The following is a 56,515-nucleotide window of genomic DNA, read 5'->3' on the forward strand; positions in this document are numbered from 1 at the left end:
GGGCGGCGGCGCGGGGGTCGCGCGCGATGAGATGCTGCAGGTTCTCCCCTCGGACGTCCGCCACGACCGCGAGATCGGACGGGCCGTGGACGCCGGCCCGCTCGGTCAGGCGGATCGCCGGGACACGGACGCCGAGCGCGTCCAGCCGCGCGTGCGCGGCCTCGAACAGGTCCAGCCCGAGACCGGGCGAGAACGGGTCGGTGAGGTCGTCGTCGCCCGGGGCCGCCGGCCAGTAGTTCTCGCCGTCGTCCCACACATACGCGACCGCCGTCGACGCGTCGTCCATCACCAGCCGGTACACGCCCTTCTTGCTGCCGCCCGCGAGCCGCTCGACCGCCTCCAGCCGCCGCCCGCCGCCCAGCGCGGCGCGTGCCGCACCTGCCAACCGCTCGCGCGTCACTGCCCTGGGTGCCACGTCCCCGCCCGTCCCTCCGCCATGTCAACTCGCGCACTGTACGGAAGTGTTGAGAGCCTGGCGACCCGGAGAGGAGGACGCGCGCCCCTCTCGCCTAAAATGGACCGACAAGTCCAGTGCGGGGTGGAGGAGGGCACGCGAACATGAGTGGTGGGACCGCACCGCGGCTGACCCCCAAGGGCATGGCCACCCGGCGCCGCATCGTGGAGGGCGCGGCCGAGGAGATCCGCGAGCGGGGCGTCGCCGGGACGACACTCGACGACATCCGGGCCCGCACCGCGACCAGCAAGAGCCAGATCTTCCACTACTTCCCGGGCGGCCGGGAGGAACTGCTGCTGGCGGTGGCCGCCCGCGAGGCCGAACGCGTCCTGGAGGACCAGGAACCGCACCTCAGCGACCTGACCACCTGGTCGGCCTGGCAGGACTGGCGGGACGCGGTCGTACGGCGGTACGAACAGCAGGGCGTCAACTGCCCGCTCGGCACGCTGATCCTCGAACTCGGCCACACCACTCCGGCCGCGCAGGCCCTCACGGCCCAGTTGGTCAGGCAGTGGCAGGCGGCGCTGCGCATCGGCATCCAGCACATGCAGGACAGCGGCGAGGCCGACCGCCGACTGGACGCCGACCGGCTGGCCGCCGCACTCGTGGCCGCGGTGCAGGGCGGCGTGACCATCCTGATGGCGACCGGCGCCATCGGACACCTGGAAGCGGCGCTCGACACGACGCTGGGGCTACTGCGCACCCCCGCCCTTCCGGCGGTCCGCCCAGGGACGTGACACGACCGCGCCGAGCACGCTGCATCAACTGAGTCGGTACGCCGATCCACGAGTCGGTACGCCGTATCCAGGAGTCGGCCGCCCTCATCCATGATTCCGGCGCAAGTCGGACACGGCTAGCATGCGGCCACATCATGGACTTCACGGATGTGTCACTCACCGCGCTGCGCGTCTTCCGGGCCGTCGCCGAACGGGGGACCTTCACCGCGGCAGCCGCGTCGCTGGGCTACACCCAGTCGGCGGTGTCACGGCAGATCGCCGCGCTCGAACGGGCGGCGGGCGCCGAGCTGCTGGAGCGGCGGCGCGACGGCGTACGGCTCACCGCGGCCGGCCGTGTCGTGATGCGGCGGGCGACGGTCGTGCTGGACGAGATCGACGCGACGGCCAGGGAGTTGTCGGGCCTGCCCGGGCAGGCGGGGACGGTCCGCCTGGGCTGGTTCCCGAGCGCCGGCGCCGTCCTGCTGCCGCGCGCGCTGACGGCACTGGGCCGTACCGATCCCGGTCTTCGGGTCGTCGGCCGGGAGGGCAGCACCCCGGCGCTGGTGCGCGCCCTCAGGGCCGGCAGCCTCGACCTGGCCCTGCTCGCGTCCGCGCCGCCGTTCCGGCCGCCGGACGCCGAGTCGCCCCCGCTCGTCGTGCGGACCCTCACCGAACGCCCGCTGTGTCTGGCGGTGCCCGCCGGCCATCCGCTGGCCCGCGGCGACTTCGTCGACGTGGCCGACCTGCGGGGGCAGCGCTGGATCGCGGGGGCGTCCTCGGGCGAGGACCAGCTCATGGGTGTGTGGCCGGGCCTGGACGAGCGGCCGGAGATCGCCCACACCGCGCGCGACTGGCTCGCCAAGCTGCACCTCGTCGCCGCCGGCTGCGGGCTGACCACCGTGCCGGCCGCCCTCGCCGCCGCCGCGCCACCGGGCGTCCGCGTCCTCCCGGTCCGGGGCGGGCCCCAGGAACAGCGGCGCGTGCTCCTGGCCCGGCTGCCCCATCCGCCGGCGGACCCGGTCACCCGCGTGGCGGCGGCCCTCCGCGCGGCGGCCCTCGACGTGGACGCGCCGTCGTCGTCGCCGTGAGGGAGGCTGGGCGGCGGCCTCGGCGCGCCCAGCCCCTGTCGCGCCTCGGACCGGTGCCGGGGTTCGATCGGGGCGCCGGCCGCGGCCGCCGTGTGCCGGGCCGAGGAGTCAGCGCGTGCCGCTGCGCCGGGCGGCCTCGTCGGCGTCCGTGAGGAGTCGTTCCAGCCGTGTGAGCTGACGGGCGTCGAGGGCGCCGAAGATGCGCTGGAGTATCCGGACGCCCGCCTGCTCGCCGGCCGCGAGGGCCGTGTGGCCCTGCTCGGTCAGCGTGACGGTCTTGCGCCGGCGGTCCACGGGATCGGGGGTCCGGGTGACCAGCCCCAGGCGTTCGAGGGCTTCGACGGCCTGCGTGACGGAGCGGGGCGCCTGGCCGAGCGCCTCGGCGAGTTCGGCCTGATGGAGCGCGCCGCGCCGGGCGAGGAGCTGGAGCAGCTTGGTGCGGGCCAGGGACAGGCCGGCCGCGGCCATGTGCTGATCGACCGCTGTCCGGACCTGGTGGGCGACGGCCAGGAACCGCAGGCCCACGTCCGCGGGGTCGGGGCTGGTGGGCGGCGCTGTTTCGTGCTTGCTCATGACGTCGGGTATCGTCCCACACACAATCGATGAGGTACCTCACGAATGGGGGAACGGTGACCCGTCCCGTTGCTGTGATCACTGGCGCGACCTCCGGGCTGGGCCGGATCGCCGCCCTGGAGCTCGCCCGCCGCGGCTACGACCTCGGCATCGTGGCGAGGTCCCCGCACAGGGCCGACGCCCTGCTCGCCGAGATCGGGGAAGCGACCGGAGGTGCCGCGCGGGCCGACGTCTTCCTCGCGGACCTCGGAGTCGTCGCACAGGCCCGCCGGGCCGGCCGGGAGATCGCCGCGCGGTGTGCGCGGCTGGACGTACTGGTCAACAACGCGGGCCTGCACGCGTTCGCCCAGCGCGTCACGGCCGAGGGGCTGGCGGAGATGACCGCCGTCAACTACCTCGGCCCGTTCGCCCTGACCCAGGCGCTCACGGACACGCTGCTGGCGTCCGGTCCGGCGCGGATCGTGAACGTCGCCTCCGAGGCGTCCCGAAGGGCCGGCAGCATCGCGCCGGCCACGGACCTGCGGGACACCGCCCCCTACACGCGGCGCGCGTCCATGGCCCTGTACGGCCGGACCAAGCTGATGACCATCATGTGGACCCAGGAACTGGCCCGGCGCCTGGACGCCACGAAGGTCACGGTGAACTGCTGCGACCCGGGCTTCAACGCGACCGGTCTCGGCCGCGACCTGCCCGGCTCCGCCGCGCTGCGGCGCGTCCTGAACGCCCTCAAGGTCGGCGACCCGCGCAGGGGCGCGGGCATCATCGTCCGCCTGGCGACCGATCCGGCGTTCGCGCACACCACCGGCGGCTACTTCTCCGTACGCGACGCCAGGCCGTTGCGGTGCCCCGAGCCCGGCCGCGGCGAGGACGTCCAACGGCAACTGTGGGCGGAAACGGAGTCGTTGCTCGCCCAATGACGTTGATGGGGTTCTGGCGCGAGCCGCCGCACGTGGTGACCGACGCCGCCCGCACCACCGCCGGCCTCCGCCTGGCCGCCACCAGCGAGCCGCGGCCCGACCCGGCCGGCCGTGACCTGCTCCCCGACCACCTCCTGGGAGCGGACCGCCTCACTCCGCGACCCGTCCTGCTCCTCCGGGTGCCAGGCCACCAGGAGGAGGCCGAAGGACGGCGGTCGCCGTGCCAGGGGTGAGTCCTCGGATCAGCCCTCGGCCGGGCCGTTCGGGAGCCACGCCGCGAAGACCTCCGGGAGACGGTCCAGGTCCTCGGCCGTGACCGTGACGAGGCGCAGGCCGTGGTGGCGGCCCAGCTCCCGCTTGCGTCTGACCTTCGCGGCGTAGGCCTCCTTCGTCAGGAGACCCAGCGCCTCGACGAACGTGCCGTCCGCCAGGCGCCAGTCCGCCCGCAGGCCGGTCGTGTTGAGTTCCGGGTGGCGCGGGTAGGCGGGCTCCGGCTCGTGGGCCACGCACCAGTGGTGGAGGAAGTCGTCCACGTGCCGTTCGAACAGGGAACGGCACAGATGCCCGTCCGTCGCCCTGGTCGCCGTACCCATCGACGTACGGACCCCGTCCGTGAGGAGCCCCGCGTGCGCCAGCCACTCGGTCCAGGTGCGGGCCGGACGCGCCGGCCGCGCGCTCAGCAGCGTGGAGGCGGGGCGCGGCACCAGGAAACGGCAGAGCATCGCCTCGTCGACCAGGCCGGGACTCCCGAACGGGACGCCGATGCGGTCCAGTTGGGCGAGGGACGGCGGCCCGGAGAACTCGATCCGGGCGAGCCGGCGCAGCGCGTACACGATCGCCTCCGTCCACGCGCCGTCCTCGCCGGTGTCCCGCAGCACCCCGTGTCGCGCCAGGGCGCAGCAGCCGTGGCAGTAGAAGAGCCCCGGGCGCGCCGACTGGGCGGAGCGCCCGCAGAGCCGGCACGGCCCGCGCTCCGCCAGGTCCACGGGGGCCCCGAACAGCGATTCCAGGGCCCGCCGGTAGTACGGGTTCTCCGCCGCGTCGTCGGCGAGCGGCGGCAGCGGGCTCCCGGCCGTCGCGGTGGCCGTCCCGCCGCCGGGCCTCGCGTCGAGCCAGCGGCGGTGGGGCTCCGGGACCAGCCGCCGCACTGCGGCCGTCACCCGGCTGGAGCGGCTGACCGGGCTGATCGCGCCCGGCGCGAACGCGGCCCGGGCGTTGTGCCGCGCCACCTCCTCGGGCGGCGCGCCCCAGGTCACGAGCAGCGGCCGCACGCCGTGCCGGCGCAGCAGCACGGTCAACGCCTCGGCGAGCGGCGCCGCGTACACGGTGAGCGTCCCCGAGTCCCGGTCGAACCAGCCGGCTTCGGCGAGCGCGTCCCGTGACACCCCCGGCTGCGGGAGCCGGATCGACCACGTGCCCCGGCCCACGACGACCACCGCGTCCGGGAAGCCGCCGAGCGCGGCCGGGTCCTCGGGCGCGTCCACGTCCACCCCGTGCGCGCAGCGCGTCGAGCGCCTCGGCGCGCAGTCGCTCGTCGACGAGGGTGAGCGGGCCGTCCGGCTCGTGGTACCGCCCGACCTCCGCACCGGACTCGTCGAGCACGAGGATCCGCGTGTGGTGGAAGACGGAACGGGTGACGGCACGCAGGCCGCGGAAGCCGTGGGCCGCGTTCCGGTACGTCTCCCAGGCCGCCAGGAGCGACCGTGCCTCGGCGTCCCGGCGCAGCCGCGCGCGGTCCCGCTCGGTCTCCCGTCCCCAGGCCCCGCCTGCGGCCCGGTGGCTCAGACCGGTCCGCAGCCGGATGGCGAACCGCTCGGCCAGCGCCCGGCGCAGGCCCCCTTCGACACCGGCCGGGGTCTCCTGCTCCGTGTCCGGGTCCGTGTGGTGTTCCGCCAAGTAAGCGTCCACGAGGGCTCGTACGATTTCACGCTCGGGCAGCAGCACCCGTACCGAACCGACCGCGTGCCCGCCCGTCGGCTGCCACGGGTGGATCGAGCTCTACGACCTGGAGAGCGACAGCCGTTTCCGTCCCGGTCTCCTCGGTGAGCCTGCGGATGCTCTCACTCGTGAGGTGCAGCGCGCTGCTGTGGAGGTAGCCCATGTGCCGGTCGAGAACGGACCCGCCGTGCTCGGGCGGGGCGGCGACCGAGACGGCACGCGTGTCGTGGTCGTTGTCGGGCCGGGGGACGAGGCTCACGCGTACGGGTACGACAGCGTCGCACTTCGCCTTGGGCGGTGCCGGCCTGACGCTCTCTCTCCGCAGCCGGCTCAGGACGAACGCGCGCAGGGCGGGCACGGAGTCGTCGAAGACGGCGAACGCGGGGGAGTGGTCCGTGGCCGGATCGCCCGGGACCATGAGCAGTCCGGCGTCGGGGGCGTACTGGATCGCGTCTCGGCTCGACATGTCCGGATTGTGTCAGAGGCATATGCCAAACACGGGGGACCGCCGTTGTCAGTGGCGGCTCCTATCGTGGAGGCGTCGCTCGAACTCAGCACACGGGGGAGACATGTCCGAGACCAGCGTCGTCATGCCCGAGCACGCGCCGCATCCGGCGATCGTCCATGGACCGACACGCCAGGTCCTGGCGCCGGGCGAGCGGCTGGACGGCCATGGTCTGGTCAGCTTCCGTCCGCTCACCGAGCCGTCGCTGCTGACGGTTCGTGACCATGTGGCCGTGCTGGGCGGCGACCCGGCGGAGCTCGATCCGGACCTCGCCGGACTGCTGCTGATCGGCCGTCTGGTCGTGGAGGGCGACGAGGACGGTGAGGAGGTCGTCCTGGACGCCGTCACCGGACGCGTCTTCAGCATGTGGCTCCACGCCGAGTCGCCGGACGGCGCGGAACTGTTCCCGCTGGCTCCGTCGGTCGGCGCGCTGGCCCGCTTCCTGGCCGCGGTGGACGCGTTCCGGGGGTTGCGCGGCAGGTTCGCCGGCCTGGCCGGGAGGACGGGCCCTGAGGCGGTGAGGGACGGGGAGCGGTTGCTGATTTCGGTGTTCACCGAGGAGGAGTGGGGCGAGGACGGCTGGGGCCCGGCCGGTCCGCGGTCCGGCTGGGACCGGCCGATACCGGCGTTCTGGAGGATCGCCGCGGTGATACGCCCGCTCGGCCTGATCGCAGGTCCCGGTCGGGGGCTGGCCCTGGAGCTGCCGGAAGGCCTGCTGGACGGGGTGTTCGGCGCCGAGGGGATGGTGCGGCTCACCGACGACCAGCTGCCGCCGGCCCTCGTCCACACCCCGACCCGCCGTTTCCTGACCGAAGCGGGCCTGCCCCGCGACGGCTTCATGTTCTACGGCCCTGAAGCCGAACCGCTGGTCACGCTCCCGGAGGACTGGGCCGAGTCACAGAGCGACCCCCGGCACGCCCACCTGTGGGAGGGCGGCGAACAACTGCCGTCGGACGCGGAACACCTGGTGGTGCTCGGCGGGCTGGTCCACGACTTCGACCTGCTGCTCGACGGCCGCACCGGTGCCCTCTTCCACACCGAGCTCGGCGCCGACCACGTCGTCCCGGTCAACGCCGACGTCTCCACCCTCGCCTTCACGCTCTGGCTGCACCAGCGGGAACAGGCCCTGGACAAGGAGCACGAGTTCACCCAGGACTTCTACCACCAGCTCGCCGACACCATGATCGAGGTGCTGGCCTCGGCCGACCCGGTCGCCTGCGCCCCCGCCGCGACCCCGGACGACTACCGCTACTGGCCGGAGGTCTTCCACGACGAGGCGGGCGGCGTCCTGTGACGGCAGACGCCCCCGCGCCGTTCAGGACGGCAGGCGTCCCGGTTCCGTTCCGGGGGTGAACCGAGGTCCAGGGCGGTGTGCCCGGACGAGCGTGCACGCCAGGGGCGTGTCGTCGGCAGGGGCGGTGAGGACGTCGATCCGGTCGACGAGGAGGCCGTGGTCGACGAGGAGGTCTTCCCAGAGGGTGGGGGTGAGCACCCACATCCGAACGGTCAGGGAGCCGCCTCCCGCGAGGGGCAGCCTCTCGGGCCGGGCGGTGACGGAGGTCGACGGACCGTCCCCGGCGGAGCTGGTGTGCAGGGCCGAGAAGACGAGTCGGCCACCCGGTGCCAGCGCGCCCGCCAGGGCGGGCAGGAGGCGGTGCGGGTCGATGTACGGCACGCCGTGGACGGAGTAGACGACGTCGTACGGCTCCGCCCCGCCCAGGTACTCCGCCGCGTCGGCGTGGATCAGGCGGAGGCCCGGCTGACCGCTGTAACGGGCGACCGCTCGCTCGTGCTGGGCACGGGCGCCCTCGACGGCGTCGACGCGGGCGCCGTTGCGTGCCAGGTGGGCGGGGAACTTGCCGGTGCCCGAACCGAGGTCCAGGACGCGGCGGCCGGTGAGGTCGGCGAGGACTTCCTCGCCGGGGCCGGCGGTCGGCCAGTAACCCCAGGACAGCCGGTCGACCTCGGGGATCTCGGTGCCGCGGGCCTGATGATGGGTGCCGTAGGCGTTCCAGGCGAGGAGTGTCCGGCGTTCGATGTCCAGCACGGTGGCTCCCAGGGCGGGTTCGACGGTGGTCAGGGGTTCAGGGATGCGGCTCTTCGGTGCCGCGCTGCTGTAGCCGCCACAGGGATCGGAACAGGCCCGGCTCCCGGGTGAGGTGCGCGTACGTCCCCTCCTGGACGATCCGTCCCTGGTCGAGGACCACGATCCTGTCCGCCACGGCGACATTGGCGAGGCGGTGGGTGATCAGGAGGACGGCGCGGTCCTTGGCCAGGTCGCGCAGGCCGGAGAAGACGCGGTGTTCCGCGCGGGCGTCCAGCGCGGCGGTGGGCTCGTCCATCACCAGCAGGGCCGCCCGCCGGTGGAACGCCCGCGTGAGCACGACGCGCTGCCACTGGCCCCCGGAGAGCTGCTGGCCACCGAACCACTCCGACGTCAACAGGGTGTCGAGCCCCGACCGCAGACCGGGCAGCATGTCGGCCGCCCCGGACGCCTCACAGGCCGCGAGGACGGCGGCGTCCGTGGTGTCGCCCTGCCCGAAGGTGATGTTGTCGCGGAGGGTCAGCGGCAGATACGTGTACTTCTGCGGGGCCAGCGCCACGTGCTTCCACGCCTCCCAGGGCTCCAGGTCCGCCGTGAGCGTGTGGTCCCAGGCCACCTCGCCGGACGTGGGCAGCAACAGGCCGCAGAGGAGACGGGACAACGTGGACTTGCCCGACCCGTTCTCCCCGACGAGCGCCACGATCTCCCCGCGCCGCACCCGGAGGGACACCCCGCTGAGGCTGTCCTTCGGCGCACCGTCGTACCGGTAGCTGACGTCACGGACCTCGAACCGCTGCGGCGGCCCGGGCAGCGTCCCGGTGCCCCGGGACGCCGTCATGGCCTGCCCGTGGGCGTTGTCGAGGAAGTTCTGCCAGTCCTGCACGTACCAGCCGGTGCGGACCAGCCGGGCCCCGCCGTTGATGATGCCGCGCACCGAGCCGGTCGCCGTCTGGAGCGCGAAGACCGCGCCGCCTCCGGCCGCCAGGTCCATGCGGCCGGAGGCCAGGAGCCACAGCAGCGCGGCCCACACCGCGGCGGACGCCACACCGCCGGCGACCGCGCCGGCCAGCCCCATCCACGCACCGGTGTCCGCGGCTGCGCGCTCCGCCGCGTTGACGGACGCGGCCAGGCGCCGGTACCGGCCGATCAGGAACGGTCCGGCCAGGCAGGCCCGCATCTCCTCGCTGGACTCCATGTAGGCCATGTGCCAGCGGAGTTTGTGCAGCATCCGGCGCCGCCCGGAGGTCTCCAGCCCCGCCAGGTACACCACCCGCGCCGCACGCACGTACGCGGCGGCCTGCGGCAGACACGCCAGGAGCAGCAGCGGCAGCAGGACCGGGTGCAGCACGGTGAGGACCGTCGCTCCGGCGGCGAGGGTGGCCGTGGCCGCCAGGACGTCCTGCGCCTCGTCGACCAGGTCCGGGGTGACCTGGGCGCCGCGGTCGGCGATGTCGTAGAAGTCGTTGTAGCCGGGCTGGTTGTTCGCCGCCAGTTCGGCGCCGAGCGCGGCCTCGATCATCGTCAGCTCCGCCGCGCGGGCCAGCACCGGCCGCAGCCGCCCGGTCAGCCACGTCACGATGATCCCCAGCAGGGCCCGCAGGCCGGTCGCCGCGGCGATCACGGCCAACTGCGGGGCCGCCTGCCACAGCCGTTCGGTGATGTCGCCCGAGGAGATCAGCGCGGTGATCGTCCCGGTGACCGCGAGCAGCCCCAGGGCGGCGAGCACACCCGTGCCCGCCTGGCACGTGAGCAACCCCACCGTGGCGGCGCGGTCCACCTGCCACGCCATCCGCAGCGAGCGCAGGACCAGCGCGGGCAGCCGCCGTGCCATCGTGCCGGTCGTCATCTGCGCGCCCGCGCGGAGCCGGGACGTGTCGCGGAACAGGAACTCCTCGTTCTGTGCCGCGCCGGTGCCGGACGTCGGTTCGTCCTGTGTGCCGGCCGGAGTCAACATGGTCCCCCTGACGGTCGTGCGGCTGGTTCGTCAGGGTCAACGACCGGGCCCGGATTTCGAACACATGTGTTTCGGCCGGGCCCGGATCCCCGGGATCGCCCGCGCGTCGGAGCATGCGGGATGCACCGACCCTTGTCGCGCAAGGACCGGGCCCGCGACGGCCGGTGGCCGAAACGCCGAGCGTGCCGCCGCGCCGCGTCCTGTCGGGACCGTGCCTACAGGGCCCGGGCCACGAGCAGGGCCACGTCGTCGTGGTCGTCGGGGTGCCGCAGGCCGTGCAGCAGGAGGTCGCAGGTCTCCTCCAGGGGCCGTTCGGGTGCGTCGAGGAAGCCGAGGAGGGTGTCCAAGCGGTCGTCGATCGAGTGCTGCCGGGTCTCGACGAGGCCGTCGGTGTAGAGCACGAGCAGGTCGCCGGGGCCCAGCTCGGCCGTGGCGGTCTCGAACCGGATGCCGCCGACGCCGAGCGGTGCACCGGAGGGCAGGTCGAGCAGCCTCGGATCCTCGCCGACGCGGGCCAGCGCGGGCGGCATGTGTCCCGCGTTGGCGATGCGGCACTGTCTCGTGTGCGGGTCGAACACGGCGTAGAGACACGTCACGATGTAGTGCTCCAGATCGCAGGTGATCTTGTCCAGGTGCTGGAGCACCTCGCCCGGGTCCAGGTCCAGGTCCGCGTAGGCGCAGGTGGCGGTGCGCAGCCGGCCCATCGTGGCGGCGGCGTCGATGCCGTTGCCCATGACGTCCCCGACGACCAGGGCGGTCTTGTCGCCGGTGAGGGGGATGACGTCGTACCAGTCGCCGCCCACCTCGCTGGTGGCCTGCGCCGGCTGGTAGCGGGAGGCCAGGACCAGGCCCGTGTGGTGCGGCGGATGGTCGGGGAGCAGGCTGCGCTGGAGGGTCAGGGCGGTGTTGCGCACGCTCTGGAACCAGCGGGCGTTGTCGATGGCGATGGCGGCACGGCTCGCCAGCTCGCCGGCCAGGATGACGTCGTCCTCGTCGAACGGGTCCGGAGTACGGGTGCGTTTGAGGTCGAGGGCGCCCAGCACCTCGCCGTGGGCGATCAGCGGCACGGCGAGGTACGAGTGCACACCGGAGCGCGCGAGCAGCTCGGCGGCCTCGGCGTCCCGGGCGATCCGCCGCAGATCGCGTTCGCGGACGTGTCGCACCAGGACCGGCCGGCCGGTGTGCACGCAGAGCGTGACCAGGCGGTCCCCGTCGTAGGAGGCGAGGTCACCGGGGGCGTCGGCCGCGCACAGCGCCACGGTGGGGTGGGCCGCCCTCAGGGCGAGGGCGCGGAACAGCTCCGGGCCGCCCGCCGGCTCGCGCACGCGGCGGCAGGCCAGAGCGGAGTCGAGTACGTCCACGGCGACCACGTCGGCGAGTTCCCGGCTGGCGATCTCGGCCAGTTCGGCGGCGGTCTGCTCCACCTCCAGGCTGGTGCCGACGCGGGTGGAGGCGTGGGCGATCAGGGCCAGCCGGCGCCGGGCCCGGTCCGCCTCGGCCGCCGCGCGGTGCCGTTCGGTGACGTCGACGACGGATGTGGCGGCACCGAGCACCCGCCCGCTCGGGTCCTCCAGGCGGTAGAAGGACAGGGACCAGGCGTGCTCGTGCTCGGGGTCCGAGCGGGGCCGGCCCACGTGGTACTGGTCGAGCAGCGGGGTGCCGGTGGTGAGCACCTGGCGCAGCGCGGACTCGACGGTGTCGACGTCGGGGAAGGGCAGGGTCTCCCGCAGCCGGCGGCCGAGGTGGTCCTCGGCGGGGATGCCGTCGATCCGTTCCAGCGCCGGGTTGACCAGCAGATACCGCAGATCGGGGTCCATGAGGGCGAGACCGATCGGGGACTGGTTGATCAGCCGCTCGCACAGGGCCAGATCGGTCTCGACGCGCTGGAGCAGACTGTGGTCGGCGGCGAGCCCGAGGGCGTAGACGTCCCCGAGGTCGTCGAGCAGCCGCATGTTGCGGAACTCCATCAGGCGCGTACTTCCGTCCTTGTGCCGGATGGGGAACGCGCCGGCCCAGCTCCGGCCCGTCTCCATGACGTCCGCGAACAGCTTGACGACCGCTTGCAGGTGCTCCGGGTGGATGATCAGGCGGGCCGCCGGTCTGCCGAGTGCCTCGTCCGCGGAGTAGCCGAACAGCTCCGCGGCCTGCGGGGTCCAGAACACGATGCGCCCGTCGGTGTCGAGCACGAGCGCGGCCACGCTGAGCACGTCCAGCAGGCTGGTCCGCCGGGGCGGCTCGGCGTCGTACGGATCGTCGTCGGGCGGATCGTCGTCGGGCGGGAAGGATTCGGCTGTCATCCCTGAGCCTCCTGTACCGGCCGGCGGCGCCCGGCCCAGGCCCCGGTCCCGGGCGGACCCGGTTCCTTCCATGCTCCCTCCGGTCCTGCTCTCGGGCGACACAGCCCCGTGATGCCCCGGCCACGTCGGCGAACCCCGGTCGCGGCCCCACCCCCGGACCGTGCGCATCAACCAGACAAGCAGGACCATAGTCATGTAAAAGGACGGAACCCATGAATCCTGCGCTGAACGGCTCCGATCCCCCCACGTCCGCCGACGCGCGCGACCTCTTCGACGCGTCCTCCGACGCGGCCGTCGTGCTCTCCGGCCGTGGCATCGTGCTCGGCTGGACCCGGGGCGCCGAGGAACTGCTCGGCTACTCGGCGGCGGAGGCTGTCGGCCGGTCCGCCGCGCGCATGGCGGCCGTTCCGGAGGATCCCGTGCGCATCGCCGGCATCGCCGAACGGTGCCGGGCCGGCATGGGATGGAGCGGCCTCGTCTCCGTACGGCACCGCGACGGCCACCGGATGGAGGTCGACCTCCGGGTGTCCGCCGTCTTCCGCATCCGCGGCGACGAGTGCTTCCTGCTCTCGGCGCGCGAGCGGCGGCAGCGGTGGTCCGTGGGCCAGTCGGTCCTCGACGGGTTCCTGACCCGCTCGCCGGTCGGCATGGCGGTGGTGGACCGGCAGCTGCGCTACGTGTGGCTGAACGACACCCTGGAACGCCTGGGCGGCGTGCCCCGGGAACAGCGGCTCGGGCGCCGGCTGAGCGAGCTGCTGCCCGGGCTCCAGACCGACACCCTCGAAGGGCTGATGCGGAAGGTCGTGGAGACCGGGGTCCCGGTCACCGACTACGAGTACGTGGGATGGAGCTGGTCCGACCCCCACCGCCAGCACGCCTTCTCCACCTCCTTCTTCCCGCTGGTGGACGCGGACGAGTCGGTCACCGGCGTCTGCTACATGGTCCTGGACGTCACCGAGCGGTGGAACGCCCGCCAGTTGCTGTCGCTGGTCAACGAGGCCGGCACCAGCATCGGCAGGACGCTGGACGTGGTGCGCACGGCCCAGGAGCTGGCCGACTTCGCGGTGCCCCGCCTCGCCGACTTCGTCGTCGTCGACCTGCTGGAACCCGTCCTCAGCACGGCGGGACACGGGGCGTGGCTGCCCGACGCGGGACCGGCGTCGGCGCGGCCGGTGATGCGCCGCGCCGGGATGCGCTCGGTGCGGGAGGGCTGCCCGGAGGCGGTGGCGCGGATCGGCGACCGGGTGGACTTCCTCCCTCCGCCGCGCGACCCCGGCATGCTCGTCAGGGGTGAGCCCACGCTCGTCCCGGTGCTCGACCCGTCCGACGAGCTCTGGATCGCGGAGCAGCCGGACCGGGTCGGCAGCATCCGGGAGTTCGGACTGCACTCCCTCATCTCCGTGCCGATGCGGGCCCGGAACACCGTCCTCGGCCTCACCACGTTCGTACGCTCGGTCAACCCCGTCTCGTTCCAGCCCGACGACGTCCTGGTGGCCCAGGAACTGGTGGCGCGGGCCGCGCTGTGCGTCGACAACGCCCGCCGCTACAGCCGGGAGCACATGGCGGCCGTCACGCTCCAGCGCAGTCTGCTGCCGCACGCCCTGAGCGGCGGCACCGCGCTGGAGGTGGCCTCGCACTATCTGCCCGCGGACCCGACCGGCGGGGTCGGCGGCGACTGGTTCGACGTGATCCCGCTGTCCGGCGCCCGCGTGGGACTCGTGGTCGGCGACGTGGTCGGCCACGGCATCACCGCCGCGGCGGGCATGGGCCGGTTGCGCACCGCCGTACAGACCCTCGCGGACATGGAGATGCCGCCCGACGACCTGCTGGCCCATCTCGACGACCTCGTGCTCCGGCTCAGCGAGGAGGAGACCGGCGAGGGGGCGGCCGACGACGGCGCGAGCGCGTTCCTCGGGGCGACCTGCCTGTACGCCGTCTACGACCCTGTCACCCGGCGGTGCACGATGGCCCGGGCCGGCCATCCGCCGCCCGTCCTCGTCACCCCGGACGGACACGTCGACTTCCCCACCCCGCCCGCCGGTCCGCCGCTCGGGCTGGGCGGATTCGGATTCGAGACCGGCGAGATCGAACTGCCCCCGGACAGCGTCTTCGGCCTCTACACCGACGGACTGATCGAGGCGGCCGACCGCGACATGGAGGTGGGCATGGCCCGGCTCGGCGAGGCCCTGGCCCGGCCCGGCACCGACCTGGACACCCTGTGCCGGGCGACCGTCCAGCGTCTCGTCTCCGGCCCCCAGTCCGACGACATCGCGCTGCTCCTGGCCCGTACGCACGCGGTACGTTCCGACCAGGTGGCCTCGTGGGACGTCCCGGCGGACCCGGCCGCCGTCGCCGACGTCCGGACCCGCGCCGCCCGCCAGGTGGAGGTGTGGGGCTTCGGGGACCTGGCCATGACGACGGAACTGATCGTCAGCGAGCTGGTCACCAACGCGATCCGCTACGCGGCCCCGCCGATCCGTCTGCGCCTGCTGCGCGACGCCCGCCTGACGTGCGAGGTCGCCGACGCCAGCAGCACCGCCCCACGGCTGCGGCACGCCCGCAGCACGGACGAGGGCGGCCGGGGCCTGTTCCTGGTGGCCCGACTGGCCCATCGCTGGGGAGCCCGGTACACGCCCGAGGGGAAGGTCATCTGGGCGGAACAGGAAATTCCGTGAGTGCGGCCCCGGCGCACGGCCCGGCCGCGCCGGTCGTGCACCGTCGGCAGCCGCCGGAGGTTACGACACGCGGCCGGAGCGCACCGGCAGGCGGGCGGTGAGCGCCTGGCCCAGCGCGAGCGTGCTGAGGCCGAACATGAGGACGCCCAGGGGGACATGGAGCGACGGGACGTGCGCGATGCCCAGGACGACCTGCGCCGAGGCGAGGACGAGGAAGCCGGAGGCGTGCAGGACGGGCCGGGGCGATCCGCCGCCCGGCCGCCACGCCAGGACCGCGGCGAGCACGTACAGCATCGACGCCCCGTACATCACGCGGGCACCGGCGCTGTGCAGCGTCTCGCCGTAGGAGGAGGACAGCAGCAGCCCGGCGGTGGCCGCCTGGAAGAACAGGGCCAGGGTCTGCAGGGCGATCGAGGCCTTCAGGAGGGCGGGGCCGCGGAGCGCTTGGCTGCCGCGGTGTTCCGCCGTCGTCCGTGCGGTCATGGTGGGTCCCCCTCGTGTGCGTGCTGTGCGGACAGGCGGTGTCCCGGTGGTGGGCCCGGCGCGCTCAGCGCAGGGTGAGCGTCGTCTCGGACGCGATGCGGGTCAGCTTCTCCGGGTTGCGGACGTAGTAGAGGCCGGTGATGCGGGCGTCCTCGACGCGGACGGCCATGACGCCGTCGAGCTCGCCGTCGAGGCGTACGACGAGTGCGGGGCCGCCGTTGACCACGGTGGGTTCGCAGGTGACCGTGCCCCTGTTCCCGTGGGAGCCGCCGAAGTAGAAGCGGAACACGTTCTCGGCGCCGACGATCGGCCGTAGCGCGGCCCGCTTGAGGCCGCCGCCGTCGCTCACGAGGACGATCTGCGGGGCGAGCACGTCGAGGAGGTCCTGCGGGTTCCCGGTTTCCAGCGCGCGCCGGAACGACTCCAGGGCCGCCCGGGTGGCGCCCGGCGACACCACCGTACGAGGGCGGCCCGACTCGACGTGCCGGCGGGCGCGGTGGGCGATCTGCTGGACGGCGCCGGTGCTCTTGCCGAGGGCCTCGGCGATCTCGGAGTAGCCGACGTCGAACACCTCGCGCAGGACGAACACCGCCCGCTCGGTGGGCGAGAGCCGGTCGAGGACGAGCATCATCGCCATCGACACGCTCTCGGCCAGCTCGACGTCCTCGGCCACGTCCGGCGCGGTGAGCACCGGCTCGGGCAGCCACTGGCCGACGTACGCCTCCCTGCGGCGCTTCAGCGCGCGCAGCCGGTTGAGCGCCTGCCGGGTCGTGATCCGGACCAGGTAGGCGCGCCGGTCGCTCACCCGCGCCAGGTCGACCTCGACCCAGCGCAGCCAGGTCTCCTGGAGGACGTCCTCCGCGTCGGCGGCCGAGCCGAGCATCTCGTAGGCGACCGTGAACAACAGGTTCCGGTACTCGACGAACGCCTCGGTCGCCGGATCGTCGGCATGATCACCCATGTCTCGCCTCTCTTCTCGCCGGCCTCGTACTCAAGACACCGGAGAAGCGCAGGCGTTGACAGTTTGTGAGGCAGGTCACATGTCGACGTCAGGGCAGGATGGAGTCCACGTAGCCGCCGTCGACCCGGAGGGCGCCTCCCGTGGTGGCGGAGGCATGGGGCGAGCTGAGGTAGACGACCATGTTGGCGATCTCCTCGGGCTCGATGAGCCGCTGGATCAGGGACTGGGGCCGGTACTTGACCATGAACTCGCGCTGCGCCTCGTCCCAGCTCGGCTCGTCCCCGACGAGTTCCCGGACGAACTCCTCGACACCGCCGGTGTGCGTCGGCCCGGCGATCACGGAGTTGACGGTGACACCGCTGCCGGCGGCTTCCTTGGCGAAACCGCGGCTGACCGCCAGCAGGGACGTCTTCGTCATGCCGTAGTGGATCATCTCCGCCGGGATCACCACGGCGGAGTCGCTCGCGATGTTCACGACGCGGCCCCAGCCCCGTTCCCGCATGCCGGGCAGGCAGGCGCGGATCAACCGGACCGCGGAGAGGACGTTGACCTCGAAGTAGCGGACCCACTCGGCGTCCTCGATCTCCAGCGGCGGGGCGGCGCCGAAGATCCCGAGGTTGTTGACGAGGATGTCGACCTCGGGCACGGCGTCGAGCACGGCACGGGCGCCCTCCGCGGTCGCCAGGTCGCCGGCCGCGCCCATGACGTCCGCCCCGTCGGCCTCGGCGCGGACCTCCTGCACGGCTTTGTCGACGGTCTCACTGCGACGGCCGTTGACGACCACCCGCGCGCCGGCGCGGGCGAGGCCGACGGCGATGGCCTGGCCGATGCCCTGGGTGGAGCCGGTGACCAACGCGGTCCGGCCGGTCAGATCGATGTGCACGGGAAACCTCCTCGGTTGGGGGGCGGGGCGGTACGGCGCTCAGTTGAACGTGTCGGGGTCAGGACCGGTCCGCAGGCCCCGGTCCGAAGCGGCCAGGCTCCGCAGGTCCTCGTCGGTCAGCTCGAAGCCGAAGACGTCCAGGTTCTGCCGGATGCGCTCGGGCGTCACCGACTTGGGGATCACGATGTTGCCGATCTGGAGGTGCCAGCGCAGCACGACCTGCGCGGGGCTCACGCCGTACTTCGAGGCGAGGTCCGCCACCGCCTGGTCGCCGAGGACCGCACCCTGCGCGAGCGGGCTCCACGCCTCCGTGGCGATGCCGTGCCGCTCGTGGAAGGCGCGCAGTTCCTCCTGCTGGAGGCCGGGGTGCAGCTCGACCTGGTTGACCACGGGCGTCACGCCGGTGTCGGCCAGCAGCCGCTCCAGGTGGGGCGCCTGGAAGTTGGAGACGCCGATGGCACGGGTGCGGCCCTCGCCGAGGATCTTCTCGAAGGCCCGCCAGGTGTCGAGGTAGAGGTCCCGGTCCGGGGCGGGCCAGTGGACGAGGTAGAGGTCGACGTAGTCGAGGCCGAGCTTGTCGAGGGAGGCGTCGAAGGCCGCGAGGGCCGCGTCGTGGCCCTGGTCCTCGTTCCACAGCTTGGTGGTGACGAACAGTTCGCCGCGCGGGATGCCGGACTCCGCGATGGCCCGCCCGACGCCCCGCTCGTTGCCGTAGATCGTTGGCCGTGTCGATGCTGCGGTACCCGGCCTCCAGCGCGGTGGCGACCGCCGCCGTGGTCTCGTCGTCGGGGACCTGGAAGACACCGAAGCCGAGCTGCGGCATCTCGATGCCGTTGTTCAGCGTCACGTTCGGGATCGCGTTCATGGGCTGTGCCGTCCTTCCGGAGGTGCGCCGCTCACCGGGTGCGAGGCGTCCCGTCCGGGTACCCCTCGTCGCGTCGTCCGAGAGCGACCGTGTACTTTCCAGGCGCGGGCGATCCATGCGCACACGCCTTACGGTCGTCGACAATAGTTGCGGACGCGGTATAAGTGCAAACGCAAGCAGTCCCGGAGTGTGCGCCTACTTGGATTCCAGCCGCCCGAACGCGTCCGGGCCGGTGGCCAGCGCGTCCTGTGCGTCCCGCCACGCGCTGTCGCCGGGGTCGAACGCGCTGCGCAGGTAGGCGGAGGTGAGCCGGGCCAGCGCGGCGACCCGTCCGGGGTGCTCGTCCGTCGTCTCCGCGGCGTCGTACCCGGCGATCCCGCCGAGGCCGTGCTCCGCGTCGAACAGGGTGAGCAGGGTCTTGGGGGCCGGGGCGAGGTGGTACGGGTCGGCGTGCCAGGCCGGACCCATGTCCGTGAAGTGCCGCGAGTCGTCCTTCTCCCCGGCGACGACCAGCGCGGGCGTGGTCATGGTGGAGAAGTCGAGGGTCCTGAAGACCGGCAGCCGTTCGGCCATGGGCCCGTTCAGGACGTCCCCGCCCCGGCCGGGGGCTGCCAGCAGTACGCCCTGTTTGATCCGGGGCTCGAAGAGGTGCACCTCGCGACCGTCCTCGGGGTCCGTGAGCCGGGCGCCCAGCAGGAGGCTCGCGGTGAAGCCGCCGAGCGAGTGTCCGGCCACGGCGACGCTGTCGTGGTCCAGGCGCCCGGCGAGCCGCGGTACGGCGTCCTCGATCACGTCGAGGCGGTCGAGGACGTGGGTCATGTCCTCGGCGCGGGAACGCCAGAAGAAGGGCGCTCCGGGAACGTCGGCGAGCAGGTGGGCGAGTGTCCTGGAGCTGAGGTGGGTGGGCTGGACGACGGCGAGGCCGGAGGCGGCCCAGCGGTGGGCGAGCGGCGCGTAACCGTTGAGGGAGGACAGGTTGTTCGAATTGCCGTGCCCGTGGGAGAGGAGGAGGACGGGCAGGTCGGTCCCGGTCGCCGGTGCGGTGACGCGCACCTGGAGGTCGACGGGGCGTCCGGGTACGGGCAGCACCACCGGGCCGTACGACAGCACGGGGGTCGGCGGGGTGGCGGTGGTGGCGTGGTCGGGTGTGCTCATGGGTGCGGCCTTCCTCGGTGTTCGGCATCGGCCGGAGTGAAAACGGAACGTTGTTCCGCTTGGGTGACGGCTACGATACGGAACGGCGTTCCGCTTCACAAGTGCATGCGGAACATTGCTCCGCTTATCGGCGGCGAAGACGAGGAGACAGAGCGGTGTCCACTTCAGGCCAGACCGGACCGGCGCCTGCCGCGGGCAGGCGGGCCGACGCGGTGCGCAACCAGCAGAAGCTGCTGGCCGCCGCCGCCGAGGTGTTCGTGACCTCCGGCGTCGACGCGCCGATCCGCGAGATCGCGGCCAGGGCGGGCGTCGGTATGGGGACGATCTACCGGCACTTCCCGACCCGCGCCGATCTCGTCGTCGCCGTCTTCCGGCACCAGGTCGAGGAGTGCGCCGAAGCGGGCCCGCGCCTGCTGGCCGACGCCGGCTCGCCGCTCGCGGCGCTGCGTCAGTGGATCGACCTCTTCATCGACTTCCTGGTCACCAAGCACGGACTCGCCGACACCCCGCAACCGGACAGCAGCGGCTTCGCCGCGCTCCACACCTACTTCCTCGACCGCCTGCTGCCCGTCGCCGAGCAACTGCTCGACGCGGCGGTCGAGGCGGGCGAGATCCGGCCGGGCATCCAGCCGTACGAACTGATGCGCGGCATCGGCAACCTCTGCGTCGGCTCCGGCGACGACCAGCGCTACGACCCCCGCCGCCTGGTCGCCCTGCTCCTCCAGGGCCTCCAGCCGTCGCGGCCGTCCTGAGGATTCCCCCTCGTGGGCGCGACTGTTCGCCGGGGGCGACCGCCGGTCCCGTGGAGCGCGGCGGGGTGGCGCTGACCTCCCCCGGGGCCCGAAGGACCTTACGGGACCAGGCGCTTCGGAAGGGCTTCACGGGGCCAGGCGCCTCGGAAGGACTTCACGGGGCCAGGTGCCGTGCATGCGGAGCCGAACCCCGTGGTCGCGGCGGCCACCGCCTCCGCGGTCACCGGCGCCCACCACCACGGACAGGTCCGTGCCGGCGCTTCCGGCGCGGACCTGTCCTACGACCTGCTCTCCACGATCGACCAGGCGACCGGTGGCGCCCCCGGCACCGAACCGGTCCTCGCCCCGGTGCCGGGCGCCGCTGACCGGCCGGCGCCGTATCTGAGGTCCGTCAGGCGACCGGGCGCCGCTGACCGGTCGGGCGCCGTGCCTGAGGTTCGTCAGGCGACCGGGCGCCGCTGACCGGCCGGGTGCCGTACCCGAGGTTCGTCAGGCGACCGCCGCCCGGCCGCCGTCTCCGCGCCCGTCCCCGGTCCGGTTCTCGTGATGGATCGGCGTCTTCCCGCCGGTCAGCGGTACTCCCGTCCCGCCCCGCCGCGCGGCGACGATCTCCGCCGTGATGGACAGGGCGGTCTCCTCCGGTGTGCGGGCGCCGAGGTCGAGGCCGATCGGTGAGCGGAGCCGGGACAGCTCCCGTTCGGTGAGACCCTCCGCCCGCAGACGCCGGTCGCGGTCCTCGTGGGTGCGGCGCGAACCCATCGCCCCGACGAACGCGACCGGCATCCGCAGGGCCACCTTCAGCAGCGGCACGTCGAACTTCGCGTCGTGGGTGAGCACGCACAGGACCGTACGGGCGTCGGTCGCGGTGCTCCGCAGGTAGCGGTGCGGCCAGTCGACGACGACCTCGTCGGCGTCCGGGAACCGGTCCGGCGTGGCGAAGACCGGGCGGGCGTCGCAGACGGTGACGTGGTAGCCGAGGAACTTGCCGGCCCGGGCCAGCGCCGACGCGAAGTCCACCGCGCCGAAGACGATCATGCGCGGGGGCGGCACGTTCGACTCGACCAGCAGCGTGACACCGCCGGGGCAGTGTGAACCCTCCGCGGAGAGCTCGACCGTGCCGGTGCGGCCCGCCTCCAGCAGGGCACGGGCCTCCGCCGCCGCCACCCGGTCCAGCTCCGGCCGGCCGCCGAGACCACCCTCGGACGTGCCGTCGGACCGGATCAGCAGGGCCCGGCCGAGGAGTCCGGCGGGGCCCCGGGCGACCCGGGCGAGGGCCGCCGGCTCGCCCCGCGAGGCGGCCGACAGCGCCGGCCGCAGGACGGTCCGTACGGGGGCGTCGCCGACCACCGGCGTGACCAGCACCTCGATCGTCCCGCCGCAGGTCAGGCCCACGGCGAAGGCGTCCTCGTCGCTGTACCCGAACCGTTCGACCACGCTCCGGCCGGTCCGCAGCGCCTCGCGGCACAGGTCGTAGACCGCGCCCTCCACGCAGCCGCCGGAGACCGAGCCGATGACCGTGCCCGCGCTGTCGACGGCGAGGGCCGCGCCGGGACCGCGCGGCGCGCTGCCGCCGACCGCCACCACGGTGGCGACGGCGAACTCCCGGCCCTCCTCGGTCCAGCGGCGCAGCTCCTCGGCCAGGTCAAGCATCCGGCGCTCCCGCGGCGGCCGACAGGATCCGGTCGGGCCGGATGGGCAGGGCACGGTGGCGTACGCCGGTCGCGTGCCAGACCGCGTTGGCGATGGCCGCCGCGGCGCCGACGATGCCGACCTCTCCGATGCCCTTGATGCCGACCGGGTCGTCCGGGTCCGTGTCGTCGATCCAGTCCGCCTCGACGCGGGGCACGTCGGCGTGGGTGGCCACGTGGTAGCCGGCGAGGTCGGCGCCGACATGGCCGCCCGATGCGCGGTCCCGGACGGCCTCCTCGTGCAGGGCCATGGAGATGCCCCAGATCATGCCGCCCCGGAGCTGGTTGCGGGCGGTGAGGGGGTTGACGATCCGGCCCGCCGCGAAGACGCCGAGCATGCGCCGCACCCGCACCTCACCGGTGCCGGTGTCCACGGCGACCTCGGCGAACTGCGCGCCGAAGGAGTGCCGTTCGGCGGGCGGCAGGGCCGCGATGGCCTCGGCGGTGTTCGTGCGGACGGTGACGCCCTCCGGCGGGATGTCGGTGCCGAGCGCCAGCCGTTCGCGCAGTTCACCGGCCGCGGCCCGGACCGCCCAGGACCAGGAGCGGGTGCCCATGGAGCCGCCGGCGATCATCGCGGGGCCGAAGGCGCTGTCCCCGATGCGCATCTGGATCCGCTCCGGCGGTACCCCAAGGGCGTCCGCCGCGACCAGGGTGAGCGCGGTACGGGCGCCGGTGCCGATGTCGGCGGCGGAGATCCGCACGGTGAAGGTGCCGTCCGGGTGCGCGGTCGCGGCGGCGGTGGACGGCGCGGCGCCCGCCGGGAACGAGGCCGCGGCCGTGCCGGTGCCGAGCAGCCAGCGGCCCTCGCGGCGCATCCCGGGACGCGGGTCCCGGTCCGCCCAGCCGAACCGGCGGGCGCCCTCCCGGAAGCAGGCGGCCAGATTGCGGCCGGCGAACGGCAGGCCCGACACCGGGCCCTTCTCCGGTTCGTTGCGCAGCCGCAGCTCGACCGGGTCGATCCCGCACTTCTCGGCGAGTTCGTCGAGCGCCGCCTCCAGCGCGAACGACCCGGGTGCCTCGCCCGGGGCGCGCATGAACGTCGGGGTCGGCACGTCGAGCCGGATGAGGCGATTGGCGGTGTGGTGGGCCTCGGCGTCGTACATCACCCGCGCCACCCCGGCGCTCGGCTCGACGAACTCGTACACCGTGGAGGTGGCGCTGACGGAGCTGTGCTCCAGCGCGCGCAGCCGTCCGTCGGGGTCGGCGCCGAGCCGGACCCGCTGGGTGGTGGGGCTGCGGTAGCCGGCCAGGGAGAACATCTGGCGCCGGGTCAGGACGACCCGCACGGGCCGCTGCAGCACGGTCGCGGCCATCACGGCGGCGACCTGGTGGGCGCGCACGCCCTTGCTGCCGAAGCCGCCGCCGACGTGCTCGGAACGCACCCGCACGGAGGCCGGGTCGAGCGAGAAGAGGTTCGCGAGCTCGCCGGCGACCCACGTGACGCCTTGGTTGGAGTCGATCACCTCAAGCTGTCCGGCGTCCCAGCGGGCGGTCGCCGCGTGCGGCTCCATCGGGTTGTGGTGCTCTTCCGGGGTGGTGTACTCGGCGTCCACCACGACGGGCGAGGCGGCGAGCGCGGCGTCGAGGTCGCCCTTCTCCGTCACCGCCGGCATGTGGCCGTCCAGCGGGTACGCGTCCGGGCGCTCGCCGGTGAAGGCGACGTCGTGCGGCTCCTGTTCGTAGTGCACGACGAGGGCCTCGGCGGCCTCCCGGGCCTGTTCGGACGTCTCCGCGACGACCAGTGCCACCGGCCAGCCCCGGTGCGGGACCCGGTCGTGCTGGAAGACCGCGCAGGTCGGGTCGGGGCGCATGCCCATCAGACCGGTGTAGTCGGTCTCCAGGCGCAGGGCGTTGCGGTGGTCCAGCACGGCCAGGACGCCCGGCATGGCGAGGACGGGTTCGGTGTCGAGGGCGCTGATGCGACCGCGGGCGACCGTGGACAGCACCAGCCAGCCGTGGGCGAGGCCGGCGAAGGGCACCTCGCCCGCGTAACGGGCCGCACCGGTGACCTTGTCCCTGCCCTCGACACGGGTGTGGCCGGTGCCCACGGAGGGTGCCTGCGCGGGTGTTCCGGTGGTGACGGCGGTCATCGTGCGGTCTCCTCGGCGAGTTCGGTCAGGACGGCCACCACGAGGTTGCGGACGAGGTCCACCTTGTACCCGTTGTGCGGCAGCGGCCGTGCCGCGGCCAGCTCGGCGTCCGCCGCGGCGGCGTAGGTCTCGGCGGTGGCCGGTGCGCCGGTCAGGACCCGCTCGGCCGCGACGGCCCGCCACGGACGGGAGGCCACGGCGCCGAGGGCCAGGCGCACGTCCCGGACGACGCCGTCACGGACGTCGAGCGCGGCGGCGAGGGAGCCGATCGCGAAGGCGTAGGAGGCGCGCTCGCGGACCTTGCGGTAGCGGGAGCGGGCGGCGACCGGGGCGGGCGGCAGCGTGACGCCGGTGATCAGCGCGCCCGGCGGCAGGGCGGTCTCCCGGTGCGGGGTGTCCCCGACGGGCAGGTAGAAGTCGGCGAGCGGCACCTGTCCGGGCCCGTCCGCCGTCTCGAACAGGACCACGGCGTCGAAGGCGGTCAGGGCCACGGCCATGTCCGAGGGGTGTACGGCCACGCAGTGGTCGGAGGCGCCCAGGATCGCGTGGTTGTGGTGCTCACCCTGGATGGCGGGGCACCCGCTGCCGGGCACCCGCTTGTTGCAGGGCTGGGTGACGTCGGTGAAGTAGCCGCAGCGGGTGCGCTGGAGCAGGTTCCCGCCGACCGTGGCCATGTTGCGGAGCTGCCCGGAGGCACCGGCCAGCACCGCCTGGGCGAGCGCCGGGTAGCGGCGCCGGACCTCGGGGTGTGCGGCCAGGTCGCCGTTGGTGACGGTCGCGCCGATGCGCAGACCGCCCTGCGGTGTCGTCTCGATCTCGTCCAGCGGGAGTTCGCGGATGTCGACGAGCCGTGCGGGCCGCTCGACGCCGGTCTTCATCAGGTCGACGAGATTGGTGCCGCCACCGAGGTAGCGGGTGTCCGGATCGGCGCCGAGCAGGGCGACGGCCCCGGCGACGTCGTGCGCCCGCTGGTAGTCGAACTCCCTCATGCCACGGCCTCCTCGGCGCCCGTCGCGGAGTGCGCGCGACCCTCGTCCGGCTGGGCCCCGGCCGCGCGGGCCACCGCGTCGACGATCGAGACGTACGCGGCGCAACGGCACAGGTTTCCGCTCATCCGCTCGCGGATCTCCTCGGCGGTCAGGGGTGGTGGCCCCGCTTCGGGGCGGACGTCCTCGGTGACGGCGCTCGGCCAGCCCGCCGCGTGTTCCTCGATCATCCCGATCGCCGAGCAGATCTGGCCCGGTGTGCAGTAGCCGCACTGGAAGCCGTCCAGGTCGAGGAAGGCCTGCTGCACGGGATGGAGCCGGTCACCGTCGGCCACGCCTTCGATGGTGGTGATCTCCCGGCCCTCGGCCGCCACGGCCAGTTGCAGGCAGGCGACCGAGCGGCGCCCGTCCACCAGGACCGTGCAGGCCCCGCACTGCCCCTGGTCGCAGCCCTTCTTGGTGCCGGTGAGATCGAGACGCTCGCGCAGGGCGTCGAGCAGGGTGGTGCGGTGGTCGACGGGCAGTGTGTACTTCTCTCCGTTGATCTTCAAGGTGATGACACTGGACGTCGATGAGGCCATGGGCTGCTTCTTTCGCGTTTCCAGGACAGACGGGGGGACCGGCGACCGGTGGTGCGTCGTGCGGTGTGTGCGTGTGCGATCTGTGCGTCGTGCGATGTGTGTCGTGACGGACGAGGCGGCGGTGGGGTGCCAAGGTGCGCGGGGCCGGGGGCTGGGACCCCGGCGAGGGCGACCGGCGACTGCCGCGGGGCCGCCTCGGCCGCTATGGTGAACGTAAACGGATAACTGTCCGCTCACAGGAAACGTAACGGACACTTGTCCGCTTAGCAAGGGCGAGGTTCGGCCACGCCATGAGGAGGACGAGTGCCGCAGCAGAAGGACTCACCCCGGCGCTCGGACGCACAGCGCAACCGCGAGCGCATCCTGGAGGTGGCGCTCACCGAGCTGTCGCACTGCGCCGACGCCCCGCTGAGCGTGATCGCCAAGAAGGCCGGGGTCGGGCAGGGCACCTTCTATCGCAACTTCCCCAACCGCGAATCACTCGTCCTGGAGATCTACCGCCATGAGATGCGGCAGGTCGCGGACAGCGCGGAACACCTGCTCGCCGGCCGGGCACCCGACGAGGCCCTGCGCGCCTGGATGGACCGGCTCGCCGAGTTCGCCATGGCCAAGGCCGGACTGGCCGACGCGATACGCCAGGTCACCGGCGCCCCGGGCGGCCCCGCCAAGCCGTCCCCCACCCCGGTGGCCCACGCGGCGGAACTGCTGCTCCGCGCCAACGAGGAAGCGGGCACCATCCGGCCCGGAGTCACCGCGGACGACTTCTTCCTCGCCATAGCGGGCCTGTGGCAACTCGACCCCCACGACGACTGGCAGCCCCGCGCCGCCCGCCTCCTCGACCTGGTCATGGACGGGTTGCGGAGCGGGGCGCGCGGGGGGTGAGCGGCATGCGGCGCGGCCGGCGAGGCGCCTGGGCAGGCGGCGCCAGGGTGCGGGCGGGCGCTCCGCGCCCCCTGGGTAAGGAGTCGCACGGTGGGTGGTCGGAGGCGGGCACGCCTCGCGGTTGAGCGGCTGCACCTGCGACGGCCCCGGTAGGGGAGGGGCGACGACGAGTGGCCGACGGCCCGCCGTCAGGGCGGTACGCGCCGGGGCCCGCCGTCAGGGCGGTACGCGTCGGGGCTTGCCGTCAGGGCGGTACGCGTCGGGGCCCGCCGTCAGGGCGGTACGCGTCGGGGCTTGCCGTCAGGGCGGCACACGCCGACGGCCCCTGGCAGGGAGGGACGCGGCAGCGGGTGCCGCGCCGACGTCAGCCGGGCTTTCCGGCGCCGTGCGCGGGCCCGGCCGCCGGAAGGCCGCCCCCACATGCCCCACTCCAACCAGCGCGCGCCCGAGACGAGGCCCCTGCATCCGCTCGGCGGGCGGCGGCGTGGCGATTTCGGTGGGGGCCGGTGCCGCCGTCCCCGTCCGGAGGCGAGGCCCTTGCATCCGCTATCCGCTATCCGCTCAGCGGGCCGCGGCGTGGACATTGCCGTGGGGCCCGTGTCGACGCGTCGGCCTCAGGCCGTGGCCTCGTCGAGGAGTTCCAGTACGTGCCGGTACGGCCGGCCCGTGGCCCGGGTCATTCCCAGCTCGCAGGTGCGGTTGCAGGAGGCGTACGCGTCGTACGTGCCCGCGTTCACCTCGGCGGCCTGGGCGGCGACGGCGGACGCGGTGATCTCCGGGTGGAGCAGGCCCCGGTCCCCGGCGAACGCGCAGCAGCCCCAGTTGTCGGGGACCGTCACCTCGTCGCTCACCGCCGCGGCCACGGTGCGCAGGGCCGTCTCGATGCCGAGGTGCACAGTGGAGCAGGTGGGATGCAGGGCGAGGCTGCCCAGGCGCCGGGGTTCGGGCAGGGCGGGGAGCAGCTGCTCGGCGGCGAAGACGACGCTGTCGACGAAGCGCAGCGAGGCGAAGCGGGCGCGGTCGGACTCCGGGAGGGCGTCACGGAGTTGGTCCAGGCCGTGCGTGCAGGACGAGGCGTCGCACACCACCGGCAGCCGGCCCTGCCCGCTCGCCTCCCACAGCGCCTCCAGGGTGCGAGCGGCCATGGTGCGGTACCCGGCGGTGTACCCCTTGGACTGCCAGGGGGTGCCACAGCACAGCCCGTCCAGCCCGGAGGGCACGGCTACGGGAACTCCGGCCCGCGCACACAGGCGCAGGAAGGCCCCGGCCGCGCCCGCCGCCCCGCCAGGGCTTGCCTCCCCGCCTTCCTCCGGTGCGAAGAGACTGCCGATGCACGCGGCGAAGAACACCGCGCGGGCTCCGGCCGGGTGGCGGGGTGCGGGGCGGGCGGGGCCGCCACGGGGGATGTCGTCGGTCCAGGCCGGTACCAGCTCGCCCGCCCCGAGCCGGCGGAGCGCGCCGGTGGCGGTGCGCAGGACGGGGGAGGGGGCGGCGTGGGCCGTGTTCAGGGCGACGCGTACGGCCTTGACCGTGGTCCCCCAGTGCCGGGCCACCGTGTTCCCCGCGCGCTGCGCGACCGCACCGTGCCGGTCGGCGCGCAGGCGTTTCATGACCGCACCGGTGTCGATGGTGACCGGGCACGCGGTGACGCAGAGACTGTCGGCGGCGCAGCTGTCCACGGCCGCGTAGTCGTAGTCCTCCGTCAGCGCGCGCCGCCGCTCCTCGTCGCCCGCCGCCGCGGCCAGCGCGATCTCGCGCCGCAGGGCGATGCGCTGACGCGGTGTCGTGGTGGCGTCGGCGGTCGGGCACACCGGCTCGCAGTAGCCGCATTCCACGCACGCGTCGACGGCGGGGTCGACCTCCGGGATGCTCTTGAGGTTGCGCAGGTGCGCGCTCGCGTCGTCGTCCAGGAGCACACCCGGGTTGAGCACCCCGTGCGGGTCGCACAACCGCTTCAGCTCGCGCATGACGTCGTACAGCTCGTCGCCGTACTGCCGGCGCACGAACGGCGCCATGGCCCGCCCGGTGCCGTGCTCGGCCTTCAGCGTGCCCCCGGCGTCCAGGACGAGGTCGGCCATGGCGTCGGTGAACCGGGCGTAGCGCTCGACCTCGGAGGCGGAGTCGAAGTCCTGGGTCAGCATGAAGTGGAGGTTGCCGTCGCGGGCGTGGCCGAAGATCACCGCGTCCTGGTAGCCGTACCGGTCGAAGAGCCCGGTCAGGCCCTCGCAGGTACCGGTCAGCCGGTCCATCGGCACCGCGATGTCCTCCAGCAGCGCGGTGGTGCCGGGGCGGCGCGCGCCCGCGACGGCGGTGTACAGGCCCTTGCGCAGGTGCCAGAGCCGGGCCCGCAGGCGCGGATCGCCCACGAGCGCGGTGTCGTTGACGGCGGGCATCCGGTCCAGGACCCGCCGCGCGTCCGCCACCCGCTCCGTCAGCAGCCCGGGGTCCTCCTCGGCGAACTCCACCAGCAGGGCCGCGTGCCGCTCCACGCGCAGGCCGCGCACCTCGTCGACGGGGTCGGGGGACTGCTGCGCCACCCGCAGCGACGCCGCGTCGAGCAGTTCGGCGGTGCGGGCACCGGCTGCGAGCAGCGCGGGCAGGGCGTCGGTGGCCTCCGCGAGGCCCGGCAGCACCAGCAGACCGGTGGCGGTGTGCGGCAGCAGCGGGACGGTGCGGAAGACGGCCTCCCCGACGAAGCCGAGGGTGCCCTCGCTGCCGATCATCAGGTGGGCGAGGATGTCCGCCGGTTCGTCGTGGTCCAGGAACGAGTTGAGGCCGTAGCCCATGGTGTTCTTCATCGAGAACAGCCGCTCGACGGTGGCGCGGGACCGGGCCGAGCCGCGCACCCGGTCACGCAGCCGCAGCAGGCCCGCGTGCAGTCCGGGTTCGCGCTCCCGCAGTGCCCGGTCCGCGTCGGGGAGCGCGGTGTCGACCACCGTGCCGGAGGGCAGCACGAACTGGAGTGACTCCATGGTCCGGTAGGCGTTGTCCCGGGTGCCGCAGTTCATGCCGCTGGAGTTGTTGGCGACCAGACCGCCGATGGTGCAGGCGGACTCGCTGGCCGGGTCGGGGCCGAGCCGGCGTCCGTACCGGGCGAGCCGCGCGTTCACCTGCCGCACGGTCAGCCCCGGCTGCACCCGCACGCGCAGCCCGTCGTCGAGGACCTCGGCGCTGCGCCACGCGCTGCGGACGTCCACGAGGACGCCGTCGCCGCCCGCCTGTCCCGCGAGGCTGGTGCCGCCCGAGCGCAGCGTGAGCGGCAGCCCGGCGGCGCGGGCGCCGGCCATCAGGGCGCCCACCTCGGCCGCCGACACGGCACGCACCACCGCGCGCGGGGTGAACAGGTACGGCGAGGCGTCGTGGGCGGCGGCGACCCTGCGGGGGACGTCGGTGGTGACCCTGGCCGGGTCGTCGACGCACGCGGACAGCAGCTCGGCCAGGCGGTCGGGCCGCTCCACCGCGCGCGCGGTGGCGGAAGGGACGTCGGTGGGGCTCATGGGTCCTCGGATGGGTCAGACGATCCGCAGCAGGTGCGGCGGCCGTGCGACGGGTGCGGGCAGGCGCAGGGGCGCCAGGCCGGGGGTGATGCTGCCGAGCAGCGTGGCCCGGGCGGCGCCGGTGGCGGAGGGGTGGGTGCCGGGCAGGCCGTGGACCGTGAGAAAGCCCAGGACGGCGAAGGCCAGGGCCTCCTTGGCGTCGGAGGGCAGTCCGAGGTCGTCGCTGCGGCGCACCGGCACGCCGGGGAGCTCGTCGCCGATCATGCGCATGAGCACCGGGTTGCGGGTGCCGCCCCCGGAGGCGACGAGCTCGGTGACCCCGTGGGCCCGGCAGGCGTCGGCCACGGTCACGGCGGTCAGCCGGGTCAGCGTGGCCAGGACGTCGTCGGTGGCGGGCGTGGGTACGGCGTCGAGCGCCCGTAGCAGGTACGGCAGGTGGAAGAGCTCCTTGCCGGTGGTCTTCGGGGCGGCCCTGCGGTAGTAGGGGTCCGCCAGCAGGAAGCGGAGCAGTTCCGGGCTGACCTGTCCGGCGGCGGCCCGGCGTCCGTCCGCGTCGTAGGCGGCGCCGTCGCCGGTGAAGTGCCGTACGGCCGCGTCGAGCAGGGCGTTGGCGGGGCCGGTGTCGAAGGCCAGCGGTTCGGCGCCGGGCGCGACGACGGTGACGTTGGCGATGCCGCCGAGGTTCAGCGCCGCCGGGGTACCGGGCAGCGCGCGCAGCAGCAGGGTGTCGGTCAGGCCGACCAGCGGGGCGCCCTGACCGCCGGCGGCGACGTCCCTGCTGCGCAGGTCGGAGACGACGGGCAGCCCGGTCTCCTCGGCGATCCAGGCCGGCTGGCCGAGTTGCAGGGTGCCGCGGACGACGCCGTCCTCCACCCAGTGGTGCATGGTCTGCCCGTGCGAGACCACCAGGTCCGCCGCCCCCGCGCACAGCTCCCGCAGGGCACGCGCCGCCGCCCCGGCGAAGGCCTGCCCGATGCCGCTGTCCAGCGCGCAGACGGCCTGCGTGGTCGTGGCGGCCGGCGGCAGCGTGGCGGCGATCAGGGCGCGCAGGTCGTCCGGGTAGGGCACGGAGAGGTGCCCGAGGGGGCGCAGCAGCAGGCTGTCGCCGTCCAGGGTGAGGTCGGCGGCGGCGGCCTCGATGGCGTCGTACGACGTGCCGGACATCAGCCCGATCACCCGCATGGCGCCTCCGGGACCGTCCCCCGCCCGCTCGGCGGACGGAGTGCGCTGCGACTGGGACATGGTGCGTGCCTCCGGGGAGCGTCTTTTCGGGGGAGTAGCTGCGGTCCTTGTTCGCCGGCGGGGGGCGGTCGTGCCGTCCCGCCCCCGCCGGGCGGCACTCAGTCCTGCTGGACGGCCGCCGTGACCCGCCCCTCGTCCGGGCCCGGTTCGCCGTCGGCGGGCCGGACCTCCGCGGGTTCGGGGGCGCGGTGGAACAAGCTCATCAGACCGCCGACGACCAGGGTGATCACCACGCCGATCGGGACCAGCCACTGCGCGGCGATGGCCGTCGGCACGGTCGCCCCGGCCACGGTCACGTCGATCTTCACCTCGCGCACGATGTACGTCATCACCGCGACCGTCACCAGGAACGCCACCACGGAGTCGGCCTCACCCGCGCGCCGGACGATCCGGCCGAGCAGGAACGCGCCGAGCAGGGCGCCGTAGGTGTAGCCGGCGATGGTCAGGCCGGTGAGGTAGACGTTGCCCGTGCTGGTGCTGAACGCGCAGGCGAAGACCGCCATCAGCGCCGCCCACACCAGCGTCATCACCCGGGCGAGCTTCAGCAGCGACGCCTCGGACGGCGTCGTACGGAAGAAGCTGTGGATGATGTCGGCGACCGTCGAGTTCGACATGGAGTTCAGCGCCGAGGACAGCGAGCCCATGGCGGCGCCCAGGATGCCGGCCACGAGCAGGCCGGAGATCACCACGGGCAGCCCGTGCAGGATGAAGTTCGGGTAGAGGTTGTCGGAGCTGTTCAGGCCGAGCTCCTTGAAGCTCTTGCCGTCGTTGTACGACCACAGCAGCGCGCCCACGAGGGAGAACGCCGCGAACTGGAAGGTGACGAAGACACCCGAGGCGATCATCGCCTTCTGGCCGTCGCGCAGGGAGCGGGTGGCCAGGATGCGCTGGACGATGAGCTGGTCGGAGCCGTGGCTGGCCATGGCGAAGATCGCGCCGCCGATGATCGCGGTGGGCAGGGCGAACGGGCTGGTGAGGATGTGCGCCAGGTCGAAATTCGTGTCGAACAGCTTGAACTCGCCCGCGTGCAGCGCGCGCGAGAAGCCGGCGCCGCCGACGTGCCCGGACAGGACGGCGATGGCGAGGACCGCGCCGCCCAGGTAGAGGCCCATCTGGATGGCGTCGGTCCAGATGACCGCCTTGATGCCGCCGAGGTAGGTGTAGACGACGGTGATCACGGTGAGCACGATGATGATGACGCGGTAGCCCGCGTGCACGCCGAACTCGTCGAGCAGGAGCTTGATGGGGATCGCGGAGGCGAACAGCCGCACGCCCTCGGCGAGGAGACGCGTGAAGACGAAGGTGACCGACGCCAGCCCCTGGAGTTTCAGCCCGAATCTGGTCCCCAGGTACTGGTAGGCGCTGACGAAGCCGCCCCGCTTGTACAGGGGGATGAGGACGGTGGCCACGACGACGCGGCCGATGACGTAGCCGAGGGCCAGTTCGACGTTGCCGAAGCCCTGTCCGCTGTAGGCGCCGCCGGGCACGCTGATGACGGTGAGCACGCTGGTCTCGGTGGCGACCACGGAGAACGAGACCGTCCACCACGGCATGCTGCCCTCGCCGACGAAGTAGTCCTTAGACGTCTTCTGCCGGCCGGCCAGGCGCAGTCCGATCACGGCGATCGCCACCAGATAGACGACGATCACCACGAGGTCGAGTTGGCGCACGCTCTCTCCTAAGCAACGGCCGGCGGGGAGACCGGCGGGGTGGGGACAGGGGGGAAGGGGGCCGTCCGCCGGACGCGGACGACATGGGGTTCGTGCGGCCTGCGGGCGTCCAGGGCCAGCAGGCGCGCGCCGTCCAGCGGATCGCCGAGCGGGGGGCGCGGCCGCAGGGGGCGCGGGAAGCCGGCGAGCGCCGAGCGCAGCGGCCCGAGCAGCGGTTCACCGAGGCCGTTGAGTCCGCCGGTGACGGCTACGTCGAGGCCGTCGCCGCCGATCCGGCGGGCCGCGGCGAGCACGGCCTCTCCGAGCGCGGTGGCGGCGTCCCGGACGATCGCCGCTGCCGTGGGGTCACCCGCCGCGGCCGTGCGCGCGACGTCCGGTGCGAAGGACGCGGCGGTACGCGCGGGATTGCCGTCGCGGCCCAGGGCGAGCGGCAGCCGGTCGGGGTCGCCGAAGCGCTCGGTGGCGGCGGCCAGCAGCGCGGTGTCCGGGCCGCGTCCGTCGTGGGCCCGCAGCGCGGCCCGCAGCCCGGCGGTGCCGATCCAGGCGCCGCTGCCCTCGTCGCCGAGCCAGGGACCCCAGCCGTCGACGCGGGCGTACGTGCCGTCGTCCCCGATGCCGATGGCCACCGAGCCGGTGCCGATCGCGAGCACGACGCCGGTACGGCCGCCCAGGGCGCCGGCGTGGGCGGTGACCGCGTCGCTGGTGACGGCCACCTCCTCGGCGGACAGGTCGTCCAGGAGCAGCCCGGCCAGGGCGCGGGCCGCGTCCGGTGCGGCGGCGGCACCCGCCGCGCCCACGCAGACGGCCGACGGCCGGACGGCCGGCTCCCGCGCCAGGAGGGGCCGGACGGCGGCGAGCACGGCCGCGCGGGCGGTCGTCACCCCGTCGTCGGTGGCGAGCCCGGGGGCGCCGGGCACCTCGTGAACGTCTCGGGCAGGACCGGCGCCGTGCCACAGCACGGCACGGCAGCCGGTCTTGCCCAGGTCCACCGCGACTGCTGCTGTCATGCGGCACGCCTTCGTGTGTCCAGGGGATCCGTCACGTCGAACGGTCACAGGGTGGCCGGGAGGCCAGTGGCCGGCGCGGATCGCGGTGCAGCGAGTATCAGAAGGCGAACCTCCGGATGTCAATAAGTAACCTCATCGGGTGAGGTCCGTAAATTTTTGACGCGCCTCGCGGGGCCTGGTTACTGTGGCGCCACCCAGACGGGCGTTCACCCAGGAGGCAGCGGTTCATGGCCGGCCAGAAACCACCCCGCACCCCGGCCCGGCCGGCGGACGAGTCCCCCGCCGGGACCCTGGCGCGCATCCGGGCGGAACTGCCCGCCATGGCACCGTCGGAACGGCGGGTGGCCGACATCGTCCTGGCCGATCCCGCGCAGGCGTCGGAGCTGTCCATCAGCGCGCTCGGCCGGCGGGCGGACACCTCCGTGGCCACGGTCATGCGCTTCTGCCGGACGATAGGCATCACCAACTACCCCCAGCTGCGCCTCGCCCTCGCCGCCGCCGCGGCCCGCGAACACGCCCTCGACGGCGAGCGCCCGATGCCGAGCACCGACATCAGCGCCACCGACACGCTGAGCGAGATCGTCGAGAAGATCGTCTACAACGAGGTGCGGGCCCTGGAGGACTCCGGGGCCGGGCTGGACATCGACGTACTGGGCCGAGCGGTGGACGCCGTGGCGGGCGCGCGGCGGATCGACATCTTCGGCGTCGGCGCGAGCGCCTTCGTCGGCCAGGACCTGCACCAGAAGCTCCACCGCATCGGCCACATGGCGTTCATCTGGACCGACCGGCACGCGGCCCTCACCGCGACGGCCCTGCTCGGACCCGGTGACGTCGCCCTCGCGATATCCCACTCCGGGGAGACCGAGGACACCGTCGAGCCGCTCCAGGCCGCCGCCGCGCGCGGCGCCACCACCATCGCCCTCACCAACGTCCCCCGCTCCGCGCTGGCCCGCAGCGCGGACCTCGTGCTGACGACCTGCGCCCGGGAGACGCCCTTCCGGTCCGGCGCGACCGTCAGCCGCATCGCGCAACTCGCCGTGGTCGACTGCCTGTTCGTCGGCGTCGCCCAGCGCGGGTTCGACGCCGCGACCGCGGCGCTGCACGAGACCTACGAGGCCGTCCGCCGCCGCAGGACCCCGCAGCCCGGACGCCGCGCCCAGACCGCCGACTGACGGCACGCCGGCCACCGTGCCGGGTTACTCCCGGGGAGCCTCCCGGCTCCGATCACGAGCCCCTGCTCCTGCTCACGGCCTCCCGGCTCCGACCAGGAACTCTCCGTCCCGCGTACGAGCCCCCGGCTCCGGCCAGGGGCCCCTGTCCCCGCGTGCGAGCCCCCCGGCTCCGACCAAGAGCCTTCGCCCCCGCCCGCGAGCCCTCCGGCTCCGACCAAGAGCCTCCGCCCCCGCCCACGAGCTCCCCGGCCTTGACCACGAGCCCCCCCCGGCTCCGACCACAAGCCCCACGCTCCGATCACGAGCCACGGCTCCCGCCCACAAGCCCCGCCCCCGCCCGCTCCCCCAGCCTTCGCCCCGGATCCGGAGCCCCCGGCTCCGCCCAAGAACCTGAGTACCGCCAAGGAAAGGACAAGCCGCCATGGACCTCAGCACTCTCGGCACCGAGACCCGCAACGAGCGGACCGCTGACCTCGATCGCATGCCGGTCGGTGAACTGCTGTCGGTCATGAACGACGAGGACCAGACGGTCGCCCTCGCGGTACGCGGCGCCCTCGCGGAGATCGGCACCGCCGTCGAGGCCATCACGGCGTCCCTGCGCCGGGGCGGCCGGCTGATCTACCTGGGCGCCGGCACCAGCGGCCGTATCGGCCTGCTCGACGCCGTCGAGTGCCCCCCGACCTTCGGCACCGCCCCGGAACAGGTGGTGGGCCTTCTCTCCGGCGGTCCCGGCGCCTTCGTCGTCGCGGTGGAGGGCGCCGAGGACGAACCCGAGCGGGCCGCCGCGGACCTCGACGGGATCGGCGTGGACGACCGGGACACGGTCGTCGGGCTCGCCGCCAGCGGCCGTACCCCCTACGTCGTCGGCGGCCTGAAGCACGCCGCCGCCAAGGGTGCGACGACGGTGTCGGTCGCCTGCAACCGGGACGCGGTGATCAGCCGTTACGCCGACATCCCCATCGAGGTGCCCACCGGGCCGGAGATCCTCACCGGGTCCACCCGGCTGAAGGGCGGCACCGCCGAGAAGATGGTGTGCAACATGCTCTCGACCGCCTCCATGGTCCGCCTGGGCAAGGTCTACGGAAACCTGATGGTCGACGTCCGGGCCAGCAACGAGAAGCTGCTCGACCGTGCCCGCCGCATGGTCGTCCAGGCGACCGGCGCGGACCCCGACGCCGCCGCCGAGGCGCTGCGGGCGGCGGGCGGCCACGCCAAGACCGCCATCGTCATGCTCCTCGCGCACTGCACCGCCGAGGAGGCCGCCCGGCGCCTGGAGAAGGCCGGCGGCGACACGCGGACGGCTGTGGGGCAGGCGTGAACCAGCAGGCGTGAACAAGCCTTACTTCAAGCCTTGACTTAACATCACGGAATTGCTTGGATCCGGAGCGGTCGCGCGCCGCCGGCACCGTACGGCGCCGACCCCCGACACCCCCGGAGCCCAGGGAGCAGGCGTGAGACGTCATCTCACCGCACTAGCGGCCGTCGCGACCATCACCGTGTCCGCGCTGGTCGGCGCGGGCCCGGCCGCGCACGCCGACCGAGCCGCGGGCGGGCCGCCCGGACACGGCCGGACCGTGACCGGCACCTACTCCACCGGCGCCGCGCGGGCGTGGCTGCCGCTGCCGGCGGTCAGGACGGACAGCGATCCCGGCGGCCCGGTCACCGCCACCGTCGTCGCGGACCCGAACGCCGTCCGGCAGCGCTACACGGGCGTGGGCTTCTCCCTGGACGAGACGAGCGTGTCCAACCTGTGGAAGCTCACCCCCGCCAAGCGGGAGGAAGCCGTCCGGCTGCTCGTCGACCCCGTGCACGGCGCGGGCCTGGACCGGTTCCGGCTCACGATCGGCAGCCCCGACCTCATCGAGCACCTGCCGTTCTGGTCGGAGGACGACCTGCCCCCCGGCGTCACCGACGACTTCGGGCTGAATCACTTCTCCATCCGGCGGGACATCGACCTGCACATCATCGACACGGTCAAGCTCATCCAGCGCTACAACCCGCACGCCACCTTCTTCGCGTCGGCGTGGAGCGCACCGGCGTGGATGAAGACGAACAACCGGTTCACCGGGCAGGTCGCGCTCAAGCCCGGGAGCAGCACGGAGTACTACCAGGTCGGCAAGTTGCGGGACGACTGCATCGACGTCTTCGCCCGGTACTACGTGAAGTTCGTCCAGGCGTACGCCCGGCACGGCATCCGGGTCGACGCCCTGACCCTGCTGAACGAACCGGGCATGGACGTCGTCTACCCGGCCATGGACATCAGCGTCGCCCAGCAGCAGAAGCTGGCCCTGGCGATCAAACGGGAGTTCCGGGCCGCGCACCTGAACACCCAGCTGTACGTACATGACTTCAACTTCTGGGACTGGCGCGACCCGGGCAGCACGGCGACCAAGAACTACCACCGCATCTTCGACGACGCCCCCGACGGCTCGGTGACCGGCGCGCAGGTCCGCGAGGCGGCCGACGCCATCGCCTTCCACCCGTACTGGGGAGACCCGCGCGTCATGCGCGACGCCTACGAACAGACGGGCAAGCCGGTCCAGCTCACGGAGACCAGCGACCTGTCGCCCTCCACCATCCTCGACGACTTCCGCCTCGACGCCGGCTCCTACATCCTGTGGGCCCAGACCACCGACCAGGACGGCGGGACCCTGCACTGGACACCGGCCCGGGACAACGACGTCGACTGGGACCAGGTCGCGGCCACCACCAAGTGGCGGGACCGGCTGGTGACGGTGGACACGGCCACGCGCGACTTCACCGTCCGCGACGAGCTCTACCCGATCGGGCAGTTCGCCAAGTACCTCTCGCCCGGCGACGTACGCCTCGAATCAAGCGCCGCCGAGAACGGCATCGGCAACGTCGTCTACCGCACGAAGGACGGCACCTTCGTCGCCGTCCTCGGCAACAGCACCCACACCGACGGCAAGGTCCGGATCACCGTCGCCGACCAGTCGTTCGTGGTGACGGTCCCGGCGGACTCCTACGCCACCTACCGCTGGAGGGGCGGCCCGGGTCACTGACATCACGCCGAGGAGAACTCCCCGGCGGTCGCGTCGCGGGACCGCTCCACGGTCGCGGTACCGGGTCCCCCCGCGCACCGATTTACTGGAGGGCGATGGCGGTCTTGCGCCATGTCTTCGGGGTCGCCGCGAGCAGGGGAGTGTCGGTACACATGGATGGGACGCCGGACAGCCCGTGGCCGGGGGCCGGGCTGGACCCGCTGGCCGGGCGGGTGTTGGAGTACCTGGTGAGCGTGCCGTCGGCGGACGCCGTCCAGGTGGCGGCGGCGGTGGGCGTGCCCGGACCGGCGGCGCGGGACGCCCTGCGGCAGCTTGAGGAGGCCGCGCTGGCGCTGCGCGTGGACGGTGTGACGGCACGGTGGGCGGCAGGCCCCCCGCGCGCGTCGCTCGGCGCGCTGCTGGCCCGGCGTCGGGCCGAACTGGCGCGCGCCGAAGCCCTGGTGGAGCGCCTGCACGAGACGTACGAGGAGGTGTCCGCGCCGCGCGCCGCGCACCTGGTGGAGGCGCTGGAGCACGAGGAGGAGGTGTCGGCCCGCTACGGCCAGCTGCTGAAGGGGACGTCGGCCGAGGTGCTGCACCTGGCCAAGCCGCCGTACGTGACCGGACGGCACACCTCCGCCCGGGAGGTGGGCGTGGCGGACGGGGTGCGGATGCGGTCGGTGTACGAGACGGACGGTTTCACCGACGCGGTGTCGCTGGAGACGGCGCTGCGCGGGACGGCGGAGGGCGGGCAGCTACGGCTCGCCTCCCGGCTCCCGGTGAAGCTCGTGGTGTTCGACCGGGCGGCCGCGCTGCTGCCGGTGCGCGGGGACCGGCCGGCGGCGGGATCCCTGGTGGTGCACTCGCCGGCGCTGGTGGAGGCGCTGGTGGCGCTGTTCGAGAGCGTGTGGGAGCGGGCCGAGCCGGTGTCCCTGGCGACCCGGCGTGACGGTCCGCTGCCACCGCCGTCCGCTCCCCGGTCCGAGGACCCGGCGCCGGACAGCGACGCGCAGGCGGTACGGCCGGACCGGCGGACCCGCGAGATCCTGCATCTGATGGCCACCGGGATGAAGGACGACACGATCGCCCGCGTGCTGAAGGTGAGCCGGCGCACGGTGCAGAAGCACGTCAGCGAGGCCGGGGCCCTGCTGGGCGCCCGCACCCGGTTCCAGATCGCGCTGCTCGCGGCGGAGCGGGGGTGGCTGGAGGAGCGGCCCTGACCGTGTCGTCGTCCCGGGCTCCGGCGCCCGCGGGACCGGGCGGTGCCGGTGGGGCGGTGCCGGTGGCGTGCCCCCGGCGGGACGCGCCAACCGGCACCGCGTGGGTCAGCCGTGGCAGGTCACGGCCGCGCCCTGAGCCCGAAACTCCTCCCGGTGACGCGGTCGTCGTGCACCACGGCCCGCCGGGTCAGCGGCGCGTACCCGTCCGCCGTCGCGCGCAGACGGTGCGCCCCGGGTCCCGTGAACAGCGTGTACAGGCCGTCGCCCACGGCCGGGTCCTCGGGTGTGGCCACCGTGGTCGCGACGGCGTCCGGTGCCGAGGCGTCCGTGACCGTCGCGCCGACGACGCCGTGGCCGGTGCCGGCGTCCTTGACGGTGCCGACGGTCAGCCCGCCCGGTACCGGCCGAAGCGTCCGGCCCTCCACGGTCACGTCGTCGACCTCCCAGAAGTAGGCCCAGTTCGCGACGAAGTGGAAGCGCAGCCGCACGGACGGCTGCCCCGCGTACTCCCGCAGCGGCACGCGCACGGTGACGTGGTCGGCCTGGCCGCCCGTCTTGGGGCCGCCCCACACGTTCTGCCAGGTGGCGCCGTCGTCGGTGCTGGCCTCCACGGTCATGTGCTGCTGGCTGAGGTTGGTGATGTAGCCGGTCCTGAACGTGAGGGAGGCCGACTGCGCGTCCGACAGGTCGTAGGCGGGACTGATCAGCGAGGTGTCCTGGTGCGGTCCGAACGGTCCGCTGTCGCTCTCGATGACGGCGAAGGCACCGCTGCCGCCGGTGGTGTTGCCCCGCTCGTTGGGGTCGTCGAACCGCCAGCCGTTGTCGCTGCCCGCGTCGGACACCGTCCAGCCCTGCGGTGCGGCCGTGGTGGAGTCGAAGCCCTCGGTGTGCTCGGCCCGGTGGAGGTCGTAGCCGACGGCGGTGGCCGCGTCGGGGTCGGCGGTCAGTGCCGCGTTCACCGTCACGGGGCCGCCGCCCAGCTTCACCTCGCGGGTGAGCGCGTCGTAGCCGGGGAGGGCGGCGGTGATGTCGAGGGCGTAACCGGCGTTCTTCGGCAGGGAGATGTCGTAGTCACCGGTCACCGGGTCGGTCCACACCGGCGCCTCCGGAGAGCCCTCGACGGCGATCCTGGCGTACAGCGGCCAGCCGTGCCCGGAGCCGTCCCGGACGGTCCCGCGCACATGGGTGCGGGGCAGGGCCTTCAGGCCGAAGTCACGGGTGACGGTCGTACCGTCCGCGATGTCCACGGTGACCGGGGCGGGGGACGCGTAGCCGAACGCAGTGACGGTGAGACCGCCGACCTCACCCGCGGGCAGGTTCAGTGTGTACGTGCCGTCCGCGCGCGTCGTGGCCACGTCGAGCCCGGAGCCGACGGTGGCGCCGGCGACGGGCCTGCCGGTCTTCGCGTCCGTCACCGTGCCGGTGAGGGTGCCGCTCGGACCGCTGCGGAAGGCGGCCAGGCCGGAGGGGGTGCCGAGGCCCGTGGGGCCGTCGTAGCCGGTGCCCGCGGTGCACAGGTAGGCGGTGGCGCAGGTGCCGTTGGACCCGGAGGTGATGTCGTTCAGCCCCGGGCCGTCCGTCGCGTACGGGTAGGCGTTGGGATAGGTGCCGGGGCGGGGCGGGCCGGCCAGCGCGTAGGTGGCCGCGATCACCGGGGTGGCCGCGCTGGTGCCGCCGTAGCGCTGCCAGCCGGTGCCCAGCGAACCGAACGTCGAGTAGACGGCAACGTTGTCAGCGACCGCCGACACATCGGCGACACTCCGTCCGGAGCAGCCGGTGTCCTTCTGGAACTCCGGTTTGGCCTGGTACGACGCGCAGCCCGAGCCGGGGCCGTAGAAGCCCCGCTTCCACACGGTCTCGTCCCAGCCGCGCGGGCTGTCCGGGTCGGCGGTCAGGTTCGTGCCGCCGACCGCCGTCACGGTGGACAGGGTGGCCGGGAACGAGACGCCGTAGCCGTTGTCCCCGCTCGCCGCGACGATCGCGACGCCGGGGTGGTCGTAGGAGGACCCGTACGTCTCCTGGTCCGAGGCGAAGTCGCCCGTGCGGCCGTAGGAGTTGGAGACGTACTTGGCGCCCAGCTCGACGGCCTTGTCGACACCGGCCGCGAGCCGGTCCAGGCCGTCGTTGTCCGTCTCCACGAGCAGGATGTCCGCCCGGGGGGCGACGGCGGAGACCATGTCGAGGTCGAGGGCGATCTCACCGGCCCACATGTCGTTCGTCGTGGGGTAGTCCGTGCCGCCGCGCTGGTCGACCTTCCGGAAACAGCCGTTGGCGGTGGTGCACGGCGGCAGCCCGTACTGGGCGCGGTAGACCGCCAGGTCCGCCTCGGCATTGGGATTGTCGTACGCGTCGACGATGGCGATGGTCTGCCCGGCGCCGCCGTCGGCCGGGAGGCTGTAGGCGCTCTGGAGGTCCTGGGGGCCGAGTCCCGGCGGCGTCTGTGCCGCGGCCAGCCGGCGCAGCGGGGGCTCGTCGGAGCGCATGGCGTAGCAGGACGCGTGCCCCTTGGCGGGTGTGCCGCACACGGGGGTCAGGTCGGTGCCGCCGGCCTGGTCGGCGGCGGACGCGGGCGGGGTGACGCCCAGGAGGACGAGGGCGGAGAGTCCGGCGGCCACCAGGCCGTGCCGGACAGCGCGAAAGACGGTTATTCGCTCTCTGCGAAGCGAGGATGACGTCACTTCGTACCTATCGTGAACAGGCCCTCGGTCGAGGGCCGACTTCCGGCCAATTAGCGGGAACGAAATGACGACCTGTCAATACGTGCCAGGTCAACGGGAGATGAGCCCAGCTCACGGCCGGGTTCCCACTTGTGCAGAAGCACGAAATGCCCTCGCTCCGCCGCTTGTCCGGCCGCCGTTGCGGAGTTCAGAATGACGCCGGAATCGAAATGCGGGAACGGGTGGGGATTCCGGTCAGCCGGCCCGTCCGCGGTAGTCACGGGGCGACACTCCCATGACCCGCTTGAAAGCGACGCTCAACGCGCTCTCGGAGCCGTAGCCCACGGACCGGGCGATGGCGGCCATCGTCTCGGTGCCCTCCCGTAGCCGCCGGGACGCGAGCTCGATGCGCCATCGCGTCAGGTAGGCGAGCGGTCCCTGACCGACCGTGTCCTTGAAGCGCGCGGCGAGGGTCGACCGGGAGACCGCACCGACGCGCGCCAGATCAGCCACCGTCCAGGAACGCGCCGGGGCCTCGTGCATGGCGCGCAGCGCCGCGGCCACCGCGGGGTCGGCAAGACCGGCCAGCCAGCCGGACACCGCCCGGGGTTCGCGGACGAGGTGGAAGCGCAGCACATGGATCAGCATGACGACGGCGAGGTGTTCCGCCATCAGCGTCGAGGCGGGCGGTCTGTGCAGCAACTCCCGGTCGATCGCGGCGAGCGCCCACTCCACGGCCTCCGCCTGGCTGGTTCCGGCAGGCACATGGACGACCGGCGGCAGAGTGTCGAGCAACAGCTCGTGCGCCCGCGCGCCGAAGGAGAAGCGCCCGCCGATCAACAGCACCTCGTCGCCGTGACCGACTCGGGCGACCCCGCCTTCGGCCCGGGCGAAGACGGGCCCCGCGCTGACCGGAGCGGCTTCCGGACCGCTGCTGAGGGTGAAGGCGCGCGGACGGGTGAGGAGGTAGCAGTCACCGGTCGCCAGACTGATCGCCTCGTCGACACCGTCGACCTCAAGCACGCAGCCACCACGTCGTACGGCGTTGAACTTCACTCCGGTGGGCGGGTCGAACCGCACGGCCCACTGCCCGCCCGCCACCAGGCTCGTGGACAGGTGACCGCGGGTCTCCAGCAGGCCCAGCACATCCTCCAGGGGATCCACGAGCAACAACTCCTCGGACGGTGGCTAAAGCACTGCGGACGATCGATCATAGAGCGTCCAGTACGGCGGCTCTAAGGTCGGGAGGCGTGACAGCGATCCCGATCCGGAGAGGCACCCCGTGAACGCCGAGTCCCTTCTGACCACTCCCTTCGACTCCTCCGCCACCGCTGCCGAGGTGATCGACGGCGTGGACCTCACCGGCCGCCGCGCCGTGGTCACCGGCGGCGCCTCCGGCATCGGCACCGAGACCGTCCGCGCCCTGGCCACCGCCGGCGCGGAGGTCACGATCGCCACCCGTCGGCCGGCGGTCGCGGAGCCGCTCGTCCGCGAACTCTCCGCCGTTCCCGGTGCCGGCCCGGTGCGGGCCGGGGCACTCGACCTGTCGGACCCGGCCTCGGTCGACTCCTTCGCGCGGACCTGGCGGGGGCCGCTCGACATCCTCGTCGCCAACGCCGGGATCATGGCCCTGCCCACACGGACCCTCTCCGCCCGCGGCTGGGAGATGCAGCTCGCCACCAACTTCCTGGGGCACTTCGCCCTGGCCACCGCACTCCACGCCCGCCTGCGCGAAGCCGGCTCCGCCCGCATCGTGGTCGTCAGTTCCGGCGCTCACCGCGACGCGCCCTTCGACTTCGACGACCCCCACTTCGCGCGGCGCCCGTACGACCCCTGGACGGCCTACGGGCAGTCCAAGTCCGCCGAGGTCCTGTTCACGGTGGCCGCCCGCCGCTGGGCGGACGACGGCATCACGGCCAACGCGCTCAACCCGGGCTACATCCTCACCGCCCTCCAGCGTCATCTCGACGACGACACCATGCGCGCGTTCGGGGTGATGGACGCCGAGGGAAACCTCACCCCGCTCCCGCACTACAAGACTCCCGCCCAGGGAGCCGCGACCTCCGTGCTGTTGGCCGCGTCACCGCTGCTGAAGGGTGTGACCGGCCGGTACTTCGAGGACAACCAGGAGGCCAGGGTCGTCCACGGTGACGAGGAAGGGTCCGGTGGCGTGGCCGCTCACGCCCTCGACCCGCGGGCGGCGGACCGGCTCTGGGCCTACGCGGCCGACGCCCTCCGCTGAGGACCCTGTCCCGTGCCACGTCCTCTGTCGTGGCACGGGACACCAGGCCGGGGCTGAGGGCGTTCAGCCGAGGTGGGTCACCTGTAGCACGGTGATCGTTCTGAGTGCCTCCCCGATGAGGAGGAGGGCGAACGACTGCCGGGTCACGAGCGCGCGGACGACACCGTCATCCTCGCCGAACGGCTCGGTGGCGCCGATCGGATCGTGGCAGGCGTCGGCGAGGGCGAGGGTGAGTTCCTCGCTGGCCGCCGTCGGCATCGCCTCGTGGACGGCTTCTGCCGTCTGGTCGTACTTGAGCCGATAGGTCACATGGCCTCTCAGGGTTCGAGCACCAGATCGTGGTCGCACAAACCACTGGACGGCGACAGTGATTCTGCCCGACCCAGCGTAGCGAGCCGAGGACCGGGCGTGGCACCGGACGGCGGATCAGGCGGCGCCGCGCGCACGGATGCGCTCGGCCTCGGCGAGGACCCGGTCGGTCGCGTCGACCCACTCGCCGGCCGGCTCCTCACCGCGGGCTTCGGCCGCGGCGATCTCACGTCCCCGCTGAACCGCGGCGACGGTGTCCTTGGCGATGCGCTCCCAGCGGGCGAAGACCCGCAGCAGCTCATGGGCGGGCGCCCGGTTGATCTCACCGAGGAAACGCTGGGCGAGAGCAGGGTTGCCGAGGGCGTGACGGATGGACTCGATCGTCCACGGCTGCTCGCTCATCCCGGCCTCCGAAGGAGAAAATGTCACCGCCGCTTTCAGAGTATCGGGTCGGCGGTATCAGCCTGATACGGCTGACGGAGATTGCTGTCCGCGATGTGCTGCCCGCGATGGGCTGTCGGCGATGTGCTGTCAGCGGTCCGCTGTCCGCCGTCTGCTGTCCGCCATCTGCTCTCTGCGATCTGCTGCCCGGTATCCGTTCTCCGCGATCCCCTGACGGCGGACGCTGTCGCGCGGAGCAGCGGGTGCAGCGGGCGCCGGCGGCGCGGCTCAGGGTGTGGGGACGGGGACGCGGTGGGCGTGTCCGGTTCTCGCCGTTCCGCGTTGAATGCCTGGACTGAGAAACTCCGTGGACGGGAGACTTCCCACTTCCGAACCTCCGGGAGTGTGATGGGCACCACAGACAATCGAGGGCCGACGCCGGGCAGGAGCGCGGTAGTTCTGGCGCTGCGCCGCTACGGCCGGGAACTGCTGCGACTACGACTGCTGACCCTGCCCGCGCTGCTGCTGCCGGCGGTGGGCAACATCGGCATCCGCTACGTCGCCCCCCTGCTGATCGCGAAACTGGCGGGACAGGCCGCCGGTGCCGGCGGACTCACCCTCGGCTCGGCACTGCCGTACGTGCTCGGCTTCGGCGTGACGCTGCTGTTCGCCGAGGCCGTGTGGCGGGTCGGGCAGCACTGCCTGAACCGCGTGGACGCCCTCGGCATGGAACACCTGTACGTGACCGGCATGGACGAACTCCTGGCGAAGGACGCGGCGTTCTTCCACGACAACTTCGCCGGCTCCCTGACCAAACGGGTGCTCAGCTACGGCAAGCGCTTCGAGGACTTCGTCGACACGGTGACGTACCGGATCGTCGGCAGTCTCGTCCCGCTGGTGTTCGGTTCCGTGGTGCTGTGGAGCTACGAACCGAGGCTCGTCGTCGGCCTCCTGGTGATGATCGCGCTGACCGTGGTGGCCGCGACGCCCCTGATCCGCCGCCGGCAGAGGCTCGTCAACGACCGTGAGGCGGCGATCGCCCGGGTCTCCGGCCACGTCGCCGACAGCCTCGTGAACATGGAGACCATCCGGGCGTTCGCGGCGGAGCGGCGGGAGGCCGACGAACACCGCAGCCGTGTCGCGGAGTCCCGGCGCCTGACGCTGAGGTCGTGGGACTACGGCAATCTGCGCGTCGACACCCTGGTCGCCCCCATGTCCGTGCTGACCAACGTGCTGGGTCTGCTGGTGGCGGTCGCCTTCGGCGGCTCGGGCCAGGGTGTCGAGCAGATCGTCGTCAGCTTCACCTACTACTCCAACGCCACCCAGATCATGTTCGAGTTCAACCAGATCTACCGGCGTCTGGAGAGCTCGATGACCGAGGCCGCGCAGTTCACGGAGCTGCTGCTGGATCCGCCCACCGTCCTCGACCCGGTGGAACCCGAAACGCTCGCACCTCGGGACACGGGCATCCGCTTCGAGGCGGTGACCTTTGCCCACGCGGGTGCGAAGCCGATCTTCCAGGGACTCGACCTGGACGTGCCCGCGGGCGCGCGGATCGGTCTGGTCGGCAGGTCCGGCGGCGGCAAGACCACCCTCACCCGGCTCCTGCTGCGGATGTCGGACATCGACGGCGGACGCATCCTGATCGGCGGTCAGGACATCAGCCGGCTGCGCCAGACCGACCTGCGGTCACTGATCGCCTACGTCCCGCAGGAACCCGCCATGTTCCACCGCAGCCTACGGGACAACATCGCGTTCGCCCGGCCCGGCGCCACGGACGAGGAGATCCGCGCGGCGGCCGTGGCCGCGCACGTCACGGAGTTCGCCGATCAGCTCCCCGACGGCTTCGCCACCCTGGTGGGGGAGCGGGGGGTCAAGCTCTCGGGCGGCCAGCGCCAGCGCGTCGCCCTGGCCAGGGCCATCCTGCGCGACGCCCCGGTCCTGCTGCTCGACGAGGCGACCAGCGCGCTGGACTCGGAGAGCGAACTCCTCGTCCAGGACGCCCTGTGGCGGTTGATGGACGGACGTACGGCCCTCGTGGTGGCCCACCGCCTGAGCACCGTCGCCGGCATGGACCGTCTCGTCGTCCTCGACCGCGGAAGCGTCGTCGAGCAGGGCACCCACGAGGAACTGCTCGCCGCGGACGGCGCCTACGCCAGGCTGTGGCAGCACCAGTCGGGTGGCTTCCTCGGCGAGAGCGACGAGTCGGCCCTCGGACGCCCGGTTCCCCGAGCCGGCGGGCTGTCCGGACCGGCCGGCCCGGCGCCGGACGGCGGCCACAGGACGCCCTCGTCCGCCCGTACGAGCCCCGGATTCACGTGAACGGCACGATTTCCGGACATCCTCGACCGCGCTGGACGCCGTGCGTGCCGGGCGGGAGATGCCAGGGGTGCGGGTGGGCAGGCCGTCGCCGGGGTTGACACCGGGGCCGAGGTCGGGGGTGTGCGGACGCGGTCGGCGCGGAGGCCGTACGGCGCGCCGGCAGCGGTCGGTTGCCGCGATGCGCGGCGCCCGGTCCCGCACTGGCCACCGCGCCGTCCGGGGAGCAGGGGCGCCGTGCCCGTGAGCCGGCTGTCGACGGGACGTTCAGCAGGGAGGAACCGACGCAGGCCGTCTTCGGGATCACCCTGATCGCCCGGGCGCCCGCCTTCGCCACCCCCGCCGTCCGCCGCCCCTCAGGCGAGGGACAGGAAGAGCTTCTCCAGCCGGGCTCTCATCTGCTCCCGGTCTCCGGCGTTGGCGAGCTCGGAGTCGCTGAGGCAGCGCTGGAGACCGGTGGCGATGACCGCGAAGCCCGCCTTGTCCAGGGCACGGGAAGCCGCGGCGAGCTGCGTGACCACCTCCTCGCAGTCCCGCCCCTCCTCGATCATCCTGATCACGCCGGCGATCTGCCCCTGCGCCCGGCGCAGCCGGTTGACCACGGCCTTCAGCTCGTCCGCCGCCATCTCCAGTTCCACGATCCACTCCTCCGTCATACCCCTGCGGGTACCTTACGCTCCCGCAATACCCCCGGGGGTATTCCTGGTACGGCACCGGCATACCCCCCTGGGTACCGATGATACGGTCGTCCATATACCCCCCGGGGTAATTTTGAGGAAAGGAGCGCCCGATGTTCTCCGTCGACACCATCGAACTGGAGGGGCTGGGCAACCGCAGCTATCTGGCCGGCGGCACAGACACGGCCGTGGCCGTCGACCCGCCGCGGGACATCGACCGGGTCCTGGCCGCGGCCGCCCGGCGCGGGGTGCGGATATCGCACGTGGTGGAGACCCACCTCCACAACGACTACGTCACCGGCGGACCGGAGCTCGCCCGGCTGACGGGTGCCGCCTACCTGGTACCGGCCGGAGCACACGTGTCGTACGCCCGGGTGCCGGTGGCCGACGGAGACGTGGCCGAGGTCGACGCCGGGCTCGCGCTACGGGCGGTCGCCACCCCGGGCCACACCCCGCATCACACCTCCTACGTACTGGAGGACGGCGGCCTGCCGGTAGCCGCGTTCACCGGCGGTTCCCTGCTGATCGGCACCGTGGGCCGGCCGGACCTGGTCGAACCCCGGCTCACCGAGCGACTGGCACGCGCCCAGCACGCCTCGGCACACCGCCTGGCGGCCGAACTGCCGGACGAGACGCCCGTACTGCCCACACACGGCTTCGGCAGCTTCTGCTCCTCGGCGCAGGCCGCGGGCGACGCCACGACGATCGGCGAGGAGAAGGCCGTCAACACGGCACTCACCAGCGACGTGGACTCCTTCGTCACCCGCCTGCTGGCCGGGCTCGACGACATCCCCGCCTACTACACGCACATGGGACCGGCCAACGCCGCCGGGCCCGCACCGGTGGACCTGACCCCGCCGACCGTCGCCGACGCCGAGGAGATCGCCGCCCGGCTCGCCGCCGGCGAGTGGGTGGTCGATCTGCGCGGCCGCGTCGCGTTCGCGGCCGGCCATGTCGCCGGCTCCTTCAACTTCGAGGCGGACGGCAAGATCGCCACGTACCTGGCCTGGATGATCCCGTGGGGCAAGCCGGTCACCCTGCTGGCCGAGACCCCGGAGCAACTGGCCACCGCCCAGCGCGAGCTGGTCCGGGTCGGCATCGACCGCCCCGCTGCCGCCGCCACCGGCACGCCGGACCGGTGGGTGCCGGAGGGCGGACGACCGGCCTCCTTCCCACGGTCCACGTTCGCCGGTCTGGCCGAGCGGGGCACGGACGGCGTCGTCGTCCTCGACGTCCGACGGGCCTCCGAACGGGCCGCCGGACACATCGAGGGGTCCGTCCACATCCCGGTCCACCAACTGCACCGGCGGATCGGCGAGGTGCCGGCGGGCACCGTGTGGGTGCACTGCGCCGGCGGACTGCGCGCGGGGATCGCCGCCTCGCTGCTCGACGCCGCGGGCCGTGACGTGGTGGCCGTGGACGACGGCTTCGCCGCCGCCGAGGCCGGTCTGACCGTGGTCACCGGCTGACCCCGCCACGTTCGTTCTTCTGGCTCTTGAGAGGTTGAGTGATGTCCATGTCCCGGCGCGGGGAAGGCCGCGCCCGTGTCACCGTCGGCGGAGCCCTCCGACGTACGGGGGGTGAGGACGCCGGGGGCGTCCCGCTGGACGTGGGGGAGGGCGCGGGCGTCGACCACCGGGTGCCCAGCCGCGGTCCACGCCCGCGGTCTCGCCGGCACCCCGGGATATGCGGGAACAGCGGAGCACGCCGGAACAGCGGCGCACGCCGGAACAGCGGCGCACGCCGGAACAGTCGCGTACACGGGAACAGCGGCGTCGACGTTCGCGGGAACAGCGGACGGACCATATGACCGGCCTGGTTCTCGCGCTCCTCGCGGGTGCCGTCGTAGGACTCGCCCTCGGCGGCCTCGGCGGTGGCGGCAGCGTCCTGGCCGTGCCCGCCCTGGTCTACCTCCTGGGCTTCACCCCGGCGGAAGCGGCCACGGCGAGCCTGGTCATCGTCACGCTCACCTCGGTCACGGCCCTGACCGGGCACGCCAGGGACGGCAACGTGGCCTGGCGTACCGGACTGCTGTTCGCCGCCGCGGGCGTCGGGCCCGCGGCGCTCGCCGGGGCGGCCGCCGGGCGCCTGCCGCCGCCCGTGCTCACCGCGGCCTTCGCCGTCATCGCGGCGACGGCGGCCCTGCGCATGCTGCGCCCCGCGCGGAGGGAGCCGTCCGGCCACGTCCACCCCGGAAGGGCCGGCGCCGCCGGAGCCGGGCTGGGCGCGGTGACCGGTTTCCTGGGCGTGGGGGGCGGCTTCCTCGCCGTACCGGCCCTGGTCGGCGTCCTCGGCCTGGCCATGCGCGCCGCCGTGGGCACCAGCCTGCTGGTCATCACGATCAACTCACTGGCCGCGCTCGTCGCCCGCGGCGGCACCGGGACCCACCTGGACTGGGCGGTGACGGCGCCCTTCACCGGGGCGGCGATCCTGGGCGCCTGGGACGGCAAACGCCTGGCGAGGAAGACCGACGGCGAGACGCTGCGGAAGCTCTTCGCCTGCGTCCTGCTCGCGGTGGCCGCGTTCATGCTCGTCGACGTCCTCGGATGAGCGAGCGAGGGCCTGCCGAGTGAGCCGATGAGGGCCGCCGGGCCGGGGAATCCGGAGCGGCCATGAACACCCCGCCCCAGGACCGCGCAGACCACCCCGCCCCACCACCACACACCAACGCGCCCTGTCCCCACACCACACAGAAACCGCACGAGGGAGACATCCGCCATGACCACACCCACCACCCTGGACCCCCGCCAGGCCCACGCCCGCCTGCACGAGCTGACCGTCATCGACGTCCGCACCCCCGGCGAGTACGCCGGTGGCCACGTGCCCGGTGCCCTCAACATCCCGCTCGACCAGCTCGACCGGGCCCTGCCCGAGATCCGCACCGCCGCCGGGCGCGGTGACATCCTCGTCGTCTGCGCCTCCGGCGCCCGCTCGGAGAACGCCTGCCGCGTCCTCGCCGGGAGCGGCATCGCCAGCGCCACCCTCGCCGGGGGAACCGCCGCCTGGACGTCCGGGGGCTATGACACGCACCGGCCGGAGGCGACCACGAAGGCGACCTGGAGCATGGAACGGCAGGTCCGGTTCACGGCCGGTACGGTCGTGCTGCTCGGCCTCCTGCTCGGTCTGTCCGTCCACCCGGCCTTCCAGCTGCTGTCCGCAGGCATCGCGGGCGGCCTGGTCTTCTCCGCTCTGACCAACACCTGCGGCATGGCGGCCGTGCTCGGCAAGCTGCCCCACAACCGACGCCGCCGAGCCGACCTGGACGCCGCGCTCGCCCGACTGCGCGGCAGCGCCGAGCGATGAGCCGTCGGGCCGCGTCCGCCCTGCTCGGCCACCGCGCTCGTCGTTCGGCCGGCACCTTCCGGCGGGCCGCGGCGTGCCGATCGCCCCGCCCCCGTGGATGATCGTACGGAGAGGAGGCCGGACACCGACATGCCTCACAGGGCGTATGTGCCCGGCGTGTCCCGGCCTCGTTCGTCACCGCAAGGGAGACACCTGTGATGCGCTCGATCATGACGGGGACGGCGGCGGGCCTGCTGGGCGCCGCCGCGTTGTGCCTCGGAGCCCCGGCCCCCTCGTTCGCCGGTACCGACGGCGCCGCCCGGTCGTCGGTCACGTACTGCGGCGCGGACAAGGCCACCGGGCTGGCGGTCTGGGCCGAATCCGCCGGGTCCTGCGCCGCCGCCCTGGAGGTCGCGAGCGCCTACACCAAGGCCGCGTCCAGCAAGTCGGGCGCGCCCGCCACGATCAGTGTCGGAGAGACCACCTGGACGTGCCAGGAGCGTCAGGGCGACCCGAACCCCTACCGGGAGTGCCTCACCGACAGCGGCGGCCGGGTCGTTCTCACGTCCTGAGGCCGGCCCCGGCAAGAAACGATCACCGCTCTCCCCGCCGTGGCGGATGGCTCGAACCTGCTGTTCAATACATGAACCGACCGATTGAGGTCGCATCACGGCTTGGGGAGAGAGACATGACGACGGGACCCGGCGCCGAGGCCGAGAAGCAGATCCTCGGACGCATCACGGAGATGATCAACCAGGAGAAGGACCTGCGGGACCGTCTGGCGGACCACGACATCGACCAGCCGACCGAGCAGGAACGCCTGGCGCGGCTGGAGACCGAGCTCGACCAGTGCTGGGACCTCCTCCGGCAGCGCCGGGCCCGCGTCGCCGCCGGTCAGGACCCCGAGGAGGCCCAGGTGCGCCCGGCGTCGCAGGTGGAGCGGTACCTGTCCTGACGACCGGCGTGTGCTCGTCCGCCCCATGCCTCACCCCTGGAATGAACGCCCCACCCGCCGCTGTTGCCCCGGCAGTGCCGGCACGGCACGAAACCCTGCGCGAGGTGGAGATGAGCACGGATGAGCATGGCGTTCGCACCCGACGACCTCTCGGGCCAGACCGCCTGTTCCGGATCCCGCTCACCGCTGCGCCACTTCCTGCGGACCGAGACCGGTAGCGCCGCCGTCCTGGTGACGGCGGCGCTCGCCGCGTTGCTGTGGGCCAACGCGGCTCCCGCGGGCTACGCGTCGTTCTGGGAGACGCACCTGTCCGTCGGGATCGGCACCCACGGTCTGTCCCTCTCACTGCGGGAGTGGATCAACAGCGGACTGATGGCGCTCTTCTTCTTCGTCGTCGGACTGGAGGCGCGCCGCGAGTTCGACATGGGCGAGCTGCGCGACCGCCGGCGTCTGGCCCTGCCGCTCGCCGCCGGGATCAGCGGCATGGCCGTACCGGTCGCCCTCTTCCTCGCGGTCAACGCGGGGCATTCCTCCGCGCACGGCTGGGGTGCGGCGATGTCCACCGACACCGCCTTCGCCCTCGGCATGCTCGCCGTCGTCGGGCACCGGTTGCCGAGCGGACTGCGGATCTTCCTCCTGTCGATCACGGTGGTCGACGACTTCGTCGCCCTGGGCGTCATCACCGTCGCCTACAGCGAGCACGTCGACGTACCGGCGCTGCTGGTCGCGGTGGCGGTGTTCGGCGTCGTCCTGCTCGTCCGCGCGCTCGGGGTGCGCCGGGGGCTGGTCTACGCGCTGCCGGCGCTCGTCGCCTGGGTCGCGCTGCTGGAGTCGGGTGTCGATCCCGTGGTCATCGGCCTCGCCATGGGCCTGATCACCTACGCGTACCCGGCGGCACGCGCCGACCTGGAACACGCCACGGGCCTGTTCCGGATGTTCCGCGAGCAGCCGACGCCCGAGCTGGCACGCTCGGCGCAGGCCGGCCTCGCGTCCGCCATCTCGCCCAACGACCGGCTGCAGGGCCTGTACCACCCGTGGACCAGCTATCTCGTCGTCCCGCTGTTCGCCCTGGCCAACGTCGGTATCCCGCTGGACGCCGACCAGCTCGCGCGGGCGTTCACCTCGCCGGTCACACTCGGCATCCTGCTCGCGTTCGTCGTCGGCAAGCCGCTGGGCATCGTCGGGGCGTCCGCGCTGGCGTACGGGGTCAGCCGGGGGCGGGTCCGGCCGCCGGTCGGCTGGGGAGCCGTCGCGGCGGGCGGCGCCCTGGCAGGAACGGGCTTCACCGTCTCGCTGCTCATCGCGACCCTCGCCTTCCGGGGGACACAGCTGGCGGACGCCAAGATCGGCATCCTCAGCGCGCTGGTCGGCTCCTTCCTGATCAGCCGGCTCCTCACCGCGGTCCTCGCGGTGCTGCCGGGCCGGCTGCGGCAGCGGGCGCTGCTCGGTGACGCCGAGACGCTCGTCGACCTCGCGGTGCCGGTCGATCCCGACCGCGACCACGTGCGGGGGCCGCGGCACGCGCCGGTGACCGTCGTGGAGTACGGCGACTACGAATGCCCGTACTGCGGACAGGCCGAACCGGTCGTCCGTGAGCTGCTCGGTGACTTCGGCGACGTGCGGTACGTGTGGCGGCACCTGCCCCTGACGGACGTGCACGTGCACGCCCAGCTGGCGGCCGAGGCCGCGGAGGCCGCGGCCGCGCAGGGCCGCTACTGGGAGATGCACGATCTGCTGCTCAGCCACCAGGGCGAGCTGCGCCTCGGGCATCTGCGCACGTACGCCGACGCCCTCGGCCTGGACGCCGAGCGTTTCGACCGGGATCTGCGGTCCCACCGGGGCGCGGCACGGATCGCCGAGGACGTGGAGTCGGCGGACCTGAGCCAGGTGGCGGGCACACCGACGTTCTTCGTGAACGGGCGCCGGCACCACGGGGCGTACGACATCGGCAGCCTGTCGGCGGCGGTGCGGGCGGCCCGGGAGCGGGCGGCGATCGGGGCCCGCGGGGGGCGGTGAGGGCCGGGAATGCATCGCGGGGTGGTGGTGTTGAGAGGACTGTCTGACATGTTCGAGTCAACGGGCTCGGGCGGTCGGCGGAAGGAGTCCCTCATGGCACGCAGCACCACACGCCCGGTCGTCAAGCTGAAGTCGACGGCCGGCACCGGAGTCACCTACGTGACCCGCAAGAACCGTCTGAACGACCCCGACCGGCTCGTCCTGCGCAAGTACGACCCGGTGGCCGGCGCGCACGTCCTGTTCCGCGAGGAGCGCTGACCCCCGCGGGGAGCACTGAGCCCCCGCGGGGAGCGCTGACCCCCGCGAGGAGCGCTGACCCCCGCGCACCCCGGCCCTCCTGAAGAACGCACTTCCCCCGAGGAGGAACACCCCATGAGGAACGGCATCCACCCCGTCTCCCGCCCCGTCGTCTTCCGCGACCGCGCGGCAGGCTTCCAGCTGCTCACCCGCTCCACCATCGAGTCCCAGCGCACGGTCGAGTGGGAGGACGGCACCACGTACCCGGTCGTCGACGTCGAGATCTCGTCGGCGAGCCACCCGTTCTACACCGGCACCTCGCGCGTCGTGGACACCGCCGGCCGGGTGGAACGCTTCCAGCGGCGCTACGGCCGCACCACCGCCGACCGCCACTGAGCGCCCCCGACCGCCACTGACGGCACGGCCCGTGTGACGGCACAACCTGTTCGACCTCCCGGGAGGAGACCGCGATGAAGGTACGCAAGTCCCTGCGCTCGTTGAAGGCCAAGCCGGGCGCCCAGGTGGTGCGCCGGCGGGGCAAGACCTTCGTGATCAACAAGAAGGACCCCCGCTTCAAGGCCCGCCAGGGCTGACGCCCCGCAACGCCGAGCATCCCACGGCCCGGCACCGCACACGCGGTGCCGGGCCGTTCCCGTTCCCGGCGCCGTGAGGAGGGCCCGGCGGCGGTAATCTGGCGATCATGGGGGAGTGGAGGATCCGGCCGGCGTCGGGGACGGACGCCGAGGCGGTGGCGGAGTTGCGGGCCGTGGTGCTGCGGGCGGACCTGGAGCGGCTCGGGCGCTACGACGAGCGGCGGGTGCGGCAGCGACTGCGGGACGGGTTCGTCCCGGCGCACACCTGGGTGATCGAGGTGGGCGGCGCCTTCGCCGGCTGCGTGGCGCTGCGGCCGGCCGAGGACGCCCACTGGCTGGAGCACTTCTACCTGGCCCCGCACCTCCAGGGCAACGGCATCGGCGCGGCCGTACTGCGCGGGCTGCTGGAGCGGTGCGACCGCGACGGCATCCCGGTCCGGCTGAACGTGCTGCGGGGCAGCCCGGCCCGGCGCCTGTACGAACGGCACGGATTCACCCTCGAAACCGAGGACCCCGTGGACGTCTTCATGGTGCGCGAACCGGCCCCGGCCCCGTGTGACAGGTGATCACCCGCCGCTGTCACACCGAGGCGGCGGACGGCGGTGGACGTCGGCCGGGGCCGCAACCGTCCGCGCCCTCCGTGCCCGCGGCTCGGAGGGCGCCACCACCTCGGCGCCCAGGACAGCGTGGCCCTCGCCTCACCTGCGCCAGAACAGGTGGTGCGTCACGCCGCTCGGGCTGGGCACGACTTCCAGGTGGAACCGGTCGAGCAGCTCATCGGGAGACTCCCAGAGACGCAGTCCGGACCCGAGCCTCACCGGCGAGACGGCCACATGCATGGTGTCGACGAGGCCGGCGTCGAGGAACTGCCGGATGGTGGTGACCCCGCCGCCGAGTCGGACGTCCTGGCCTTGCGCCGCTTCCCGCGCACGTTCGAGCACCGTGGCCGGGTCGCCGTCGACGAAGTGGAACGTGGTGTCGGAAAGCGTGAACGACGGACGTTCGTGGTGAGTCATGACGAACACCGGAGTGCGGAACGGGGGCTCCTCCCCCCACCAGCCCCGCCACTCATGATCCTGCCAGGGCCCGCGCTGGGGGCCGAACTTGTTGCGGCCCATGATCTCGGCACCGATGCCGCGTGCGAAGTCCCGCGTGAAGTAGTCGTCGAGGCCACGGCTCCCGCCGGGATCCGTGCGCATGGGCCAGCTCGCCGTGGCTCCGGCCCAGGCGAACAGCCTCTCCGGATGGTCGAAGCCGAACGGCCGCGCGAGACTCTGGTGCTCACCGGCACCGATTCCGTCACTCGACACATTGAAGTTCATGACTCTCAGCAGCTGATCCACGTCTGTCCTCGTCAGGTCCTGTCGCGTCATCGTGCGGCGAGGCGCCGCACATCATGACGTCGAACGGGACGCGGCCGGATCGACAGCGGCCCGCGACTTTTTTCACGCGGCCGTTGTGACGACGTCGGTCCGCGAGGCGGTGGTTGTCACCTACGGCAGGTGAAGTGGGCCGCCGCAAGCTGTCGGACGATTCGTGAGGTGCAG

General features: G+C 73.2%; 50 protein-coding genes and 1 pseudogene (1 of these 51 running past the window's edge). 25 read left to right on the forward strand and 26 right to left on the reverse strand.

Going from position 1 to position 56,515, the window contains the following annotated elements:
* Positions 1-415 carry the beginning of a phosphotransferase family protein gene (locus ACH4LD_RS34190; protein ID WP_398058014.1) on the reverse strand. It extends 569 nt beyond the left edge of the window, so 415 of the gene's 984 nt are visible here — the first part of the coding sequence; its start codon is at positions 413-415; its stop codon lies off the left edge, out of view.
* Positions 416-558: 143 nt separating this feature from the next.
* Here ACH4LD_RS34190 and ACH4LD_RS34195 point away from each other — a divergent pair, with 143 nt between their 5' ends.
* A complete protein-coding gene (locus tag ACH4LD_RS34195; protein ID WP_398058015.1) occupies positions 559-1,191 on the forward strand; it encodes a TetR/AcrR family transcriptional regulator in 633 nt (210 codons plus the stop codon).
* A 134-nt stretch (positions 1,192-1,325) separates the two neighbouring features.
* Positions 1,326-2,258: a LysR family transcriptional regulator gene (locus tag ACH4LD_RS34200; RefSeq protein ID WP_398058016.1), complete on the forward strand. Its 933-nt coding sequence runs from the start codon at positions 1,326-1,328 to the stop codon at positions 2,256-2,258.
* Positions 2,259-2,366: 108 nt separating this feature from the next.
* On the opposite strand, the gene ACH4LD_RS34205 is transcribed toward ACH4LD_RS34200, so the two are convergent.
* Positions 2,367-2,831, reverse strand: coding sequence for a MarR family winged helix-turn-helix transcriptional regulator (locus ACH4LD_RS34205; RefSeq protein WP_398058017.1), 465 nt, complete (start codon positions 2,829-2,831; stop codon positions 2,367-2,369).
* A 56-nt stretch (positions 2,832-2,887) separates the two neighbouring features.
* On the opposite strand from ACH4LD_RS34205, the gene ACH4LD_RS34210 reads away from it, so the two are divergent.
* On the forward strand, positions 2,888-3,748 hold the full coding sequence (locus ACH4LD_RS34210; protein WP_398058018.1) for an SDR family NAD(P)-dependent oxidoreductase: 861 nt from the start codon (positions 2,888-2,890) through the stop codon (positions 3,746-3,748).
* The gene (locus ACH4LD_RS34215) at positions 3,745-3,981 is read left to right on the forward strand and encodes a hypothetical protein (RefSeq protein ID WP_398058019.1); all 237 of its coding nucleotides are present in this window, start codon (positions 3,745-3,747) and stop codon (positions 3,979-3,981) included. Before ACH4LD_RS34210 ends, ACH4LD_RS34215 begins: the two co-directional genes overlap by 4 nt.
* Positions 3,982-3,990: 9 nt before the next feature.
* Here the strand turns inward: ACH4LD_RS34215 and ACH4LD_RS34220 are convergent, their stop codons facing one another.
* A complete protein-coding gene (locus ACH4LD_RS34220) occupies positions 3,991-5,232 on the reverse strand; it encodes a hypothetical protein (protein ID WP_398058020.1) in 1,242 nt (413 codons plus the stop codon).
* 440 nt (positions 5,233-5,672) lie between these two features.
* Complete coding sequence (locus tag ACH4LD_RS34225) at positions 5,673-6,152, reverse strand: hypothetical protein (protein WP_398058021.1); 480 nt, start codon at positions 6,150-6,152, stop codon at positions 5,673-5,675.
* A 103-nt stretch (positions 6,153-6,255) separates the two neighbouring features.
* On the opposite strand from ACH4LD_RS34225, the gene ACH4LD_RS34230 reads away from it, so the two are divergent.
* Positions 6,256-7,485 (forward strand): SUKH-4 family immunity protein, encoded by a 1,230-nt coding sequence (locus tag ACH4LD_RS34230; RefSeq protein WP_398058022.1) that lies wholly within the window; start codon positions 6,256-6,258, stop codon positions 7,483-7,485.
* A 21-nt stretch (positions 7,486-7,506) separates the two neighbouring features.
* Here ACH4LD_RS34230 and ACH4LD_RS34235 read toward each other — a convergent pair whose 3' ends face one another.
* The 3 genes from ACH4LD_RS34235 to ACH4LD_RS34245 form a co-directional block, all read right to left on the reverse strand.
* The gene (locus ACH4LD_RS34235) at positions 7,507-8,238 is read right to left on the reverse strand and encodes a class I SAM-dependent methyltransferase (protein WP_398058023.1); all 732 of its coding nucleotides are present in this window, start codon (positions 8,236-8,238) and stop codon (positions 7,507-7,509) included.
* Between the two features lie 37 nt (positions 8,239-8,275).
* Positions 8,276-10,189: an ATP-binding cassette domain-containing protein gene (locus ACH4LD_RS34240; protein WP_398058024.1), complete on the reverse strand. Its 1,914-nt coding sequence runs from the start codon at positions 10,187-10,189 to the stop codon at positions 8,276-8,278.
* Between the two features lie 215 nt (positions 10,190-10,404).
* Positions 10,405-12,486: a SpoIIE family protein phosphatase gene (locus tag ACH4LD_RS34245; RefSeq protein ID WP_398058025.1), complete on the reverse strand. Its 2,082-nt coding sequence runs from the start codon at positions 12,484-12,486 to the stop codon at positions 10,405-10,407.
* 212 nt (positions 12,487-12,698) lie between these two features.
* Here ACH4LD_RS34245 and ACH4LD_RS34250 point away from each other — a divergent pair, with 212 nt between their 5' ends.
* Positions 12,699-15,161 (forward strand): SpoIIE family protein phosphatase, encoded by a 2,463-nt coding sequence (locus tag ACH4LD_RS34250; RefSeq protein WP_398058026.1) that lies wholly within the window; start codon positions 12,699-12,701, stop codon positions 15,159-15,161.
* A 60-nt stretch (positions 15,162-15,221) separates the two neighbouring features.
* On the opposite strand, the gene ACH4LD_RS34255 is transcribed toward ACH4LD_RS34250, so the two are convergent.
* From ACH4LD_RS34255 to ACH4LD_RS34275, 5 genes and pseudogenes are all read right to left on the reverse strand, one after another.
* Positions 15,222-15,644 carry a hypothetical protein gene (locus ACH4LD_RS34255; RefSeq protein ID WP_051818799.1) on the reverse strand — a complete coding sequence of 141 codons (423 nt, stop codon included), beginning with the start codon at positions 15,642-15,644 and terminating at the stop codon, positions 15,222-15,224.
* A gap of 64 nt (positions 15,645-15,708) precedes the next feature.
* Entirely contained in the window at positions 15,709-16,605 is an 897-nt protein-coding gene (locus tag ACH4LD_RS34260) for an RNA polymerase sigma-70 factor (protein WP_030991651.1), read from the reverse strand.
* Positions 16,606-16,693: 88 nt separating this feature from the next.
* Positions 16,694-17,488, reverse strand: coding sequence for an SDR family NAD(P)-dependent oxidoreductase (locus tag ACH4LD_RS34265; RefSeq protein ID WP_030652645.1), 795 nt, complete (start codon positions 17,486-17,488; stop codon positions 16,694-16,696).
* 39 nt (positions 17,489-17,527) lie between these two features.
* Positions 17,528-18,353: pseudogene (locus ACH4LD_RS34270) on the reverse strand (aldo/keto reductase).
* Positions 18,354-18,548: 195 nt separating this feature from the next.
* Positions 18,549-19,508, reverse strand: a complete 960-nt coding sequence (locus tag ACH4LD_RS34275; protein ID WP_398058027.1) for an alpha/beta hydrolase family protein — start codon at positions 19,506-19,508, stop codon at positions 18,549-18,551.
* A gap of 155 nt (positions 19,509-19,663) precedes the next feature.
* On the opposite strand from ACH4LD_RS34275, the gene ACH4LD_RS34280 reads away from it, so the two are divergent.
* Both ACH4LD_RS34280 and ACH4LD_RS34285 read left to right on the forward strand, forming a co-directional pair.
* The gene (locus tag ACH4LD_RS34280) at positions 19,664-20,260 is read left to right on the forward strand and encodes a TetR/AcrR family transcriptional regulator (RefSeq protein ID WP_398058028.1); all 597 of its coding nucleotides are present in this window, start codon (positions 19,664-19,666) and stop codon (positions 20,258-20,260) included.
* Between the two features lie 171 nt (positions 20,261-20,431).
* Positions 20,432-20,722, forward strand: coding sequence for a hypothetical protein (locus tag ACH4LD_RS34285; protein WP_398058029.1), 291 nt, complete (start codon positions 20,432-20,434; stop codon positions 20,720-20,722).
* Between the two features lie 27 nt (positions 20,723-20,749).
* On the opposite strand, the gene ACH4LD_RS34290 is transcribed toward ACH4LD_RS34285, so the two are convergent.
* The 4 genes from ACH4LD_RS34290 to ACH4LD_RS34305 are packed head-to-tail and all read right to left on the reverse strand — an operon-like array spanning position 20,750 to position 25,608.
* Positions 20,750-21,910, reverse strand: a complete 1,161-nt coding sequence (locus ACH4LD_RS34290; protein ID WP_398058030.1) for an XdhC family protein — start codon at positions 21,908-21,910, stop codon at positions 20,750-20,752.
* Positions 21,903-24,041 (reverse strand): xanthine dehydrogenase family protein molybdopterin-binding subunit, encoded by a 2,139-nt coding sequence (locus ACH4LD_RS34295; RefSeq protein WP_398058031.1) that lies wholly within the window; start codon positions 24,039-24,041, stop codon positions 21,903-21,905. The genes ACH4LD_RS34290 and ACH4LD_RS34295 overlap by 8 nt, the downstream gene beginning before the upstream one ends.
* Complete coding sequence (locus ACH4LD_RS34300) at positions 24,038-25,030, reverse strand: FAD binding domain-containing protein (RefSeq protein ID WP_398058032.1); 993 nt, start codon at positions 25,028-25,030, stop codon at positions 24,038-24,040. Before ACH4LD_RS34300 ends, ACH4LD_RS34295 begins: the two co-directional genes overlap by 4 nt.
* Positions 25,027-25,608: a (2Fe-2S)-binding protein gene (locus tag ACH4LD_RS34305; RefSeq protein WP_398058033.1), complete on the reverse strand. Its 582-nt coding sequence runs from the start codon at positions 25,606-25,608 to the stop codon at positions 25,027-25,029. Before ACH4LD_RS34305 ends, ACH4LD_RS34300 begins: the two co-directional genes overlap by 4 nt.
* Before the next feature lie 303 nt (positions 25,609-25,911).
* On the opposite strand from ACH4LD_RS34305, the gene ACH4LD_RS34310 reads away from it, so the two are divergent.
* Complete coding sequence (locus ACH4LD_RS34310) at positions 25,912-26,490, forward strand: TetR/AcrR family transcriptional regulator (RefSeq protein ID WP_103810658.1); 579 nt, start codon at positions 25,912-25,914, stop codon at positions 26,488-26,490.
* Positions 26,491-27,104: 614 nt separating this feature from the next.
* Here the strand turns inward: ACH4LD_RS34310 and ACH4LD_RS34315 are convergent.
* The 4 genes from ACH4LD_RS34315 to ACH4LD_RS34330 all read right to left on the reverse strand — a co-directional run bounded on the left by ACH4LD_RS34315 (position 27,105) and on the right by ACH4LD_RS34330 (position 33,906).
* Entirely contained in the window at positions 27,105-29,987 is a 2,883-nt protein-coding gene (locus ACH4LD_RS34315; RefSeq protein ID WP_398058034.1) for an FAD-binding and (Fe-S)-binding domain-containing protein, read from the reverse strand.
* 15 nt (positions 29,988-30,002) lie between these two features.
* A complete protein-coding gene (locus ACH4LD_RS34320) occupies positions 30,003-31,169 on the reverse strand; it encodes an anhydro-N-acetylmuramic acid kinase (RefSeq protein WP_398058091.1) in 1,167 nt (388 codons plus the stop codon).
* A 158-nt stretch (positions 31,170-31,327) separates the two neighbouring features.
* Complete coding sequence (locus ACH4LD_RS34325; protein WP_398058035.1) at positions 31,328-32,899, reverse strand: sodium:solute symporter; 1,572 nt, start codon at positions 32,897-32,899, stop codon at positions 31,328-31,330.
* A gap of 8 nt (positions 32,900-32,907) precedes the next feature.
* Positions 32,908-33,906 carry an N-acetylglucosamine kinase gene (locus tag ACH4LD_RS34330; RefSeq protein WP_398058036.1) on the reverse strand — a complete coding sequence of 333 codons (999 nt, stop codon included), beginning with the start codon at positions 33,904-33,906 and terminating at the stop codon, positions 32,908-32,910.
* Between the two features lie 227 nt (positions 33,907-34,133).
* Here ACH4LD_RS34330 and ACH4LD_RS34335 point away from each other — a divergent pair, with 227 nt between their 5' ends.
* From ACH4LD_RS34335 to ACH4LD_RS34350, 4 genes are all read left to right on the forward strand, one after another.
* Positions 34,134-35,078, forward strand: a complete 945-nt coding sequence (locus ACH4LD_RS34335; protein ID WP_398058037.1) for a MurR/RpiR family transcriptional regulator — start codon at positions 34,134-34,136, stop codon at positions 35,076-35,078.
* A 421-nt stretch (positions 35,079-35,499) separates the two neighbouring features.
* Positions 35,500-36,396, forward strand: coding sequence for an N-acetylmuramic acid 6-phosphate etherase (gene murQ, locus ACH4LD_RS34340; RefSeq protein ID WP_398058038.1), 897 nt, complete (start codon positions 35,500-35,502; stop codon positions 36,394-36,396).
* Positions 36,397-36,529: 133 nt separating this feature from the next.
* Positions 36,530-38,101 carry a glycoside hydrolase family 30 beta sandwich domain-containing protein gene (locus tag ACH4LD_RS34345; protein ID WP_398058039.1) on the forward strand — a complete coding sequence of 524 codons (1,572 nt, stop codon included), beginning with the start codon at positions 36,530-36,532 and terminating at the stop codon, positions 38,099-38,101.
* A 152-nt stretch (positions 38,102-38,253) separates the two neighbouring features.
* Complete coding sequence (locus ACH4LD_RS34350; RefSeq protein ID WP_398058040.1) at positions 38,254-39,300, forward strand: LuxR C-terminal-related transcriptional regulator; 1,047 nt, start codon at positions 38,254-38,256, stop codon at positions 39,298-39,300.
* A gap of 119 nt (positions 39,301-39,419) precedes the next feature.
* On the opposite strand, the gene ACH4LD_RS34355 is transcribed toward ACH4LD_RS34350, so the two are convergent.
* Positions 39,420-41,915: a carboxypeptidase regulatory-like domain-containing protein gene (locus tag ACH4LD_RS34355; RefSeq protein ID WP_398058041.1), complete on the reverse strand. Its 2,496-nt coding sequence runs from the start codon at positions 41,913-41,915 to the stop codon at positions 39,420-39,422.
* Positions 41,916-42,212: 297 nt separating this feature from the next.
* Positions 42,213-43,121 (reverse strand): AraC family transcriptional regulator, encoded by a 909-nt coding sequence (locus tag ACH4LD_RS34360; protein ID WP_398058042.1) that lies wholly within the window; start codon positions 43,119-43,121, stop codon positions 42,213-42,215.
* Between the two features lie 118 nt (positions 43,122-43,239).
* Between ACH4LD_RS34360 and ACH4LD_RS34365 the strand changes: the two genes are divergently transcribed.
* Complete coding sequence (locus ACH4LD_RS34365; RefSeq protein ID WP_398058043.1) at positions 43,240-44,199, forward strand: SDR family NAD(P)-dependent oxidoreductase; 960 nt, start codon at positions 43,240-43,242, stop codon at positions 44,197-44,199.
* A 63-nt stretch (positions 44,200-44,262) separates the two neighbouring features.
* Here the strand turns inward: ACH4LD_RS34365 and ACH4LD_RS34370 are convergent, their stop codons facing one another.
* Both ACH4LD_RS34370 and ACH4LD_RS34375 read right to left on the reverse strand, forming a co-directional pair.
* Complete coding sequence (locus ACH4LD_RS34370) at positions 44,263-44,508, reverse strand: hypothetical protein (protein ID WP_132787667.1); 246 nt, start codon at positions 44,506-44,508, stop codon at positions 44,263-44,265.
* A 117-nt stretch (positions 44,509-44,625) separates the two neighbouring features.
* Positions 44,626-44,910 carry a hypothetical protein gene (locus ACH4LD_RS34375; RefSeq protein WP_132787669.1) on the reverse strand — a complete coding sequence of 95 codons (285 nt, stop codon included), beginning with the start codon at positions 44,908-44,910 and terminating at the stop codon, positions 44,626-44,628.
* Between the two features lie 387 nt (positions 44,911-45,297).
* On the opposite strand from ACH4LD_RS34375, the gene ACH4LD_RS34380 reads away from it, so the two are divergent.
* Positions 45,298-47,211, forward strand: a complete 1,914-nt coding sequence (locus ACH4LD_RS34380; RefSeq protein WP_398058044.1) for an ABC transporter ATP-binding protein — start codon at positions 45,298-45,300, stop codon at positions 47,209-47,211.
* Positions 47,212-47,564: 353 nt separating this feature from the next.
* On the opposite strand, the gene ACH4LD_RS34385 is transcribed toward ACH4LD_RS34380, so the two are convergent.
* Positions 47,565-47,846, reverse strand: coding sequence for a metal-sensitive transcriptional regulator (locus ACH4LD_RS34385; RefSeq protein WP_132787813.1), 282 nt, complete (start codon positions 47,844-47,846; stop codon positions 47,565-47,567).
* 152 nt (positions 47,847-47,998) lie between these two features.
* Here ACH4LD_RS34385 and ACH4LD_RS34390 point away from each other — a divergent pair, with 152 nt between their 5' ends.
* From ACH4LD_RS34390 to ACH4LD_RS34435, 10 genes are all read left to right on the forward strand, one after another.
* Entirely contained in the window at positions 47,999-49,354 is a 1,356-nt protein-coding gene (locus ACH4LD_RS34390; RefSeq protein ID WP_398058045.1) for a rhodanese-like domain-containing protein, read from the forward strand.
* 337 nt (positions 49,355-49,691) lie between these two features.
* Positions 49,692-50,435 carry a sulfite exporter TauE/SafE family protein gene (locus ACH4LD_RS34395; protein ID WP_398058046.1) on the forward strand — a complete coding sequence of 248 codons (744 nt, stop codon included), beginning with the start codon at positions 49,692-49,694 and terminating at the stop codon, positions 50,433-50,435.
* A 168-nt stretch (positions 50,436-50,603) separates the two neighbouring features.
* Complete coding sequence (locus ACH4LD_RS34400; protein WP_398058047.1) at positions 50,604-51,188, forward strand: rhodanese-like domain-containing protein; 585 nt, start codon at positions 50,604-50,606, stop codon at positions 51,186-51,188.
* 197 nt (positions 51,189-51,385) lie between these two features.
* Positions 51,386-51,739: a hypothetical protein gene (locus ACH4LD_RS34405; protein ID WP_398058048.1), complete on the forward strand. Its 354-nt coding sequence runs from the start codon at positions 51,386-51,388 to the stop codon at positions 51,737-51,739.
* A gap of 116 nt (positions 51,740-51,855) precedes the next feature.
* Positions 51,856-52,122, forward strand: coding sequence for a DUF2630 family protein (locus tag ACH4LD_RS34410; protein ID WP_103810676.1), 267 nt, complete (start codon positions 51,856-51,858; stop codon positions 52,120-52,122).
* A gap of 120 nt (positions 52,123-52,242) precedes the next feature.
* Positions 52,243-54,138, forward strand: coding sequence for a Na+/H+ antiporter NhaA (locus tag ACH4LD_RS34415; protein ID WP_398058049.1), 1,896 nt, complete (start codon positions 52,243-52,245; stop codon positions 54,136-54,138).
* A gap of 93 nt (positions 54,139-54,231) precedes the next feature.
* Entirely contained in the window at positions 54,232-54,396 is a 165-nt protein-coding gene (gene rpmG / locus ACH4LD_RS34420; protein WP_014669330.1) for a 50S ribosomal protein L33, read from the forward strand.
* Between the two features lie 114 nt (positions 54,397-54,510).
* Positions 54,511-54,771 carry a type B 50S ribosomal protein L31 gene (locus ACH4LD_RS34425; protein ID WP_132787683.1) on the forward strand — a complete coding sequence of 87 codons (261 nt, stop codon included), beginning with the start codon at positions 54,511-54,513 and terminating at the stop codon, positions 54,769-54,771.
* 74 nt (positions 54,772-54,845) lie between these two features.
* Positions 54,846-54,968: a type B 50S ribosomal protein L36 gene (ykgO, locus tag ACH4LD_RS34430; RefSeq protein WP_103810680.1), complete on the forward strand. Its 123-nt coding sequence runs from the start codon at positions 54,846-54,848 to the stop codon at positions 54,966-54,968.
* A gap of 107 nt (positions 54,969-55,075) precedes the next feature.
* Positions 55,076-55,534, forward strand: coding sequence for a GNAT family N-acetyltransferase (locus tag ACH4LD_RS34435; protein WP_132787684.1), 459 nt, complete (start codon positions 55,076-55,078; stop codon positions 55,532-55,534).
* 132 nt (positions 55,535-55,666) lie between these two features.
* Here the strand turns inward: ACH4LD_RS34435 and ACH4LD_RS34440 are convergent, their stop codons facing one another.
* A complete protein-coding gene (locus ACH4LD_RS34440) occupies positions 55,667-56,311 on the reverse strand; it encodes a dihydrofolate reductase family protein (protein WP_398058050.1) in 645 nt (214 codons plus the stop codon).
* Positions 56,312-56,515 lie beyond the last annotated feature (204 nt).

Source organism: Streptomyces sp. NPDC017676 (assembly GCF_044329325.1).
In the GTDB taxonomy this organism is placed as follows: Bacteria; Actinomycetota; Actinomycetes; order Streptomycetales; family Streptomycetaceae; genus Streptomyces.

Bases quoted from the DNA above. Each gene is read 5' to 3' on its own strand.
- ACH4LD_RS34195 (WP_398058015.1), top strand. From the start codon at position 559: ATGAGTGGTGGGACCGCACCGCGGCTGACCCCCAAGGGCATGGCCACC.
- ACH4LD_RS34380 (WP_398058044.1), top strand. From the start codon at position 45,298: ATGGGCACCACAGACAATCGAGGGCCGACGCCGGGCAGGAGCGCGGTA.
- ACH4LD_RS34305 (WP_398058033.1), bottom strand. From the start codon at position 25,608: ATGGCCTCATCGACGTCCAGTGTCATCACCTTGAAGATCAACGGAGAG.
- ACH4LD_RS34290 (WP_398058030.1), bottom strand. From the start codon at position 21,910: ATGCTTGACCTGGCCGAGGAGCTGCGCCGCTGGACCGAGGAGGGCCGG.
- ACH4LD_RS34330 (WP_398058036.1), bottom strand. From the start codon at position 33,906: ATGACAGCAGCAGTCGCGGTGGACCTGGGCAAGACCGGCTGCCGTGCC.
- murQ (WP_398058038.1), top strand. From the start codon at position 35,500: ATGGACCTCAGCACTCTCGGCACCGAGACCCGCAACGAGCGGACCGCT.
- ACH4LD_RS34315 (WP_398058034.1), bottom strand. From the start codon at position 29,987: ATGAGCCCCACCGACGTCCCTTCCGCCACCGCGCGCGCGGTGGAGCGG.
- ACH4LD_RS34350 (WP_398058040.1), top strand. From the start codon at position 38,254: ATGGATGGGACGCCGGACAGCCCGTGGCCGGGGGCCGGGCTGGACCCG.
- ACH4LD_RS34335 (WP_398058037.1), top strand. From the start codon at position 34,134: ATGGCCGGCCAGAAACCACCCCGCACCCCGGCCCGGCCGGCGGACGAG.
- ACH4LD_RS34390 (WP_398058045.1), top strand. From the start codon at position 47,999: ATGTTCTCCGTCGACACCATCGAACTGGAGGGGCTGGGCAACCGCAGC.
- ACH4LD_RS34255 (WP_051818799.1), bottom strand. From the start codon at position 15,644: ATGACCGCACGGACGACGGCGGAACACCGCGGCAGCCAAGCGCTCCGC.
- ACH4LD_RS34320 (WP_398058091.1), bottom strand. From the start codon at position 31,169: ATGCGGGTGATCGGGCTGATGTCCGGCACGTCGTACGACGCCATCGAG.
- ACH4LD_RS34240 (WP_398058024.1), bottom strand. From the start codon at position 10,189: ATGTTGACTCCGGCCGGCACACAGGACGAACCGACGTCCGGCACCGGC.
- ACH4LD_RS34375 (WP_132787669.1), bottom strand. From the start codon at position 44,910: ATGAGCGAGCAGCCGTGGACGATCGAGTCCATCCGTCACGCCCTCGGC.
- ACH4LD_RS34225 (WP_398058021.1), bottom strand. From the start codon at position 6,152: ATGTCGAGCCGAGACGCGATCCAGTACGCCCCCGACGCCGGACTGCTC.
- ACH4LD_RS34205 (WP_398058017.1), bottom strand. From the start codon at position 2,831: ATGAGCAAGCACGAAACAGCGCCGCCCACCAGCCCCGACCCCGCGGAC.
- ACH4LD_RS34275 (WP_398058027.1), bottom strand. From the start codon at position 19,508: ATGAGCACACCCGACCACGCCACCACCGCCACCCCGCCGACCCCCGTG.
- ACH4LD_RS34250 (WP_398058026.1), top strand. From the start codon at position 12,699: ATGAATCCTGCGCTGAACGGCTCCGATCCCCCCACGTCCGCCGACGCG.
- ACH4LD_RS34410 (WP_103810676.1), top strand. From the start codon at position 51,856: ATGACGACGGGACCCGGCGCCGAGGCCGAGAAGCAGATCCTCGGACGC.
- ykgO (WP_103810680.1), top strand. From the start codon at position 54,846: ATGAAGGTACGCAAGTCCCTGCGCTCGTTGAAGGCCAAGCCGGGCGCC.
- ACH4LD_RS34425 (WP_132787683.1), top strand. From the start codon at position 54,511: ATGAGGAACGGCATCCACCCCGTCTCCCGCCCCGTCGTCTTCCGCGAC.
- ACH4LD_RS34405 (WP_398058048.1), top strand. From the start codon at position 51,386: ATGCGCTCGATCATGACGGGGACGGCGGCGGGCCTGCTGGGCGCCGCC.
- ACH4LD_RS34435 (WP_132787684.1), top strand. From the start codon at position 55,076: ATGGGGGAGTGGAGGATCCGGCCGGCGTCGGGGACGGACGCCGAGGCG.
- ACH4LD_RS34260 (WP_030991651.1), bottom strand. From the start codon at position 16,605: ATGGGTGATCATGCCGACGATCCGGCGACCGAGGCGTTCGTCGAGTAC.
- ACH4LD_RS34295 (WP_398058031.1), bottom strand. From the start codon at position 24,041: ATGACCGCCGTCACCACCGGAACACCCGCGCAGGCACCCTCCGTGGGC.
- ACH4LD_RS34215 (WP_398058019.1), top strand. From the start codon at position 3,745: ATGACGTTGATGGGGTTCTGGCGCGAGCCGCCGCACGTGGTGACCGAC.
- rpmG (WP_014669330.1), top strand. From the start codon at position 54,232: ATGGCACGCAGCACCACACGCCCGGTCGTCAAGCTGAAGTCGACGGCC.
- ACH4LD_RS34400 (WP_398058047.1), top strand. From the start codon at position 50,604: ATGACCACACCCACCACCCTGGACCCCCGCCAGGCCCACGCCCGCCTG.
- ACH4LD_RS34245 (WP_398058025.1), bottom strand. From the start codon at position 12,486: ATGACAGCCGAATCCTTCCCGCCCGACGACGATCCGCCCGACGACGAT.
- ACH4LD_RS34415 (WP_398058049.1), top strand. From the start codon at position 52,243: ATGAGCATGGCGTTCGCACCCGACGACCTCTCGGGCCAGACCGCCTGT.
- ACH4LD_RS34395 (WP_398058046.1), top strand. From the start codon at position 49,692: ATGACCGGCCTGGTTCTCGCGCTCCTCGCGGGTGCCGTCGTAGGACTC.
- ACH4LD_RS34300 (WP_398058032.1), bottom strand. From the start codon at position 25,030: ATGAGGGAGTTCGACTACCAGCGGGCGCACGACGTCGCCGGGGCCGTC.
- ACH4LD_RS34230 (WP_398058022.1), top strand. From the start codon at position 6,256: ATGTCCGAGACCAGCGTCGTCATGCCCGAGCACGCGCCGCATCCGGCG.
- ACH4LD_RS34200 (WP_398058016.1), top strand. From the start codon at position 1,326: ATGGACTTCACGGATGTGTCACTCACCGCGCTGCGCGTCTTCCGGGCC.